Here is a 49,591-nt window from a genome sequence, read left to right as displayed (position 1 = left end):
CGCGTGTGGCTGATTTGTTGGTGTCGATGGTGGCGGTGAACAAGGCTGGTGGGGCGTATGTTCCGGTGGATCCGGAGTATCCGTCGGATCGGTTGCGGTTCATCCTGACCGACGCGCAACCGGTGCTCGTGCTGACCCACAGCAGCGTCGCGCAGGTGGTGCCGGATACCGGTGTCGCTAGACTGATGCTCGACGACGCCGCGGTAGCGTCCGAACTCGCCGGTAAAGCTGCTGCGCGCACCCGGTCGCTGGGCGACGTAGCCGCCGCCGGTGCGGCAAGCTCATCGGTCAACGCTTCCGCAGCCGCCCAGCGCCGCACCACATCCGCACCGACCTCCGTGAACGGCTCCGGCCGGCCGACAACCGCCGCCGTCACCCCGGGAAGCGACGAATCGGCGACCGCCGGCGCGGATCGCGGTGACGGTTCGGGCGACGTGTCTGTCGATGCCGAGTCCGGTCCCGTCGAGTCGGCGGTCGGTGCGGTTCGGGTGGTGTCGCCGGATTCGGTGTCGCACTTGATCTACACCTCCGGTACGACCGGTCAGTCCAAGGGTGCGATCATCACCCACGCGAACCTGGCGAACTTGGTGCGGGAGGCGTGGCCGGTCGCGGTGGGTGAGCGGATTCTGGCGCATGCGACGGTGGCGTTCGACGCGTCGACTTATGAGATCTGGCCGGCGTTGGTGTCGGGTGGGACGGTCGTGGTGGCGGGTTCACCACGTTCGGACCTGGACGAGATCGCGTCGTTGGTGCGGGAGCACCGAATCTCGAAGGCGCACTTGACGCCGCCGCTGCTGGCGGCATTGTCGGAACACATCGGTGTCGACGGTGGTGCGAACCCGCTCGGCTTCCTGACCCGTGTGATCGCCGGTGGTTCGGAGCTTTCGCCGGCGCTGGTTCGTGATCTGCGGGCGCGGTTCCCACAGTTGTGTGTGATCAACGGGTACGGGCCGACCGAAGCCACATCGTGCATGTCGGAATTCGACACCGCTGGGATGCCGGAGCAGGGTTCGATTCCGATCGGTGGCCCGTACGGGAATGTCCGGTGTTACGTCCTGGACAGCCGCCTTCAACCGGTTCCGGTCGGGGTCGAGGGTGAGTTGTATATCGCTGGTGCGCAATTGGCGCGCGGCTATCACGGCCGCGCGGACCTGACTGCTGCCCGGTTCGTGGCTGACCCGTTCGGCACACCCTCCGACGACGGCCTCGCCGAGGACACCGCAGGGCCGCTCGCCGCCGTATCCGATCGAACCGCGGGAGGTCGCCTGTACCGCACGGGTGATGTGGTGCGCTGGAACAAGTCCGGTGTGCTGGAGTACGTCGGCCGCGTCGACGACCAGGTGAAGATCCGTGGGTTCCGGATCGAGCCGGGTGAGATCGAGGCGGCGTTGCTGGCGCATCCCGGTGTCGGGCAGGCTGTGGTGGTCGCGCACGATTCCGGTCGCGGTAAGCAGCTGGTGGGTTATGTGGTGGCGGACGTCGTCACGGCCACTGATCCTGCGGTCGAGGTCGTCGATGCCGTCGAACGGAACGCGCCGATACCGGATGCCGGTGCGGTCCGCACGTTCCTGCGAGAACGGTTGCCGGAGTATATGATTCCGGCGTCCATCATGGTCCTGGACGCGCTGCCGTTGACACCCAACGGCAAGATCGACCGGAAAGCGTTGCCGGAACCCGTGTTCACGGCCGCGACCACCTACCGTGCGCCGGTGACCCCGGCCGAACTGGTGCTGACGCAGGTGTTCGCCGAGGTCCTCGGCCTCGACCGGGTGGGTGTCGACGACGACTTCTTCGACGTCGGCGGCGACTCGATCCGTTCGATCCAGGTGGTGTCGCGGGCGCGGGCCGCCGGCGTCAGCATCAGCCCGCGAGAGATATTCGAGCACCGGACCGTCGCGGCGCTGGCTCGCGCGGCGGGCGCGGACCAGGACCGGGACGCGCTGGCGGAACTGCCCGGCGGTGGTATCGGCTGGATGCCGCTGCTGCCGGTCACCCGGTTCATCCGGGATCTGGGTGCCGGTTTCGATCGGTTCAATCAGTCGATGCTGCTGGATCTTCCGGTGGGCATCGACCTCGACGGGCTGGTCGCGACCTGGCATGCGGTGCTGCGGCGGCATCCCGCGCTCACGGCCCGGCTGGTCGACGACGAGCGCGGCCCGGGGCTGGTGACGGTACCGGTCGACGAGGTCGATGTCGCCGCGCTGATCCACCGGATCCTGGTGCCGCACGACACCCAATTCGCCGACCGCGCCGAACTCGTCGCCGCCGAGATGGCCGCGGCCGCCGCCCGGCTGGCACCCGGGCGCGGTTCGATGCTGGACGTGATCTGGTTCGACCGCGGACCCGGCCACACCGGTGTGCTCGGTGTGGTGGTCCACCACGCGGTCATCGACGCGGTGTCGTGGCGAATCCTGTTGCCGGACTTGGCGGCGGCCTGGGCGCAGGTCGAAGCCGGGACCGCGGCGGGCCGGCCGCCGGTGTTGCCGGACGCGGGTACCTCGCTGCGCCGGTGGGCGCACGCGCTGGCCGACGCCGCGCACGCTCCGCAACGAGCGGCCGAAACCGACTGGTGGAGCCGAACATTGGCGCCCACCGGCGGTGCGGACCCGGCGATCGGTTCACGGGCACTGGATCCGGTGCTCGACACCACCGAGACCGTCGCCCGGATCCAGGCGGTGGTCCGGGTGGCCGACACCGAGGCCGTCCTCACCCGGCTGCCGGCGGCGCTGCACACCACGGTCGACGCCGGTCTGCTGGCGGCACTGCTGCTGGCGGTCACCGCGTGGCGGAGCGCCGACGGGATCACGCATCCCTCGCTGCTGGTCCGGCTTGAGGCCCACGGCCGCGAGGAGACCGTGGTGCCGGGCGCGGATCTGTCCGCCGCGGTCGGCTGGTTCACCAGTACCTATCCGATGCGGCTCACCGTCCCGCCGGCGCTCGACGCGGCAGCCGCGCTCACCGACCCGCAGATCGCGACCGCGCTCGTGGCCGAGATCGCCGCACAGCTGAGCGCGGTACCGGACAAGGGACTCGGATACGGGTTGCTGCGCTACCTGAACGACGCCACGGCCCCGGCGCTGGCCGACTTGCCCGCTCCGGAGCTGGGATTCAACTACCTGGGCCGCTACGGTTCCGCCGACCTCGGCGCCGCCGAGTCCGGTGCGGGTGGCTGGACCCCGACCACGCAGGTGCATCAGATCGCCGCACCGTACCCGGATCTGCCCGCGGTGTCGGTGATCGAGATCAACGCGATGGTCTTCGACACCGCGGCGGGACCGGCCCTGCACGCGACGTTCGCCTACGCGCGCAACGTCGTCGACGAGGAGCGGGTCGCGGCCCTGGTGGAGCTCTGGCTGGCGGCGCTGGCCGGGCTCGCCCGGTCGGTGCCCGCGCCGCACGAAGGATCGGAGAACAGCTAGACAACCGCACGCGTCGGGCATTCGAATTGGATATTCCGACCGTTGCCGCCGGTTCGTAATCGACGGTACGTTCATCGCATGAGCGAAATCTCCCAGTCGAATTCGTCCGAATCCGCAACCGGTTCCGATGTCGCGGAACCGGTTGCGGCGCCCATGTTGGTGGTCACGATGAACGATGTTCCCGGCTACGAGATCGTCGAGGTTTTCGGTGAGGTCGCCGGCTTGACGGTCCGTAGCCGGAGTCTCGGTGCGAATATTTCCGCGGGTTTCCGTCAGCTCGGCGGCGGCGAGATCCAGGAATACACCGAGCTGCTGTACAACTCGCGCGAAGAAGCGGTGCAGCGGATGATCAAGAAAGCGGCCGAGCGCGGCGGAAATGCCGTCGTGGCCATGCGATTCGACTGCAACGAAATCGCCAAGACCCTGACCGAATTCGCCGCGTACGGCACGGCGGTGCGGATCGAGAAGGTCGCCGGCAAGTGATGCACCGGCCGGCTGCCGGGGCTATTCGCCCTTCGGCAGCCGGCCGGCCCGTTCCAGCGCGGCGCGCAGCGCGTACTCGATCTGGCCGTTGATGCTGCGCAGGTCGTCGGCCGCCCACTTGGCGATGGCCTCGTGGATGGCCGGGTCGAGCCGGAGGAGAAGGCGTTTCGGCTCTCGCTTCGCCATCAGGAGTACAGGGTTCCGGTGTTGACGACGGGGGAGGCGGCACGGTCGCCGCAGAGCACGACCAGCAGGTTCGACGCCATCGCGGCCTTGCGCTCGTCGTCGAGATCGACCACGCCCTGCTCGGCCAGCCGGTCCAGCGCCAGACCCACCATGCCCACGGCGCCCTCGACGATGCGGGTGCGGGCGGCGACGACCTGTTCGGCCTGCTGGCGAACCAGCATGGCCTGTGCGATCTCCGGCGCGTAGGCGAGGTGGGTGATGCGTGCCTCGACGATCTCGATGCCGGCCATGGCGGTGCGTTCGCGCAGTTCACCGGTGAGTTCGCCGACCACGGCCGCCCCGTCGCGCAGGCTGATCGTGTCCGGGCCGGCGGATTGGTACGGGTGGCTGGTGGCCAGGTGCCGGACCGCGGTCTCGGACTGGGTGTGGGTGAAGTCCTCGTAGTTGTCCACGGCGAAGGCGGCTTTGAAGCTGTCGACGACCCGGAACGCGATGACCGCGGCGATCTCGATCGGGTTGCCGTCCGCGTCGTTGACCTTCAGTTTCTGGGTCTCGAAGTTGCGGATCCGCAGCGATACCCGGCGTTTCTCGGTCAGCGGGGTCACCCAGGACAGGCCGGGCCGGTCCACCGAGCCGATGTAGCGGCCGAAGAACTGCAGCACCCGGGCCTCGTTCGGGCCCACGACGGTGAGTCCGCTGGCGAGGACGACCGTGACCGCGATGAGCGCGATCCCGGCGGCGGCCGCGGCCGCATGCGCCGGATCGGACGGGTGGGTGCCCGCGGCGAGGCCGCCGATCGCGAGCGCCAGGCCCGCGGCGGCGGCGATGAGCAACAGGACCAGGGCGTAGAATCCGCTGACCCGGAAGGCTGGACGGAGCTCCATTGTCGACCTCCAGTATCGATATGATATCACGATGATAGTCCGGTTCCTGGCCGGAAGTCCAGGTCCGTCGCATCGCCGCTGATCGCGGGCGCGGCCCGCGGTCGCGGGCCGCCCGGGACGCGGCAGGCGCCGCGTGGTCGACTGACCAATATGCGCACTCGGCCACCGCGGTGAAAGTTTCTGCGCGCCAGGTATTTCGGCTATCACTCGTGGGCGCCACCGCCATTTGCCTGGACCGCGAATATCCCTATTCTGAGGCGGTGAACTGGAATGTTCCCGTCGACAGCCTGCCGAAACCTCCTCCACTGCCCGCGGAAACGCGCAACCGGCTCGATGCCGCACTCAACCGGCCCGCATTGCAGCAACCTTCCTGGAATGCGGCGGCCGCCGAGGAAATGCGGGCGGTACTGGAATCGGTACCGCCCATTTGTGTTCCCGCCGAAGTGGACGAGCTGCGGTCCCGGCTCGCCGACGTGGCGCGCGGCGAAGCATTCCTGATCCAGGGCGGCGACTGCGCCGAAACATTCGCCGGCAATACCGAATCGCATATCCAGGCGAATATGCGAACCCTGTTGCAGATGGCCGTGGTCCTGACCTACGGCGCCAGTCTGCCGGTGGTGAAAGTAGGCCGGATCGCGGGCCAGTACGCCAAGCCCCGATCGTCGGACACCGACTCGGCCGGACTGCTATCCTACCGCGGCGACATGGTGAACTCGCTCGTCGCCGATGCGGCACTGCGCGAACACGATCCGTCCCGGCTCGTCCACGCCTACGCCAACGCGGCCGCCACGATGAACCTGGTCCGCGCCCTCACCGCGGCCGGCATGGCCGATCTGCACCAGGTGCACGACTGGAACCGGGAATTCGTCGCCCGCTCCGCGGCGGGCGCCCGCTACGAGGCCATGGCCACCGACATCGACCGCGCCCTCAAGTTCATGCGGGCCTGCGGAGTCTCGGATCCGCACCTGGCCGGCGCCGACATCTATTGCTCGCACGAGGCACTCGTGCTGGACTACGAACGCGCGCTGTTGCGGCAGGCGCCGCACCCGGTGACCGGCGAGCCGGCGCTCTACGACCTGTCGGCCCACTACCTGTGGATCGGGGAGCGCACGCGCGGGCTCGACGGCGCGCACATCGCGTTCGCCGAACTGCTCGCCAACCCGATCGGCGTGAAGCTCGGGCCCACCGTCACCCCGGAGCAGGCCGCGGAATACGTCCACCGGCTCGACCCCGCCCGCGAACCGGGCCGGTTGACGCTCGTCACCCGGATGGGCAGCGCACACGTCCGCACGCTGCTGCCGCCGATCGTGGAGAAGGTCGAGGCCACCGGCCACCGGGTGATCTGGCAGTGCGACCCCATGCACGGCAACACCGTCACCTCCTCGACCGGATACAAGACCCGGCACTTCGACCGCATCGTCGACGAGGTGCAGGGCTTCTTCGAGGTCCACCGCGCGCTCGGCACCCATCCCGGCGGCCTGCACATCGAACTGACCGGGGAGAACGTCACCGAATGTCTGGGCGGCGCCCAGGACATCTCCGATCTCGATCTCGAGAGCCGCTACGACACCGCGTGCGACCCGCGGCTCAACACCGAGCAGTCGCTCGAGCTGGCGTTCCTGGTCGCCGAGATGCTGCGCTGACGAAGGACATCCGCCCCATGTTGCTCGGACTTCTCCGCCGATTTCTCGCGCCCTACCGGGTGCCGATCGCCGCGGTGATCGCACTGCAGTGCGTCGCCACGCTGGCGATGCTCTATCTGCCGACGCTCAACGCCGACCTCGTCGACAACGGTGTCACCACCGGCGACACCGATCACATCCGCCGCGTCGGGATGTGGATGCTGCTGGTGACGGCCCTGCAGATCGTGGCGTCGGCGTGCTCGATGTATCTCGGATCGCGGGCCGCGATGGCCGCGGGGCGCGACATCCGCGCCGCGCTGCTGCGCCGGGTCGGCACGTTCTCCGCCCACGAGGTCGGCCGGTTCGGCGTGCCGTCGCTGATCACCCGCACCACCAACGACGTCGACCAGGTCCAGACGCTGCTCGTGCTGAGCGTCTCGCTGCTGGTGCCCGCCCCGATCATGTGCGCCGGCGGCATCGTGCTGGCGCTGCGACAGGGACCGGATCCGGCCTGGGTGCTGGTGATCGCGGTACCGGTGCTCGGTGCGGCGATGGCGGCCGTGATCGCCCGCTCGGTGCCGGCGTACCGGACCGTGCAGACCGCGCTCGACCGGGTGACGCTGGTCCTGCGGGAACAGATCACCGGCATCCGGATCGTGCGCGCGTTCGTGCGCGAGTCCCCGGAGCGGGAGCGTTTCGCGGCCGCCAACCGCGAATTGACCGGTGCCGCACTGACAGTGGGCCGCCTGACCGCGCTGATGTATCCCTTGGTGCTGGTGATCAGCAACGTGACGTCGGTGGCGGTGTTGTGGTTCGGTGGCCGGGAAGTCGATGCGGGGTCGATCCGGATCGGTGTCCTGAGCGCCATGACGGTCTATCTGATGCAGATCCTCGCGGCGGTGATGATGGCGTCCTTCCTGGCCATGATCGCGCCGCGGGCGGCGGTGTCGGCGGAGCGGATCCGCGCGGTGTTCGACACGCGGCCCGCGGTCGCCGACCCGGACCGGCCGCGACCGTTCGCGGGTGACCCCGCGGTCGTCGAACTCCGCGGCGTGGCATACGGATTCCCGGGCGCCGAGGCAATGGTGCTGCGCGACATCGACTTCCGGGTCGAGCCGGGCCGGCACACGGCGATCGTCGGCGCCACCGGCTCGGGGAAGACCACGCTGCTGGACCTGATCGCCCGGCAGATCGACGTCACCGCGGGCTCGGTCCGGGTCGGCGGCACGGACGTCCGGGAACTGGCCCGCGCCCAATTGCGGGCCCGGATCGCGGTGGTACCGCAGCAGTCGTATCTGTTCGCCGGGACGATCGCGTCGAACCTGCGGCTCGGCGACCCGACAGCGGACGACGAAAAGCTCTGGGCGGCACTGGAAACCGCGCAGGCGGCCGACTTCGTCCGTGATCTGCCCGGCGGGCTGGCCGCCGAGGTCACCCAGGGCGGCAGCGGCTTCTCCGGTGGGCAGCGGCAACGGCTGGCGATCGCGCGCGCGGTGGTGCGCCAACCCCGGCTGTACCTGTTCGACGACTGCTTCTCCGCGCTGGACGCCGGCACCGACGCCCGGGTGCGCGCCGCGCTGCGGACGGTGACCGCGGACGCCTCGGTCGTCACTGTGTCCCAACGGATCTCGACGGTCCGCGACGTCGATCGGATCGTCGTGCTCGACCGCGGGACCGTCGCCGGCATCGGCACCCACGAGCAGCTGCTGGACAGCTGCCCGGAATATCGCGAGCTCGCCGAGTCGCAGCTCGAAGCACAGGAGGTGTTGTGATGCAACCAGGTACGGCGAGCGGCCCGGCGCCGCTACAGCGACCGGAGGCGTTCGGGCCGTCGTTGCGCCGGCTGCTGGGCCGGCTCGCGCCCGAACGGGCCGCCGTGCTCGCCGTTCTCGTGCTCGCGGTGATCTCAGTGGTACTGAACGTGATCGGGCCCGAACTGCTGGGCCGGGCCACCGACCTGATCTTCGACGGCGTCGTCGGCCGGACCCTGCGCGCCGGGCAGACCCGGACCGAGGCGGTGGACGCGCTGCGCGCGGCCGGCCACACCCGCAGCGCCGACCTGCTCGCCGGGATGGACGTGATCCCCGGCCGAGGCGTCGATCTCGACGCACTGGGCCGGGTGCTACTGATCGCCCTCGCGGTCTACCTGATCGCGGCATTGTGCGCCTGGATGCAGGGCCGACTGCTCAACGTCGTGGTCAACCGGGTCGTCAACCGGCTGCGGTCCGAAGTGGAGGACAAGATCCACCGGCTGCCGCTGCGCTACTTCGACACCACTCCGCGCGGCGAGCTGCTGTCGCGGGTCACCAACGACGTCGACAACGTGGCACAGAGCCTGAACCAGACCCTCAGCCAGCTGGTCATGGCGGTTCTCACCGTGGCCGGCATTCTGGCGATGATGTTCTGGATCTCGTGGCTGCTGGCCCTGATCGCGCTGGCCGCGATGCCGGTGGCGGCCGTCGTGACCGGCCTGATCGCGGTCCGCGCCAAACCGCACCTGGTCGACCAGTGGACCTACACCGGGCAGGCGAACGCCTTGGTGGAGCAGGCTTTCACCGGTCACCGGGTGATCACCGCCTTCGACGGCGCCGAGCGGTTCGCCGCCGAATTCGACGAGTGCAACGGCAAGCTGTTCCGGTCCGGGTTCCGGGCGCAGTTCCTGGCCGGATCGATCATGCCGGCGATGCTGTTCGTCGGGAACCTGAACTACGTGGTCGTCGCCGTGGTCGGTGGGCTGCGCGTGGCGTCGGGCCGGATCTCGCTCGGTGACGTGCTGGCGTTCACCGTGTACTCGCGGCAGTTCAGCCAGCCCATCACCCAGATCGGCACGATGCTGACCCTGCTGCAGTCCGGGGTGGTGTCCGCCGAACGGATCTTCGCCGTCCTCGACGCCGACGAGGAGGCGCCGGATCCGGCGGTGCCCGATCCGCGGCCCATCGATCGGGGGCGGGTCGTGTTCGACGACGCCTGCTTCCGGTACGACCCGCAGACCCCGCTGATCGAGTCGCTGTCGTTGGTCGCCGAAGCGGGCCGGGTGGTCGCGATCGTCGGGCCCACCGGTGCCGGCAAGACCACGCTGGTCAATCTGCTGCTGCGGTTCTACGAACTCGACTCCGGCACGATCACGATCGACGGTGTCGACATCGCGACGGTCTCGCGAGATCGGTTGCGCGCCAACGCCGCAATGGTGCTGCAGGACACCTGGTTGTTCGGCGGGACGATCCGCGACAACATCGCCTACGGCGACCCGACCGCCGGCGAGGAAGCGATCCGCGCCGCCGCTCGCGCCGCGTATGTCGACCGGTTCGTGCACGCCCTGCCGCTGGGCTACGACACCGTCGTCGACGAGGACGGCGGCGGGATCAGCGCGGGGGAGAAGCAGCTGGTGACCATCGCGCGCGCGTTCCTCGCCGATCCCGCGATCCTGATTCTGGACGAGGCGACCAGTTCCGTCGACACCCGTACCGAGGTTCTCGTCCAGCGGGCGATGGCCGAATTACGGCGGGAGCGAACATGTTTCGTGATCGCTCATCGGCTCTCGACCATCCGGAACGCCGACCTGATCGTCGTGCTGGACGGGGGCCGGATCGTCGAACAGGGCACGCACGAGGAACTCGTCGCCGCCGGCGGCGCCTATTTCCGCTTGCACGCCGAACAATTCGCGGGAGCCGCCGGGTAGCGGCAGCACGCGCGGCGAGGCCGCCGGCGCAGGCACAGTCGGTGCCGGCCGGCGGCCTCGTCGTGCTGTGTCGAGTCGGCGAAAAACGGCTGGTCGACCGTGGATTCGCCGCGGATGCGCCGCTCGCCGGGGCTCTGTTAGCGTCGCGGCGTGCTGCTCAAGAGCGGGGTCGTCGTAGCCGCGACCGCAACAGTATTCATGTCGTGTCAGCTGGGAACCGCTGCGGCGGAACCGGATTCGCCATTGGCCGGACCGGCCGGCGCACAAACCGATTCGTCGCCCACCGCGGTGCCGGTGGGCGTGACCACCCTGCACCTGGTGGACCCGAACCGGGCCGACGCGCGGGCGCCGCAGACCCGCCGCGAACTGGCGGTGACGATCCACTATCCGGCCGCCGACGCCGCGTCCTATCCACTGGCCGACGGTTCGCGGCCCTGGCTTCCGGTGGCCGGGCACCCCTCCCGGTCGTATCTCGGTGCCCCCGTGGACACTTCGTCGGGCCGGCTGCCGGTGGTCCTGTATCAGCCCGGTGCCGGTGCCGCGGCCTACGAGGGGACCACGATGGTGGAATCCCTGGCCGCGCGCGGCTATGTGGTGGTGTCGATGGACGACACCCACGACGCCCTGTTCGGCACCGACTTCCCCGACGGACACTATGTGCCCGTCGACCCCAACGCCGAACTCAGTGCCGACACCCTCGCGATCTCCTCGGCCGCCCGCGCCGGTGACATCTCGTTCGTCCTGGACCAGCTGAGCGCCCTGACTCGGGGCGTCGACCCCGACGTCGACCACGGCGTGCTGCCCGCCGGGCTGGACGCGGCCATGGACCTGAACGAGGTCGGCATGTTCGGCCACAATCTCGGCGGGGCGATGGCGCTCTACGCCGACTCCCGGGTGCGGGCCGGCGTCGACCTCGACGGTGCGCTCCCGCCGACGGCGCTGGACCCCGGGCTGGTCGCCGACCCGAACCGCCCGATGCTGTTCGTGCTCGGCGGCGGCACCAACCCCGCCCTGGGCCACGACACGCTCCAGAAGATGACCGGCGACCGGCCGGGATGGACCCGCGAACTCGTCCTCGACAGCGCCGTGCACCAGAGCTTCGACGACATCAAGTACAACCCGGACTGGTATCAGGTGATCGAGGCCGGCGGTTGGGGCGCCCTGAACCCCGACCGTGGACACGCGGTGATCAACGCCTATGTCGCCGCGATGTTCGACCATTTCCTGCGCGGGCGGCACGAACCCCTCCTGGACGCCCCCAGCGCGGAATACCCCGAGATCACCTTCGGCTGATTCGTTCTCGAAGGACTGTCACCCCGGACCGCTCAGCGGCCCGGGGTGACCATCGTTTCGGGCTTCGTTCAGATTGGGCGCTGTTCGGCGGTGGACTCGTCGGCGCGGAAGAATTCGATCATGAGTTCGTTGATCGCGTCCGGCCGTTCCAGATAGCCGAAGTGACCGGCGTCGGGAATTTCCGCGTACTGCGCGTCCGGAATGATCTCGGCCACTTCACGAGACAGGAACGGCGGAATCATCCGATCGTCGGCGAACGCGACGGACAGGCACGGCACCGTGATCGCGCGATAGTCCTCGACCCGGTCGAAAATGTAGTTCATGCGTCGTTGCGCCCGCAGGCCCGGCGTCAGTGTGTGGTCGCTGAATTCGAACAGATCCAGCCATTCCAGTGCGGTGTCCTGGTCGGCCATCGTGGCCGGTGACATGTTCAGCGCCGCCGTGAGCGCGGACTGGTAGCGGGGTGGGAGCACGATACCCAGCTCGTCCAGATCGCGCTCACCGGCCGACAGGGTCGCCTGGAAGGCGTCCACGCGCGCGTGCGCGCCCATCAGCACCGCGCGGCGGATCAACTCCGGGCGGGTCAACGCGAGTTCCTGGGCGATCCGCGCCCCGAACGACGTGCCCGCGATCAAAACCGGCCCCTCGTCGAGGAATTCGATCAACGCCGCCGTGTCCGCCACCATATCCGCCTGGGTGATACCGTCGGCGCATTCGTCGGACGGTGCGATCCCGCGATTGTCGAACGTGCACACCCGATAACCCGCGGCCAGCAAGGCCGGCACCTGATACAGCTCCCACACCCGTCCGGGACTCCCCGTCCCCATCACCAGCAGAACCAGCGGCGCGGAGCGGGGAGAATCCGTGCCCCGCTTCGCATCTCCGCGCACCTGATAATTGATCGAGATTCCGTTCACCGTCGCCATCGGCATTGTTCGCCCCGAACCCTTCGTGCTTTCGTGTGCCATCGGCACGGTAACGCGGCGAGGGCGGTGGACGAGAGGCCCTCGGGACCGAGGGTGCGCGAAGACGTGCCCGGCCGTCTCACGCCACCGGTCGCGGGCATCCTGGCCTCGACCCGATCAGCGATGCGGGCACAGCCGACGAGTTGCGCCTCGACCGGCCGGGTGCCGCCTACACTGGCGTATTCGATTGCGACGAACCGAGGCAGGTCCGAGATCGCAGCCACACCTACGGAATCGGCACCGCCCGCGGCCGCACGCCGCCGGTGGCGGATCGTGCTCGGCGGGTCGGTCGTCGTTCTCGGTGTCGTGGTGGCGATCGTCTTCGGCGTTCTCGCGGTCGGCCTGGTGGCGTACCTGGCTGCCGTCCCGGCGTTGTTCCTCGGCGGGGGACTGCTGGTCGCGGTCGGTGTGTGTTTTCTGGTGAGCCGGTGGGGGTTCCGCTTGTCCGGGGTGCGGCACGCGGGGCCGCGCGCGGCCGGATTCAGCGTCGCGGTCGGGGCGGCGATCGTCGCGTCGGCGGCGGCGACCGTCCTGCATCCCTTCCCGGCCCAGCCGAAAGCCGCTGTGCCGCAGGATGTCCGGTACTGGGAGCTGCCGACCGGATCGCGCATCGCCTACGTCCACGCGGCGGCCGCACCGGGCCCGGCCCGGAAGCCGCCGGTGATCTTCCTGCACGGCGGACCCGGGACCCCGGGAGAAGGGATCCCGACCGGCGGCGCGGAACTCGCGGCCCAAGGATTCGACGTCTACGCCTACGACCAAGTGGGCGCCGGCCGCTCGACCCGCCTCACCGATGTCACCGGCTACACCGTGCGACGCCAGGTGGACGATCTCGAAGCGATCCGGGCCCGGCTCGGCGTCGATCAGCTCATTCTCGTGGGCCGGTCCTGGGGCGGCTCGCTGACCGCGCAGTACCTCGCGGCCCACCCCGATCGAGTCGCGAAAGCCGTGGTGGTCGCGCCCGGGGCGATCTGGCCCAAGGCCTTTCCCGACGGCGTCGGCGAGCCCTGGAACGCGATGGATCCCGCGCAGCAGGCCCGCTACGACGACCTGACGGCCAACCCGCGCATCCTCGCACTGTCGTTGCTGATGGGCGTGAATCCCGAAGCCGCGCACGCGTTCGTCCCTGATGCCGAGGCCGACTCCTGGATGCACGAGGTGGCACTCACCGGACGAGACGGAGCCTCCTGCTCGCGCGCGGTCACCACACCCCCGCACGACAACCTGCAAGGCTTCTACGTGAACCAGCTGACGACACGCGATTTCGCGTCCATCGCGGACCCCAGACCGGCCCTGCGCAACGCACACGTCCCTGTCCTGGTGATGGCGGCGCAATGCGACTTCCTGCACTGGCCGGTCAGCCGCGAATATCGGGACACGCTGCCCGACGCGACCCTGGTCGACATCCAGGGCGCGGGCCACGCGGTCTCGACCGACCAGCCTGAGCTCTTCACACAGCTCCTCGAGAGCTTCCTCGCCGACCGGCCCCTGCCGCTGCCCGCCTACACCGCCATGGACCCGCCGCCCGGACGCTGGACCCGCTGAGGAGCGATGATCCTGCGCACGTACCGGCCCGAACCGGCCATCTCCGACAGCAAGCGGACCCCGCGGAAGGTGCTGAAGAGTTAGGCGTCAGGTTCCGCGGAACCGGAGGTTCGCTTTCCCCTGCCAACGTATAACGCACCTGGGGGCTTGCCGCAAGACCGGGGGGATACCGCAGAATCGCACCTCGTAGTTGATCAACCGCGGAAACTGGGGTGTGGATTGCGAGTCATGGACACCGACGTGATCATCGTCGGCGCCGGCCCGACCGGGCTGATGTCGGCCGGTGAACTGCGCCTGGCCGGGGTACGAACGCTGGTGCTGGAGCGGCATCCGCGACTCTGGGATGTCCCGAAGGCCAGTGGAATCGGTGGCCGGATTCTGGACTTGCTGCGGTATCGCGGATTGCTGGATCGGTTCGAGGCCGCCAGTTCCGATCCGTATCCGCCGTTGCGGTTGCCGTTCGGCGGGATGCACCTGGACTTCACTCGGATGGCGGAAGCGCCGATGAAGGTGCTGCCGATGGCGCAGATGGAGATCGAACGACTGCTCGCTGACCGTGCTGTCGAATCGGGTGCGGAGATCCGGCGTGGGCATCGGGTGGACGCGGTGCGGCAGGACGACCAGGCGGTGACCGCGGAGGTGACCGGGCCGGACGGGGCGTACACGGTGACGGCGCGGTATCTGGTGGCTTGCGATGGTGGGCGCAGCCGAATTCGCGAGATGGCGGGAATCGTTTTCTCCGGCACCACGTATCCGGAGGTGGTGCGGCTGGCTCAGGTGGCGGTGGGCGACGGTGTGACCGTTCACGAGAACGGCGACCTCGAGGTGCCCGGATTCGGGCGGGTCGCGGCGGGATTCACCCGAACCGAGACCGGTCAATTGGCCTTCGCGAGCACGCCGGACGGGGCGTTGCACCTGTCGACCACCGAGGACGAGACCGCGGAATACGACGACGATGTGCCGATGACCCTGGACGAACTGCAGGGCAGTGTCCGCCGGGTGCTGGGTGCGGAGATTCCGATGCGGGACCCGAAGCGGTTGTCGCGCTTCACCTTCAAGGATCTTCAGGCCGAACGGTATCGTGCCGGGCGGATCATGGTGGCCGGTGATGCCGCGCATCTGTTCCCGTCCACCGGTGTCGCGCTCAATGCGGGCATGCTCGACACGGTGAACCTGGCGTGGAAGCTGGGCGCCGAGATCGGCGGCTGGGCGCCGGAAGGTCTGCTGGACACCTACCACGAGGAACGGCACGCGGCCGGTGCGCGTACGCGCATGCAGGCTCGGGCGCAGGTGGCGTTGCGGCGTGGGCAGGATGCCGCGTCCGAAGCGCTGCGGCAGTTGTTCCAGGAACTGACCACCGACGAACCGGCGCTGCGGCGGGTGGGCGACCTGATCGCGGGCAACTGCACCCGCTACCCGCAGCCCGGATCCGACCGGCACGCCCTGATCGGCGCTTTCGCACCCGATCTCGTGCTGCACACCGAGCAGGGCGAGAGCAGCGTCGCCGCGCTGATGCGCACCGCCCGGCCCATCCTGCTGATCCTCGCCGAGCGCGCGGATCTTCGGGAGATCGCCGAACCCTGGCAGGACCGCGTCGAAATCCACACCGCCACAACGGAGGACCGGCCCGCCGACGCCCTGCTCATCCGCCCGGACGCCCACATCGCCTGGGCCGCGCCCATCGCGGAACCCGCCGACTCGGCCACGGAATCGCTGCGCGAAGCACTCGGATCCTGGTTCGGTGCACCGCTGACCGCGGCCGTCCGGTAATCGAGTAGTCGACGGCTGCGATCTCGAGCAGTGATCGCAGCCGCCGTATCGGTGCATCCGGCGGCGATCTCAGCCCCGCACGGCTTGATTCGGCGCAAGCGATTCCGCTGCCCGGCAGGCTCGGCTGGGCGGCCTTGGGTGCTGGAGCCGGCCGGCGCATCCCGTGGCGATGAGTTTTGCCGTGTGGGGCAGTCTGATCTGCATGGGCAGACTCATCTATGGCTTCAACGTGTCGGTGGACGGGTACATCGCCGACGCACAAGGCAATATCGACTGGTCCGAGCCGAGCGACGAGCTCCATCAGTACTGGAACGACTTCGAGCGAGAGACCGCGCTGTCGTTCTACGGCCGGCGGATCTATGAATTGATGGCCGCGTACTGGCCGACCGCTGACCGAGCCCCGGACGCGACCCCGCTGATCGTCGACTTCGCGCACGTGTGGCGGGCCATGCCGAAGGTCGTGTTCTCCCGCACTCTGCAGTCGGTCGATTGGAACTCGCGGCTGGAGCGCCGCGACCCGGTCGAGGTGGTGTCGAAGCTGAAAGCCGAGACCGAGGGCCAGCTGGAGGTGGCGGGCGCGACGTTGGCCGCGCCGATCGTGCGGGCCGGGCTGGTAGACGAGTTCCGGATCGTGGTCACGCCCACCGCGGTGGGTGGCGGCACACCGTTCTTCCCGTCCCTGCCGTCGTGGATATCGCTGCGGCTGTTGGAAAATCGGACTTTCCCGGGCGGCACCGTGCTGCTGCGGTACGAGGCGAAGCGCGACTGAGGCAGCCGACACCGAACTCGCGGTCAGAAACCGCCCACCAGCGGTTCCTGACCGGCACACCCCGGCAACAACGCCCGCCCGGCCGCTCGCTGACCGAAGCAGGGCCGGATCCGGGTCGGGACTTCACTCGCCTGCATCTGTTTCTATTTCGGCACTTCGATCGGAATCGGCGGGATCCCTCCGGTCGCGTTCGCACAGTGCGGCTCGGGAATTCCGTAGCGGAGGTTTCCGGCGTGCGGGATGTGCCATTAGCTCGGATCTGCCCGCAATGTGATGAAAATACTTGCGGGCGTGGTTTGCACTCTCTCGGGAAACTTCACGCATCGTATTTTTCGGGTCGGTTGCAAGCGCGCGTGGCTGTTGCGACAGCTCTCGCCCGGTAGCGTGCGCTGAACCGAATGTGGCGGAGTATCAATGTATTCCGCAGCTGCTGTCTGGCAGCCGCGGTTGGGCGAAGGGCGAATCCGATCAGTGTCGTGGTTCGGGGACCCAGGCCGAACCTGCACGGCCCCTGTGGGTTAAGGGCTGTGAAGCCCGCTACACTGCTCCATCGGGCCGCCGGATAGCCTCTGACTACGAGCCCACTTCGCTTCGCCAGATGTTCGAAATGTCCAACGGTTTAGATTTCGTGATGCTGGGAGACGTTGACAAATGGGAGCTTTCGGGATTCGGCGCACTGGAACGTCTGTGTCCGAATTGATTCCGGGCGCAAGCGAGGTGAGCCGCACGTTGTGCTGATCGTCGCGTTCTGAATCAGAGGTATGGGCGCTGCTCGACATGGACGCAGCGCATATACGGCCAATTTTAGGCACGGGCACGGTCAGGGGTGTTTTGCCGTGTTCCAGTGCCTCTCGAGTCCGGGGCGAGAGGTTTAGATGAATCTGAAGTCAGCCGAAACTGTCGACCGTCAACTGGATCTGATCCCGCTGTCGCGGGCGCAGTACGGGATGTGGCTCGCGGACAACCTGCCGGGCGGGCCGACGGTGAACATCGCCCATTACATCGAGATCGAGGGGCCGATCGACGTCGCCGTCTTCACCGAGGCGGTGAACGAGGCCACTCGGGAATCCGAAGCGCTCGCCGTCCGGGTGGTCGAGTCCGAAGGCGTCCCCTACCAATTCGTCGACCGCAGCATCACCTACGACGATCCGGTTCTGGACGTCAGCGGCGAGGACGATCCGTTCGCGGCGGCGATGGACTGGATGCGCAGCGATTACAACACCAAGGCGGTCGATCTGAGCCGCGACCGGCTCGCCGTGACGCGGCTGATCCGGCTCGGTGTCGATCACTATCTGTGGTACGGGCGCGCCCACCACCTCGTCCTCGACGGCTATGCGGCGTTCAACGTCATCACCCGGATGGCCGAGCACTACAACGCCTTGCTCGAGGGTAGGTCGCCCGCGCCGCTGGAGGCGGCCGGATTGCGCGATATCGTCGAGATGGAGCGCACCTACCGCACCAGCTCGCGATTCGACGCCGACAAGGCATACTGGCTCGACAAGGTCGCCGATCTTCCGACACCGACGAGTCTGTCCGGGCGCACAGCCCGGTGGAGCACCGTCGATCGTATTGCGGGCCTGCAGCTTCCGGCGCAATTGTCCGACAAGCTCGACCGCTTCTCCGCTGAACTGCACGCATCGCCCGCGCAGGTGGTCATCGGAGCCTTCGCCGCATTCCTCGCCCGGATGACCGGCACCGACGATGTGGTGCTGTCGATGCCGGTCAGCGCCCGGGTGACCAAGCGCCTGCGCAATGCCGCCGCGATGTTGGCGAACATGGTGCCGATCCGGTTCACCGTGGACGCGACGACCACGGTGGAGCAGGTGATCGGCGCGTCGGTGTCCGAGCTCGTCTCCGCGATGCGGCATCAGCTCTACCGGTTCGAAGATCTGCGTCGCGATTCGAATGCGTTGGACGCGTCCGCGAATTCGTTCGGTCCCACCGTCAATATCCTCTTCTTCGACTCCGCGATCCGCCTCGGATCGGCGGTCGGCCGCTACCGCGCGCTGACATCGGGCGTACTGGACGATCTGCAGCTGAATCTGTACCGATCCGGGGCCGATGCGCCGCTGCTCATCGAACTGCACGGCAACGCGAACCTGTACGGTCAGGACGAAATCGACGCGCACGCGGGTCGGTTCCTCTCCTTCCTGCAGCGGTTGATGGATTCGCCGCTGGCGACCCCGCTGGTCCGGATCCCGCTCCTGGACCCGGCCGAAGAGGCGCGCATCGTCGGGCAGTTCGCCGGCCGTCACGGCGCGACGACCACGGCGACACTCGTGGATCTGCTGGCGCGGCAGGCTGCCCGCACACCGTCCGCGGTGGCCGTCACCTCGGGTCCGACCGCCCTGACCTATCGTGAGCTGGACGAACGTTCCAACCGGTTCGCCCGCACGCTCATCGCCCGCGGAGCCGGCCCGGAATCACTGGTGGCCATCGCGATGCCACGGGATGCCGATCTCGTCGTCGTCACACTGGCTGTCCTGAAAACTGGTGCGGGGTACCTGCCGTTGGACGTCGCACATCCGGCCGATCGGCTGGAATATGTGCTGAACGACGCCCACCCGATCGCCGTCGTCACCACCCGCGGTATGCGCGAGCACGTCCCGGGCGATCCCGGCCGTGTGGTGCTGTTCGACGGCCCGGCCGGCGAGGAGTCGGCGGCGCCGATCACCGACGCTGATCGGCGCAGCCCGCTGGGCCCCGACAACATCGCCTACGTCATCTACACCTCCGGGTCGACGGGCCGGCCCAAGGGCGTGGCGATCGCCCATCGCGCGGTCGCGACGTACCTGACGAATGCCTGCGCCGAGATCGGCATCCGGACCGACGACGTCTGGATGTTGTTCCATTCGTTTGCGTTCGACTACTCGGTGTGGGAGATCTTCGGCACCTTGGTCAGTGGTGGCCGCCTGGTCGTCGTGGACAGCCTCACCACCCGTTCACCGGACGATGTGGTGCGCCTGGTGGCACGCGAGAAGGTGACCGTCTTCAACCAGACGCCATCGGCGTTCCACCAATTCGCTGCGGCTCGACAGCGTTACACCGACGCCGGTGAGCCCGACGGTCAGCTGTCGATGCGACTGGTCATTCTCTCGGGTGAACGGCTCGACCCGGCGGGGCTGGCGGACTGGTACGTGCACAACCCGACGCTGCCCGTGCTGGCCAACAGCTACGGCATCACCGAAACCACCGTCTTCGTCACCTATCTCGGCTTGACACCGCAGATCGCGACGCCGGGTGCGCCGAGCACGATCGGCCCGGCGCTGCCGGGGCTGCGCACGTACGTCCTGGATGAACGACTGCGCCCGGCGCCACCGGGAGCGTGGGGTGAGATCTACGTCGCCGGAACGCAACTCGCCCGCGGCTATCTCAACCGGCCCGCACTCACGGCCGGACGTTTCGTATCCAACCCGTTCGGCGACCCGGGTGAGCGCCTCTATCGCAGTGGTGACGTCGCACGATGGAATCACAAGGGCGAGCTGGAATACCGTAGCCGCGGCGATCAGCAGGTGCAGCTGCGCGGGTTCCGCATCGAGCTTGACGAGATCCGTAACGCGCTGCTGACCCACAGCGCGGTCTCGGCCACGGTCGTCGTCGTGCATCTGCCCGACACCGAGGCGGCCCGCCTCGTCGCCTATGTCGTGCTCAGCGGCGACATCGCCGACGGGGCCGACACGTTGCGCGGGTACGTCGCGACGATGCTGCCGGAATACATGGTCCCGGCCGCGGTCGTGGTGCTGCCGGAGGTACCACTGACCGTCAACGGCAAGGTCGACCATCGGGCGCTGCCCGAGCCGGTGTTCGATTCCGCCGCGGCCTACGTCGCACCGAGCACCGTCATGGAGGAGACGGTCGCGGACGTCTTCGCCGAGGTGCTGGGCGTGGAGCGGGTAGGCCTGCTGGACAGCTTCTTCGAATTGGGTGGTAATTCGCTCACCGCGACCAGAGCCGCCGTCCGGATCGCCGAGCTGACCCGCTCCGAGGTGTCGGTGCGGGACCTGTTCGGCAAGCCGACCGTCATCGAACTGGCCGCGCACATCGACACCGGGCACCGCCCCGGCCGGCTCGCATTGCGTGCCCAGCCACGCGTCGAACCGATTCCGTTGTCGCCGGCGCAGAACAGGATGTGGCTGATCAATCAGCTCGATCCCACCTCGGCGGCCTACAACATCCCGCTGGTGGTTCAGCTGACCGGCCGCCTCGACGTCGCCGCGCTGCGCGCCGCCCTGACCGATGTGATCGATCGGCACGAATCCCTGCGCACTGTCTATCCCGTGGTGAACGGAGAAGGGACACAGGTCGTTCTGCCGGTCGAGCAGGTTGTCGCCGGTCTCGATCTGGCACCGGAACCGATCGACCCCGACGCGATCGCGCATCGGCTCCGGGTACTGGCGTCGATCGGGTCCGACGTGCGGACGGCTCCGCCGATCCGGGTGAGCTTGCTCGCGCCCGCGAACCAGCGCCGGCATGTGCTGGTCATGCTCTTGCACCACATCTGCTGCGACGGATCGTCGCTTCGCCCGCTCGCCGCCGACTTCGTGACGGCCTACGAAGCGAGATCGCAAGGCAAGCAGCCGGACTGGCAGCCGCTGACGGTGCAGTACGCCGACTACACCATCTGGCACCGCAACGTGCTCGGTGACGAGAACGATCCGGAGTCTCTGGCGGCACGCCAGTTGCGTTTCTGGGCAAGGCAGTTGGCGGGGATGCCGGCATTGCTGGAGCTGCCCACCGACCGTCCGCGTCCGGCCCACCAGTCCATGCACGGTGACGTCGCCGAGACCGTGATCCCGGCCGAGACCTTTGCCGGGATCGAGCGGTTGGCTCGCACGGCCCACGTCACCACGTTCATGGTCGTCCATGCCGCCCTGGCGGTCGTGCTTTCCCGCCTCGCGGGCTCGGCGGACGTCACCATCGGCACGCCGGTCGCCGGCCGCGGCGAGCGCGCGCTGGAACCGCTGGTCGGCATGTTCGTGAACACGGTGCCCCTGCGCACCGAGGTGCGTTCCGCCGAATCGTTCACCGCGTTCCTGGCGCGAGTCAAAGATGTCGATGTCGATGCCTTTTCCCACAGCGACCTGCCCTTCGAACGCGTAGTGGACGACATCGATCCCCAGCGCTCGACCGCGCACGCACCGCTGTGCCAGGTGTATCTCGCCTTCGAGAACATGGACCGCCCGAGCCTCGAGCTCACCGACCTCACGGCCGAGATCCTCGATCCCGGGCCGCAACCGGCGAAGGTGGACCTCATCGTCACCGTTGCCGAGAACGCCGCCGCGGGAGGCGATGTCGCGCTGCGGATCAACTACGCCACGGATCTGTTCGATCGCGCGACGGTCGACGAGCTGGCCGCGCGGCTGAATCGGGTCCTCGACGCGGTCGTGTCCGACCCGCAGGTCCGGGTGGGTGGCGTGAATGTGCTGTCGAGCACCGAGCGGGCACGATTGCTGCCCGCGTCGGGCGGCCCCGCCGAGGCGCCGCGGGTATTGGCGGAGTTGTTGTCGGTGCGGGACCCGGCCGCGACAGCGGTGGTGTCGGGGGAGCGCACGGTGTCCTACGGGGAGTTGGATGCTCGGTCGAACCGTCTCGCCCGGCACTTGATCGAGTGGGGTGTCGGTCCGGGTGATCAGGTCGCGGTGGCGATGGCGCGATCGGTGGAGTTCGTCGTCGGGATCTGGGCGGTGACCAAGGCGGGCGCGGCCTTCGTGCTGGTGGATCCGCGAAATCCGGCCGATCGGGTCGCGCTCATGGTGGCCGATGCCCAGGTTCGGGTGGGAGTCACCGTCGAGGCGTCGCACGACCTGCTGCCGGACTCGGTCCGGCGGTTGGTGCTCGACGACCCGGCCACCATGGATCGCATCGCGTCGCAGTCCTCGGCGCCGGTCACCGATGCGGACCGGACGCGGCCCTGCCGCATCTCGGACACGGCGTACGTGCTGTACACCTCGGGGTCGACGGGAACGCCGAAGGGTGTCGCGGTCACCCACCAGGGATTGGCGAATTTCGCCGCCGAGCAGCGGGAGCGTTACCAGGTCGGCAGTTCCGCACGGGTGCTGCAGTTGGCGGCACCCGGTTTCGACGCTGTCGTTCTGGAGCTGCTGATGGCGCACGCGAACGGCGCGGTGTTGGTGGTGTCGCCGCCGGACGTCTTCGCCGGGCCGGCGTTGGCGGAATTGATTCGGGCGCAGCGGGTTTCCCACGCATTCGTCACCCCGAGCGTGCTGGCGACGATGTCGCCGGCCGGTGTGGAATCGCTTCGGGTATTGGTGGCCGGTGGGGAAGCGGTCTCGGCGGAGACGGTGGCGGTATGGGCACCCGGTCGGCAGCTGTTCAACGGGTACGGGCCGACCGAGACCACGATCATGGTCGCGATCAGCGACCGGTTGTGTGTCGGGGACCGCGTCACCATCGGTGGCCCGATTCGTGGTGTCGGGGCCGTGGTCTTGGACGCCGGCCTGCAGCCGGTGCCGGTCGGTGTGCCGGGTCAGCTGTATGTGTCGGGAGTTCAACTGGCCCGCGGATACCTCGACCGGCCGGTCGCCACGGCGACCGCGTTCGTGGCCGATCCCTACGGTCCCCCCGGTACTCGGATGTACCGGACCGGTGACTTGGCCCGCTGGACGCCCGAGGGAACGCTCGAATACCTCGGCCGCACCGACTTCCAGGTCAAGATCCGGGGTCAGCGCATCGAACTCGGCGAAATCGAGGCCGTCCTCGCCGCGCACCCCGCCGTCGCGGTAGCGGTGACGGTGGGCGTCGCGGCCGACGCCGGCTCGAGACTGGCCGCCTACGTGGTGCCGGCGGGTGATGCCGTCGATGTGGATGAGCTGCTGGGCTACGCTGCGCAATGCTTGCCTTCGCACATGGTCCCGGACGCGATCATGGTGCTCGACTCGCTGCCGCTGTCGTCGGTGGGCAAGATCGACCGCGCGGCACTACCCGAACCGGTATTCGCTGCCACCACTGTCGAATTCGTCGCACCGCGGGACGCCACCGAGCAGATCGTCGCCGACGTGTGTGCCGCGGTGCTGGGGATCGAGCGCGTCGGCGTCTTCGACAGCTTCTTCGAGCTGGGTGGTAACTCGCTGTCGGCCACTCGGGTAGCGGCGCAGCTGAGCGCCGCGTTCGGTGTCGATGTCTCGCTGCGCGCCGTCTTCGACGCGCCGACCATCGCCGCCTTGGCGGAGAATCTGCACACCGGCGGTGCGGCCGTCCGGGAACCTCTTGTGCCGCAAGAGCGCCCGGCCCGAATCCCACTGTCGCCCGCGCAGGCGCGCATGTGGTTCCTCAATCAGTTCGACACGAGCTCTGCGCTGTACAACATTCCGATGGTCGTCCACATGTCGGGCGAGCTCGACGTGGCCGCCATGCACGCGGCGATCGCGGATGTGCTCGACCGGCACGAAGCCCTGCGAACCGTCTACCCGGACAGCGACAGCGGACCGCACCAGGTGGTGGTGCCGGTGCAGACGGCGCTGCCCTGGTCGGCGCCGGTGCCGGTCGAGGCGAGCGAGGTGCAGGCGTGCGTCTCCGAGCGGGTGAGCGCCGGGTTCGATGTCGCGGCGGAGGTTCCGTTCCGGATCACCCTGCTGCGCAGCGCACCCGACGAGCACACCCTGGTCCTGGTCGTCCACCACATCAGCTTCGACGGGTCCTCGCTGGCGCCGTTCGCCGCCGATCTGATGACCGCATACGAAGCCCGCGTTCGGCAACAGGCACCGCAGTGGGCGCCGTTGCCTGTGCAATACGCGGACTACGCGCTGTGGCAACGCACAGTGCTCGGCACCGAGACCGACCCGCAGAGCCGGACCGTCGCCCAGATCGACTACTGGCGAACCGCTCTCGCCGATCTGCCCGAGGTGCTCGACCTGCCGGTCGATCGTCCGCGGCCGGCGAAACAGTCCTATCGTGGTGCGACGGTGTCGATGACGGTGCCCGCTGATCTCCATCGTGAGATGATCGTGCTGGCCCGCCGCCACGACGCGACGGTCTTCATGGTCATGCACGCGGCGTACGCCGTGCTGCTGGCGCGACTTTCGGGAAGCGGTGACATCGCGGTCGGCACGCCGATCGCCGGCCGCGGCGAGCCCGGGCTCGACGCTCTGGTCGGCATGTTCGTCAATACGCTGGTCTTGCGGACGCGCATCGAGCCCGCCGCGTCCTTCCTGCAGATCCTTGATCAAGTACGGGCCACTGACCTGGCCGCCTTCCACAACGCCGACATCCCGTTCGAGCGGCTGGTCGAGGTATTGAATCCACCGCGGTCCACTGCGCACGCGCCGTTGACCCAAGTCGGACTGTCGTTCCAGAACATCGAGATCCCAGCCGTGGAGTTCGAGGGCCTGACGGTGTCGGCCCGGATGGCCGATCCGGACGTAGCCAAGTACGACCTGCATCTGAATCTCGTCGACGCGCTGCAGCTCGACGGTGAACCGGGCGACATGGCAGTCGAATTCGGTTACGCGACCGATCTGTTCGATGCGGCGACGATCACCACGATCTTCGACCGTTACCTGCAACTGCTGCGCGCGATCCTCGCCGATCCCGCCCGCGCCGTCGGCGATATCAACCTGCTGACCGCGAACGAGGCACGCGAGCTGGCCGTGCGGTCGGCCGGTGAGCAGACGAGTTCTTCCCCGGCGACGATCGCGGATCTGTTCGCTGCGCAGGCAGCGGCGACCCCGCACCGGACCGCGGTGGTCGATGCCGACGGCGGCGGCCGGCTCAGCTACCGAGAATTCGCGGCGAGGGTGAATTCGCTGGCACGCACGCTGATCGGCCAGGGCATCGGTCCGGGAACCCTCGTCGCCGTCGCGATGCGCCGTTCCGTCGATCTGCTGACGACGCTGTACGCGATCCACGCGGCGGGCGCGGCCTATCTGCCGCTGGATCCGGATCACCCGCTCGACCGGGTGCGCGCAGTCCTCACCGCCGCGAAGCCGACCGCCGTCCTCACCCGCGCGGTCGACCGGGCGAATGTGCCCGACGACGCACCGGTGTGGGCGTTCGAGCAGCTCGATGCCGAGCACGCGGATACGTCGAAGGTGACCGACACCGACCGGACCCGCACGCTGCACCCGGACGATCTGGCCTATGTCATCTACACCTCCGGCTCGACGGGCGTGCCGAAGGGTGTGGCGGTCACGCACGCCGCGGTGGTGAATCAACTGCGGTGGCTGCGTGACCATTACGGGCTCGGCGGCGACGACGTCATGCTGTGGCGCACGCCGTTCACCTTCGACCTGTCGGTCTGGGAGCTGTTCTCCGCATCGACCTGCGGCGCGGCGTTGGTGGTCGCGGGTCCCGACACCCACGCCGACCCCGCCGCCGTGGCTCGGCTGATGGCCGAATATCGCGTCACGACAGTGGATTTCGTGCCGTCGTTGCTCTCCGCGTTCCTCGAGCAGGCTGCCCCGCACGAATTCCCGGACCTGCGGCGAGTGCTCTGCATCGGTGAGGCGTTGCCGGCCGACACCGTCCGCCGCTTCCGGGAGGTCAGCGCGGCGCGCATCGACAACCTGTACGGGCCGACGGAAGCCGCGGTCAGCGTCACCGCCCACCGCATCGACGCGCTCGACGGTGTCGCGGTGCCGATCGGCGTCCCCGAGGCGAACGTGGTTGTCCGCGTGCTGGATTCGCGGCTGCTCCCCGTTCCCGCCGGCGTGACCGGTGAGCTGTACCTGGGTGGGGTGCAGCTGGCTCGCGGTTACCACGAACGTCCCGGCCTCACGGCCGCGACGTTCGTCGCCGACCCCAGCTCCGGTGCGAGCGGTTCTCGGCTATATCGCACCGGGGACCTGGTCCGCTGGGACGCGGACGGCAGCCTGCGCTACGTCGGCCGCGCCGACACCCAGGTGAAGGTTCGCGGTCTGCGGATCGAACTCGGTGACATCGAAGCCGCGCTGGTCGCCCACGAGCAGGTGAACGCGGCCGTCGTGCAGGTGCGCGCCGATCGCGGCGAGCAGCGCTTGGTGGCCTACGTGGTCGCCGCGGCCGAGTTGGATGTCAAGCGGGTCCGGAGCTTCCTCCTCGAACGGCTGCCGGCGTATATGGTGCCGGCCTCGCTGATCCGGATCGAGGCGATCCCGCTCACGGCCAACGGCAAGGTCGACTACCGGGCGCTCCCGGTGCCGGATCCGGCCGACGGCGCGGTCGGCTACCGCGCGCCGCAGGGACTCGTCGAGCAGACCGTCGCCGGGATCTTCGCCGAACTGCTCGATCGCCCGGAAATCGGCGCGGACGACAACTTCTTCGACGTGGGCGGAAATTCGCTCGTCGCGACGCGCGCGCTGAGCCGCATCGGCGAGGTCCTCGGCGTGGCCGTGCCGGTGCCGGTGATATTCGAGGCACCCACCGTCGCCGACTTGGCCGAACGGATCTCGCGGCTGCGTGCGGTACCGACGCTGCCCGAGCCGGCCGCGAAGCCGCGCCCGGACCGCGTCCCGCTGTCGCAGGCACAGACCCGGATGTGGTTCCTCAACCAGTTCGATCCCGATGTGCCCGGATACGTTGTACCGCTGGCGATCCGCCTCGACGGTACCCTCGACATCGATGCGCTCGTGGCGGCCGTCGGTGATGTCGTCGACCGGCACGAGAGCCTGCGCACCAGGTATCCGGCTGTCGACGGCACGCCCGCTCAGGTTGTGCTCGACGCGGCCGAGGTGGTCGCGACCTGGGACCCCACGCCGCAGCCGATCGCCGAGCACCAGCTGCCGGACCGGTTGGCCGAGTTCTCGGGTGCCGGATTCGACGTGTCGAAGGGCGCGCCGCTGCGCATCGCGCTGTATCAGCTGTCCGATCAGGCTTGGGTGGTCGCCCTGGCCATCCACCACATCAGTTGCGACGGCTTCTCGGTAGCGCCGCTGGCCGCCGATATCGTGACGGCCTATCGTGCGCGGTCGGGCGGTAACCCGCCGGACTGGGCTCCGCTGCCCCTCCAGTTCGCCGATTACGCCCTCTGGCAGCACGAGGTGCTCGGCTCGGCGGACGATCCGGACTCGTTCGTGGCCCGCGACATCGCCTATTGGCGGACTCGGCTCGCGGGTATCCCCGATGTGATCGAACTGCCGACGGATCGGCCGCGGCCGATCACGCAGACCCAGCGTGGCGCGGTCGAACACGTCACGATCCCGGGTGAGCTGCAGGGCCGGCTGGAGGCGCTGGCGCGGCGCGCCGGGGCGACGACGTTCATGGTCGTGCACACGGCACTGGCGGTGTTGCTGTCGAGGCTTTCGGGTAGCGACGACATCACCATCGGTGTACCCCATGCCGGCCGCGGTCACCGATCCCTCGACAACCTGGTCGGGATGTTCGTCAACACCTTGGTGATGCGTACCCGGGTCACGATGGATCAATCGTTCTCGAGCCTGCTGAATCAGGTGCGGCGCACCGGCATCGAGGCATTCGAGCATGCCACCGTCCCGTTCGAGCAGGTGGTGGACGCGGTCAATCCCGTGCGGTCGACGGCTCATACGCCGTTGTTCCAGGTCATGCTCGCTTACCAGAACATGACGCAGGCGCGGGTCGAACTGCCGGGTCTCACCGTCGAGAACCTGGATCCGGGCGACAGTGCCGCGATCTACGACCTGCTGCTGATGATGGCGGAGGGTCACGGCGCCGACAACGAGCCGACCGGTATGACGCTGCGCCTGACCTATGCCACGGACCTTTTCGATCAGGACTCCGTACGGCGCTTCGCCGAACAATTCGTGCGCGTACTCGACGCCGCCGCGACCGATGCCGACGCCGCGGTCGGCGGGATGGAGTTGCTCGACGCCGCCGAACGGCACCTGGTGCTGCAGCAATGGAACGACACCGCGGTTCCCGCCGCGGCCGGGCGGACACTGGTCGATGTCTTCGACCGACAGGTCACCCGCACCCCGGATGCTCCGGCGATCTGGGTGCCCGGCGGCGCCGTGTCGACCTATCGGGAGTTCGACACCCGCGTCAACCGGGTCGCCCGCTGGCTCATCGCCCACGGTGTGGGCCCGGAAACTGTTGTAGCGGTGTGCATCCGGCGATCGGTCGAGCAGATCGCGGTGCTGTATGCGGTGGTGAAGGCGGGTGCCGCGTTCCTTCCGATAGATCCGGATCATCCGAGCGCGCGAATTGCCGGTGTGCTGAGCGCGGCGCGGCCGCTGATGGTACTCACCACATCCACCGACGACGGCCAACTTCCGGATGGATTCGCGGCCGTGCGGATCGATCGAGTGGACCTGGCCGGACTCGCCGACGGCCCGATCACCGATTCCGAGCGCCGCGCCCCGCTGCGGCCGGACAATGTGGCCTACGTCCTGTTCACCTCCGGCTCCACCGGTGTTCCCAAGGGCGTCGCGCTGACCCACGCCGCGACCGTCAGCCAGTTGGCGTGGGCACAGCAGCAGTGGCCGCACGACGGCTCCGACACGGTCCTGTACAAGACCCCGATCACCTTCGACATCGCGGTATGGGAACTGTTCTGGCCGTTGCAGACCGGTGCCCAGATCGTGGTCGCCGAACCCGACGGGCACCGCGACCCGGCATACCTCGCGAGCGGGATCGCGCGGCATCGAGTCAATACCGTGCACTTCGTACCCTCGATGCTCGACGTTCTCCTCGAAACCACCACGGTCACGGAACTGCCGTCGATCCGGCGAGTACTCGTCGCCGGTGAGGCGCTGGCGCAGCGCACGGTCGACGCCGCGGCGCGCGTGTTCGCACAGGCCGAGGTGGTGAACTGGTACGGCCCGGCCGAGGCGGAAGTCGTCACGGCCGCACGCTGCTTGCCGGGTGCGACGGGCCGTGCGATGGTCCCGATCGGTACGCCGGTGTCGGGTATGCGGGTCTACGTTCTGGACTCGCGGCTGCAGCCCGTGCCGGTCGGTGTCGTCGGTGACCTGTACGTCTCGGGTGTTCAGGTCGCGCGGGGCTACCACGCTCGCGCCGACCTCACCTGCGGTGTCTTCGTGGCGAACCCGTACGGTGCCGCGGGGGAGCGGTTCTATCGCACCGGTGACCTCGTCCGGTGGACGAAAGCCGGCGAGCTGGAGTACCTGGGCCGCAGCGATTTCCAGGTCAAGGTCCGCGGTCAGCGGGTGGAACCGGGTGATATCGAGGCGGCGCTGTCCGCGCTGCCGGACGTCGCTCGCGCCGTCGCTGTCGCCACGGCCGAACACATCGTCGGATACGTGACGCTCGTATCCGGTGCGGTGACCGATGGACGCGCGATTCGCGACCAGCTCACCCGGTCACTGCCGTCGTACCTGGTTCCGGCCGCCGTACTGGTGCTCGATGCGATGCCGTTGACACCGAACGGCAAGCTCGATCGGGCTGCCTTGCCGCAGCCAGTGTTCGACGACGCCGAGGAATTCGTGGCGCCGCGCACCGAATACGAAGCGGCCCTTGCCGGAATCGTCGCCGAACTCGCCGAGGTCGACCGAGTGAGTGTGACGGCGAACGTCTTCGAGCTCGGAGTCAACTCGCTCACCGCCGCGCGTGTCGCGGCGCGGGCCGCCGCGGCGCTCGGCATCGATGTCGGCATCCGCGACATCTTCGACGAGCCGACGATCGCCGGATTGGCCCGATGCCTCGGCGAGCGAACCGGTTCCACGGTGATTGCGCTCGTCGCCCGGCCACGCCCGGCGGCGGTCCCGTTGGCGGCGGCGCAACGACGGATGTGGTTCCTCAACCAGTTCGATACCGCGTCAGCGGCCTACAACATCTCCTTCGCGGCCAGGCTGACGGGCCGGCTCGATGTGGATGCGTTGCGAGCGGCACTGCTCGATGTGGTCTCCCGGCACGAGCCACTGCGCACGCGGTATCCCGCTGTCGAGGGCGAACCGTGCCAGGTCGTGCAGGATGTCGCGGCGGTGGCCGGGGACCTGGCGCTGGATCCGGATCCGGTCACCGACGAGGCGGAGCTGGCCGACCGGATCCGGCAGGCCGTCGACACGGGGTTCGATGTCGCGGCAGCGGCCCCCGTTCGGGCGCGGCTGTATCGCACCGGTGCCGACGAGCATGTGCTCGTGGTCGTGGTCCATCACATCGCCGCCGACGGCTCATCGATGGCACCGCTGGCCCGCGATGTCTTCGCCGCCTACCGAGCGCGCGTGAACGGCGAAGCACCGCAATGGGAACCGTTGGAAGTCCAGTACGCCGACTACGCGATGTGGCAGCGCGAGATGCTCGGCGCCGAGGACGACCCGGCGTCGCTGATCGCGCGGCAGATCGCCTACTGGACCGAGGTTCTCGGTGACGCACCGGAACTGCTCGACCTGCCGACCGATCGGCCGCGCCCGGCCACCTTGTCGACGGCCGGTGGCAGCGTCCGCTTCGTGATGCCGGCGCGATTGCACGACGACATCGTGCGGCTGGCACACCGTGAGGGCGTCACGGTGTTCGTCGTGCTGCACACGGCACTGGCGATCCTGTTGGCGCGCACCGCGCACAGCGAGGACGTCACGGTCGGCACCCCGGTCGCCGGTCGAGGCAACCAGGCACTGGATGATCTGGTCGGCATGTTCGTCAACACTGTCGTGTTGCGCACGCGTATCCGCGAGAACCTGTCGTTCCGGGAACTGTTGGCCCTGGTCCGCGACGTGGACGTCGAGGCGCTCGCGCACGCCGATATGCCCTATGAACGGCTGGTCGATGTCCTCGACCGCCCCCGGTCGACGGCGTACACACCGCTGTATCAGGTGATGTTCGGGTTGCAGAACATGCGCGCGGCCCGGTTCGAGCTGCCCGGCATCGATGTCGAACTGCTCGATCCCGGCTCGGCGCAGGCCAAAACCGACCTCACCGTGCTGGTGACCGAACGCGTCGACGGCGAGCGTCCGGCCGGCATCGATGGCGAGATCACCTATGCGACAGATCTGTTCGTCGCATCGACCGCGGAGTCTTTCGCCGCGCGGTTCGTTCGGGTCCTGGAAGCGGTCGCCGCCGACCCGGCGCGCGCGGTGGGTGACATCGACCTGCTCGACCCGGCGGAAGCCGAACGTCTGCTCCCGGCACGTGGTGAGGAGACCGGCTCGCAATGCCTGCTGCCTGAACTGCTGGCCGATGTCGTGGCGGCGTACCCGTCGGCGATCGCCCTGATCGGGGAGACCGAGACCCTCACGTACGGCGAACTGGATCGCCGGTCCAGCCGGCTCGCGGCGCATCTGCTCGCCCGTGGGGTCGGACCGGGGGTGTTCACGGCGCTGGCCGTGCCGAGGTCGGTCGACTACCACGTCGCTATGTGGGCGATAGCGAAGAGCGGTGCCACGTTCGTCCCCGTGGATCTGCGATACCCCGCGGAGCGGATCGCGCACATCGTGAACGATTCCGGCGTCACTGTGGGGATCACAATGACGGGAGCACAAGCCTCCCTGCCGGGAGATGTCGAATGGGTGGTGCTCGACGATCCGGCTACGGCCACCGAGATCGCCGCGCAGCCCTGCCGGGCGATCTCGGATGCCGATCGCGTTCGGGCGCTGCAGATTCGGGACGCGGCGTATGTGATCTACACCTCCGGTTCGACCGGGACACCGAAGGGTGTCATGGTGACGCATGCGGGATTGGCCGGATTCGCGGCCGAGCTGCGGGCGCGTTTCCGCGTGGACGCCACCTCGCGGGTACTGCAAGTGGCGGCACCCGCCTTCGACGCGGTGCTGCTCGAAGCGCTGATGTCGTGTGCGGCCGGCGCGTGCCTGGTCGTGTCGCCGCCGGACGTGTTCGGTGGCCCGGATCTGAGCGCACTGGTGCGCGCGCATCGGGTGACGCACGCGTTCTTGACACCCAGCGTGCTGGCGACGATGGCACCCGCGGACTTCGCGTCGGTGCGGACGCTGGCGGTCGGCGGCGAGACGGTACCGGCGGACCTGGTCGCGGCCTGGGCGCCGGGGCGGCACCTGCACAACATCTACGGCCCGACGGAGACCACAATCGCGGTCACCGTCAGCGATCCGGTCCAGCCGTCCGATGTGATCACCATCGGTGGCCCGATCCGGGATGTCGAGGCTGTGGTGTTGGACGCGCGGTTGCGTCCGGTTCCGGTCGGGGTGACCGGGGAGCTGTATGTTTCCGGTGCCGCATTGGCGCGGGGCTACCTGAATCGTCCTGCCGCGACAGCGGGTGCGTTCGTCGCGGATCCGTACGGTGAGCCGGGATCGCGGATGTACCGCACCGGCGACATCGTGCGCTGGACGGCGCGGGGCGCGCTGGAATACATCGGCCGCGTCGACTTCCAGGTGAAGATTCGCGGCCAGCGGATCGAACTCGGCGAAATCGACGCCGCGTTGCTTTCGCATCCGATGGTGGCCACCGCGGTCACTGTGAGCCGTACGGGATCCGGTGGGCAACCGACGCTCGCCGCGTACATCGTGGCCGAATCCGCGGCGGTCGTCGAGCCGAGCGCCGTGCGCGATCACGTCGCGGCGGTGTTGCCCGCCTACATGGTGCCCTCGTCGATCACCGTGCTCGACCGGATGCCGCTCGCCTCGACCGGCAAGGTGGACCGGAAAGCACTGCCGGAACCCGTTTCCGAGCCCGACGACGAGGTCGCCGTCGCCGCGGCGACCGACCTGGAACGCGCGATCGCCGCCGCGTTCGCGGACGTGCTCGGTATCGGTTCGGTGGGTACGACGACCTCGTTCTTCGCGCTCGGCGGTGATTCCATCATGTCGATCCAGTTGGCATCGCGGCTCAAGACCGCCGGTGTTGTCGTGACGGCGCGCGATATCTTCGAACGCAAGACGGTTCGAGGGCTCGCTCAGGTGGCCGAGGCCGCGGAACGGGTGTCGCTGGTCGAACTGGACGGCGGTGGCGTGGGCGACATCCCCTTCACGCCGATCGTGTCGTGGTTCGTCGAGCGGCTCGGGTCGGCCGATCGGTTCGCTCAATCGATGCTGGTGCGCTTGCCGGGGGACGCTCGAGTCGGTGACGTCACCGCGACCGTGCAGGCGGTGCTCGACCAGCACGACATGCTGCGCTCGCGGCTGCGCGAACGATGCCTGCAGGTACCTCCCGTGGGTGCTGCCGATGCCGCCGACTCGGTGTTCGTCCGAACCTTCCGGGCGTACGAGGCGCCGGGCAGCGACGGTTTCACCGCGGTGGTGGAGGCGGCGCTGGCGGCGGCGTCCGACCGGCTCGATCCCTTCGCGGGCCGGATGCTGCAGGTCGTGTGCCTGCTTCCGGAATCGGGCGTCGAATCCGATGCCCGCGCCCTGATCGTGATTCATCACTTGGCGGTCGACGGGGTGTCGTGGCGGATCCTGCTGCCCGACTTCGTCACCGCCTGGCAGCAGATCAGCCAGGGACGTGCGGTGGAATTGCCGGCACAGGGCACATCCATGCGGCGGTGGGCACACTCGTTGCGCGCGGCCGCGGCCGGGCGCGGCGCGGAGTTCGGGCTGTGGCAGCGAATGAGTGCCGCGGCCGATCCGACACTCGGTGGCGCGCAATGGGATCCCGCCGTCGACACCCAGGCGACGGTGCGGCATATGACCGTGTCCATCCCGGCCGCAGTGACCTCGGCGTTGCTGGACAGGGTGCCGCGAGCCGTGCGCGGCAGCGTCGACGATGCGCTGCTGGCCGGCCTGGCCGTGGCGCTGACCGGTTGGCGCCGCGACCGCGGCATCACCCACCCGGGCATGAAAGTCCTGCTGGAAGGACACGGCCGCGAAGAGCAGATCGCCGCGGGAGCGGATCTCTCGCGCACCGTGGGCTGGTTCACCAATGCGTACCCGGTCGCGCTCGACCTGAGCGGAATCGAGCACACGGACCTGCGCGCGGCAGTGAAGTCCGTCAAAGACCAGTTGCGCGAGATCCCGGACAAGGGCATCGGTTACGGTCTGCTGCGCTATCTGAACAGCGACACGGCCGACCAGCTGGCGGCGGCGTCCCAGCCGCAGATCAGTTTCAACAATCTGGGCCGGGCCGGTGTCGACCTCGCATCGCTCTCGGACATCGCCTGGGTCCCGACCGGCGAGCAGTTCGATCGGCACGGCGCGTTCGACTCGGATATGCCTGCTGCGGCGGTGATCACGATCGATGTGAACATCGTGGACACCGCGGCCGGGCCCGAGCTGTCGGCGCATGTCGGCTACGCCTCGCGGCTACTCGAACACGACGATGTGGCCGAACTGGTCGAGGGATGGGTCGACGCCGTCACCGAGATCGCCGGCCTGGCTGACGCGGACGACGATTGGGGAATGTCGCGGTCGGATGTTCCGCTGGTCGACGTCACGCAGCGCGATCTGGATGTGTTCGCCGACCGGTACGGCCGGCTCGACGAGGTATGGTCGCTGGCGCCGCTGCAGGAGGGCCTGCTGTTCCATGCCGAATTCGCGGTGGGCGAACTCGACGTCTACACAGCGCAATCGACACTCACCCTGACCGGCGAGGTCGACGAGAATCGGCTCGTGGATGCCGCGAAAGCCTTGCTCGTACGGCATCCGAACCTGCGGGCCGCGTTCACGCGAACGGCCGATGGTGTTCCCGTGCAGGTTATTCCGGCCGCCACCACGGTGTGCTGGCGCAGCGTCGAGCATTGCGGCAGCACAGGGGAATTGGATGATCTGATCGATGCGGAGCGGACGGTCGTGTTCGATCCGGCCGACGCGCGGCTGTTGCGGTTCCTGTTCGTCGCCGTCGGGCCCCACGAATTCCGGCTGGTGCTGACCGCACACCATCTGTTGCTGGACGGCTGGTCGTTGCCGCTGCTGTGGCGTGAGCTGATCGGTTTGTATGCCGTGGCCGGACAGTCGCAGCTGCTTCCCTCGCCGACTTCGTACCGCGACTACCTGGAATGGCTGGGCCGGCGCGACCGCGCCGCCAGTGTCGAGGTGTGGCGGGACGCGCTGCGAGATGTCAGTGCGCCCACACTGGTCGCTGATCCACACACGGCGGCGACCGCGGACATCCCGATCGATCTGCCGATCGTTCTCGATCGTGCCGCGACGGCGGAGTTGGTGAAATTCGCGCGGGCAGAAGCGGTGACGATGGCGACGATCGTGCAGTTCGCCTGGGCCGTGGTGCTGGGCAACCTGCTCGGTGTCGAACGGGTGGCGTTCGGCAGCACGGTTTCCGGCCGGCCCGCCGAACTGCCGGGCGTCGAGTCGACGATCGGTCTGTTCATCAACACGATTCCGGTCGCCGCCGATGTGCGGCGGGATCTGACCATCGAGGACGCGCTGCGCCGGCTGCAGGCGAACAACACCCGTCTGCTCGACCACCATTACCTCGAACTGTCACAGATCATGGTGGCCGCGGGCAGTAGCCAACTGTTCGACACTCTGGTCGTCTTCGAGTCCTATCCGGTCGACAGCAGTGGCCTGGGCGATGCCGACATCGACGGTATGCGGGTGGTCTCGGCGGACGGCCGCGACGCGGCGCACTACCCGATCACCGTGCAGGCGCACCACACCGACGAGTTGCATGTCCGGCTCCGCTACCAGCGGGCCCGCGTCGAGGAGGTGACCGCGGTCGGTCTCGCGGCCCGTTTCGAAGCTGTGCTGCGTGCGGTGACGGTCGATCCGACCACGCGGCTCGATGCGATCGATCTGTTGACCGCGCACGAGCGGCGTGAGCTGGTGCCCGGTTCCGGTGGCAGCGCGGTGGCGCCGTGCGTCATGGCCGAGCTGCTGTCCGCGGGCGTGGCGGTCGATCCCGAGGCGGCGGCCGTCGTCTCCGGACGCCGCACAGTGTCCTACGCGGAATTGGATGCCTGGTCCAACCAGGTGGCGCGGCAATTGATCATGTGGGGCGTCGGCCCGGGGGACCAGGTCGCGCTGGCGATGCCGCGGTCGGTGGAGTTCGTCATCGGCCTGTGGGCGGTGACCAAGACGGGCGCGGCCTTCGTTCCTCTCGATTCGCGGAATCCGGCCGACCGCGTCGCGCGCATGGTCGCGGATGCCGAGGTGCGGGTGGCGATCACGGTCGAGGCATTGCGGGAGCTGCTGCCGGGAACGGTGCGCGCGCTGGTTCTCGATGATCCGGACACCGCGAGGCTGCTCGCCCTGTGCTCGGTGGCCGTCGTGACCGACGGTGAGCGCGTGCGTACACCGCACGTCCGAGATGTGGCATACGTGATCTACACCTCCGGCTCGACCGGAACGCCGAAGGGTGTCGCGGTCACCCACGAGGGACTGGCGAATTTCGCGGCCGTGCAGCGAGACCGGTTCGTGGTGAACGCCGGGTCGCGAGTGCTGCAGGCCGCCACCGTGGGCTTCGATGCGATGATCCTCGATCTGCTGCTGGCTCACACCGCCGGCGCCGTGCTCGTGGTGCCGCCGCCTACGGTGTTCGGGGGCGACGAGCTGGCGGAACTGATTCGAGCACAGCAGATTTCGCAGGCCTTCATCACCCCGAGTGTGCTGGCGACGATGTCTCCGGCCGGTATGGATTCGCTGCGGGTACTGATGGCCGGTGGCGAGGCGGTGACACCGGAAACGGTCGCGACGTGGTCGCGGGGCCGGACCCTGTTGAACGGGTACGGTCCGACCGAGACCACGATCCTGGCGGGGATCAGTGCCGCACTCCGTCCCGGTGCTGCGGTGACCATCGGCGGGCCGATCCGCGGGGTCGAGGCCGTCGTGCTGGATGCGTGGTTGCGGCCGGTGCCGGTCGGGGTGGTGGGGGAGTTGTACCTCGCGGGTGCGCAACTGGCGCGCGGATACGTGAACCGGGTTTCCGCCACGGCCTCCGCGTTCGTGGCGAACCCGTTCGGCGCGGCGGGTTCGCGCATGTACCGCACGGGCGACCTGGTGCGCTGGACACCGGAACACACCCTGGAATACCTTGGGCGACGCGATTTCCAGGTGAAGATCCGCGGTCAGCGCATCGAACTCGGCGAGATCGAAACCGTGCTGGCCGAGCATCCCGGAATCGAACGCGCGGTCGTCCTGCTGCGCAAGGACCCGCGCGGCATCGATCGCCTCGTCGGCTACCTGGTCGCCGGCGAGGACGTGGATCCGAACGAGGTTCAGGCCGCCGCACGGTTGCGACTGCCCGCGCACATGGTGCCCGACGTGTGCACGGTGCTGGCCGAGCTTCCGCTCACCACGACCGGCAAACTCGACCGTCTGGCGCTTCCCGCCCCGCAATTCGCGGCCGACCGGGAACTGGTCGTGCCACGCACCGACGTGGAGCGGCGCATCGCGGAGGTGTTCGCCGGTGTCCTGGGCGTCGACAGCGTCGGGGCGACGGACAGTTTCTTCGACCTCGGTGGCGATTCGCTGTCGGCGACCCGGGTGACCGCGCAATTGAGCGCGGCGCTGGGCGTGCGGATCGGGGTCCGAGACCTGTTCGAGGCACCTGTGGTCGCCGAACTCGCCTCCCGCCTGGATACTTTCGAGCGCAACTCCCGTATGCCGCTGACGGCGCGACCGCGGCCCCCGTTCGTGCCACTGTCACCGGCGCAGCAGCGGATGTGGTTCCTCAACCAGTTCGACACCACGGTCGGTGCGTACAACATCCCGCTGGTGATCCGGCTGCGGGGCGAACTCGATATAGCCGCGCTGCGGCGCGCGTGCGAACTGGTCGTCGACCGGCACGAGTCGCTGCGGACCAAGTTCCCGATGGCCGACGGTCGGCCGTATCAGATCGCGGTCGCCGCGGACGAGGTCGCATCGTTGCCGGCTCCCGTCCGGGTCGCCGAAGAGCAGGTGCTGGAGCGGGCGACGGCCGTGGTCTCGACGGGTTTCGATGTGCGACAGGCACCCCCGGTGCGGATCGAATTGTTCGCCGTCGACGACCGCGACCATGTTCTGGTCATCTGCGTGCACCACATCTGCACCGACGGCCAATCGATGATGCCGCTCGCGCGGGATGTGGCGCTGGCGTACGAAGCGAGTCGGCAAGGGACGGAACCGATGTGGCCGGCCCTTGCGGTCCAGTACGCCGATTACGCGCTGTGGCAGCGGGAGTTGCTCGGCTCGATGGACGACCCGGACTCGGTGGTGTCGACACAGTTGCGATTCTGGAAGGACACCCTCGACGGGTTGCCCGACCTGCTCGAATTGCCGACCGACCTGCCCCGGCCACCGGTGGCGTCCATGCGCGGCCGCGCTGTCGATTTCGAGCTGCCCGCCGAACTGCACGAGCGGATCGTCGCTCTCGCGCGCGAGGCGAACGCGACAGTCTTCATGGTCCTGCACGCCGCCCTGGCCGTCCTGCTGTCCAGGTGGGCCGGCGTAGACGACATCGCGATCGGCACGCCGGTGGCCGGCCGTGGCGAGCGTGAGCTCGATGATCTGATCGGCATGTTCGTCAACACGCTGGTGCTGCGGTCACGGGTGCGGACCGGACAGCCGTTCGCCGAATTGCTCGCCGCGACCCGCGCCCGGGACCTGGCGGCGTTCGCGCATGCGGATGTTCCCTTCGAGCAGGTCGTGGAAACGATGAATCCGCCCCGGTCGACAGCGCATCTTCCGCTGTATCAGGTGACGCTCGACGTCCAGAACCTGAGCAAGGCCGCGTTGGAGTTGCCCGGGTTGCGCATCGAGCCGATGGAAAACGGCTTCGAGCAGGCACAGGCGGACTTGGGTATGAAGCTGGTCGAGCGGTTCGGTGATTCGGGCCGGGCGGACGGCCTGCTGGGCCGGCTCACCTTCGCCACCGAACTGTTCGTCGAAGAAACGATGACCCGGTTCGCGCACGCATACGTGCAAATCCTGGCGGAGGTGACCGCGAATCCGGCGGTTGCGGTCGGTGACATCGACATCGTGGATCCGATGCAGCATCGCGAATTGCTCGACTCGGCAGGGGAAGACGGCGTCGCGGTCGCCGATGTGACGCTCGTGGACCTGTTCGCTGCCCGGGTCCGGACCCAGCCGAATGCGGTCGCGGTATCCGACGGCGTGTCGCAGCTGACCTACGCGGAGCTCGATCGGCGGGCCACCCGGCTCGCGGCTCGGCTGATCGAGCAGGGAGTCGCGCCGGAATCACTGGTGGCAGTGGCGTTGCCGCGCTCGATCGAACTGGTCGTGGGCCTGCTCGCGGTGGTGCGCGCGGGGGCCGGGTATCTGCCGCTGGACGTGGCGTATCCGCCGGACCGATTGCGGTTCATCCTCCACGACGCACGTCCGGCCGCCGTATTGACATCGGGCGAAATCGCTTCGGCGGTACCGGAATACGCCGCGCCGGTCGTGCTCGTCGAGGATGGTGCGGACGCGACGGCGGACAGCGGCGATCCGGTGGTGCCGAACCTGCGTCCGGGCAACGTGGCCTATGTGATCTACACGTCGGGATCGACCGGCCGCCCCAAGGGGGTGACGGTCAGTCACCGCGAAGTGGTCACCTTGCTGACCCACACCGCCGAACGCTTCGACATCGGACCGGACGACGTGTGGACGATGTTCCATTCGTACGCCTTCGATTTCGCGGTATGGGAAATGTGGGGAGCACTGCTGTCCGGCGGCAGGCTGGTCGTTGTCGACTACCACACATCCAGGTCGCCGGAGGCGTTCGTGGATCTCGCGGCCCGAGAGCGGGTGACGGTGTTGAGCCAAACCCCGTCGGCGTTCTACGGATTCGCCGCGGCAGAGCAGGCGTATCGCGAATCTGGTTGTGCAGCTGGCGAACTCGGTTTGCGCTATGTCGTATTCGGCGGCGAGGCGCTGGACGCGTCCCGGTTGACCGAATGGTTTGCGGCGCACGAGCCGGCCTCGCCGCGACTGATCAACATGTACGGGATCACCGAGACCACGGTCCATGTCACGTTCACCGAGATCGTCGCGGCCGAGGGGGCCGGGATCGGATCACCGCTGCCGGGGTTGCGGGTATACGTGCTCGACGACCGCCTGCGCCCGGTGCCGATCGGCGTCGCCGGGGAGATCTATGTGGCCGGCGGGCAGTTGTCGCGAGGCTACCTGCGCGCCCCGGCGTTGACGGCAGGACGATTCGTGGCGAATCCCTTCGACCCGCAGGGCGCCCGCTTGTATCGGACCGGCGATGTGGGCCGGTGGCGCAAGGCCGCGACCGGGCTCGAGTTGACCTACGCCGGCCGCGCCGACGCGCAGGTGCAGCTGCGCGGTTACCGCATCGAGCTGGGCGAGGTCGAGTCGGCGCTGCTGCGCCACCCACAGGTGGCGCGGGCTGCTGTGGCGGTGCACCGGCACAGCAGCGGCGTCGATCAGTTGATCGGCTACGTCGTAGGCAGCGACGGCCGGCAGATCGATCCGGTCGAGGTCCGGGAGGTCGCGGCCCTGATGCTGACGAGCTACATGGTGCCCTCGACCGTGATGGTGTTGCCCGATCTGCCCTTGACTGTCAACGGCAAACTCGATCGAAACGCATTGCCTGCTCCCGATTTCGATGTACCGGTCAACGAGTTCGTCGCGCCGCGCACCCGCACCGAGAAAATCATCAGTGACGTTTTCGCGCAGGTGTTGGGCGTCCAGCGGGTCGGCAGGTCGGACGGGTTCTTCGACCTGGGTGGCAATTCGCTGCTGGCCACAATGGTTGTGACCGAACTGCGCGCTCGGGGCGTGACGATCCCGCTGCCGTGGATGTTCGACGATGCGAAACCGGAAGCGCTGGCGCGCCGGGTCGACGAGGCCGAGGGCGGATCCGGGCTGGAGGTACTGCTCACGCTGCGTGCCGGCGGATCGAAGCCCGCCATATTCGCGGTACACCCCGCCGGGGGATTGGCGTGGTTCTACGGCAGCGTGGTCGAACATCTGGACAAGGATCGCCCGGTGTACGGCTTGCAGGATCCGCATGTCGTTGCGGGCGAACCACGTGCCGATTCCGTGAACGAGTTGGCCGAACGGTATGTGGCCGAGATCCGCCGGGTGCAGCCGAGCGGGCCGTATCACTTGCTCGGCTGGTCGTTGGGCGGGCAGATCGCGCATGCGATGGCGGTGAAGCTCCAGCGCGAGGGTGAGATCATCGGGACGCTGGCCATCCTGGATTCCGCCGTCGACACCTCGGATCTGCCGGCTTCGGCGATCACCACCGTGGACGAGCCCGCGCCCGGACAACTGATGGCGGACCTGCTCGGCGGTTGGCGGGAACTGTTCGACCTCGATGACACGGTGCAGGTGGACACCCATGAACAAGCGTGGGCGGTCATCCGTGACCAAGTGGTCGGCACCGGGCTGTTCACCGCCGAACAGACGGACCGGGTGATGGACAGTTTCGAGACCGGTAGCAAAATCGCGGCCGACCACCGGCCGGACGTCTTCGAGGGAGACGTGGTCTTCTTCACCGCAGGAAAAGACCGCAAGGATCACGATTCTCTCGTGCAGACGTGGCACCCGTACGTCAAGGGGAAGATTCACAACAACGTCGTCGACGCCCGCCACCTCGAACTCAGCCATCCGCATGCGATGGCCGTCGTCGGCCCGGTCCTGGAGAAGCGTATGAGTGAATGCTGACCACTTCCCATCCGCACGTCGCACCGCCGCGAATACCATGCGGTTCATTTGCAGCACCCGGCAGTAATGTCGCTCCCGACAAAAGGCACACCTGATGTCACTATCCAGTGAGGTGAAATGAGCACCAACCCATTCGACAACGAAGACGGCCAGTTCTGCGTTCTGATCAACGACGAGGAGCAGTATTGTCTGTGGCCGAGCTTTGCCGATATCCCGAACGGGTGGCTCGTTGCGTTCGGCGAGGACAGTCGAGACGCATGCATCGAATATGTCGAGAAGACGTGGACTGATATGCGTCCGAAGAGCCTGCGCGAGGCAATGGCCGCCCATACGTAGTTCAGCCACCAGCAGTCCGGATCGGCTGGGGGCGAGTGCGTTCGACAGCTTCGCCGAGCAGCACGAGGTCGTCCATGCACGAGGTCGGTCCGGGTATCGGTAGTTCGGTGAGTTGGTCGGCGATACCGCCGTGGCAGGAACACGCAGTAGCCGGGTAGCTACTGGGTGTTGCCGATCAACGCCAACCGGTTGCCGTACCGGCCAGGGCCCGAGGGCGCCTCGCCCGGAACGTCGATCCATGGAGCGCTCTGACCCAATTTCATAATGCCGGAGCGCGTTTCATCCGGATGCGGGGATCCGCAGATTTTGCGCCACCAACGAAACACCCACCGCTGTGCCTGACCGAGATTGCGAGTCAGGCACCCGCGGTGGGTGTTCGGTGTCCGGAGCGGGACCTATCCGCCGTGCACGCAGATCGACCGGCCTGCGGGCTCGCAGGCCGGTCGAAGCCGGAAACCGCCGACGTCGGGCGATCGGGCTGTGCGATCGAAGGTTGTTGTGTCAGTCGGCAACTGCCCTTGGTGGTGCGCTCAGCGCGTGCACGGAGCCGACGATCGCGCCCACGCCGGCGCCGATTGCGGCAATCGGAACTTCCATGAGGGCGGCGCCATACGCGGCACCGATGGGAACAGCGACGAGGCCGATCGGTGCGAACGGAAGACCGATGGCGGCCGCGAGCGCTCCGCCGGTGACCCCTCCGATGAGACCGAAGGGGCTCGCCGCCACCGCGCCCGCCGTCGCGCCGGTCGCGGCACCCGCAATGGTTTCTCCTGCGACACGGTCGGATCGGCTGCGTTCCATGCCGATCGAGTCGAGGAAGGTTGCCAGACCGGCCTCGGCCTCGGCGGCACCGTCGTTGAGCTGGATCGCTTGCTCCCGATCGAGCCATTCCGGTGAATCCACTTGCAGGTCACCGAAGCGCAAGGTGCCCGGCGCAGGCGCGATGGGGGGCACCGGCGCGACGGGAACGGGCGCGTTCAGCGGGCCCAGGGGCGCCAAGTACTTCTTGTCCGGGATCGGCCGTGCCCACTGCAGTGAACTCAGCGTGTCATCCGGGATCTGTAAACCCTGGTACGGGTGCACATTTGGCGCGACAGCCGCAGGCCACTGCTCCGGCTGGCCTGAGCTGGATCGGTCACCCTGGTTCCGGTCGGGCTGGAGCTCCTCTCCTTGCCCCTGATCGGACTGTGACAGTGCGCTGCCCCCGGCGGGCTGAGCGTTCACGGTCCCGGTGGCCGTCAGAATAAGCGCCACCGGAACGACGCTCAGGACGGCCGAGGAAGGCACCTTGTATCGAGACCGACTAATAGCTCGATGTTTGCCTTTTCCCATGGATCACCTTTCGCATCGAAGCAGAATGTCGACTCAACGCACACTCGGTGAAGAACTGCAGCGAGGCTACACCACGGTTGCGGGACAGGCGTCGGTCGGTGACCGCTGAGCACGGCGAGGGTAGACACCACTACGACGACGCCGAGGCGAGAAACGCTGCCGTGACGTCGATTTCGCGCGGATGGGTCGGGCGGCCGAACGAAAGTCCCGCGGCCGTCTCGGCGAAGCGGGCATGGTGCTCGATGAGCGCGGTGATGCGTGCGGTCGCCACCGGGCCCGGATTGATGCCGACCGCCCGGATGCCGTCGCGTCGGCTGCGACTGCCCAGGGCGCGGGTGAAGGCCATGAGTGCATGGGGTCGGGGCGGGCCAGAAGGCGCCGGATCACACCACAGACGGAGGTACCCGATGCCTCGTCGGTGGCTTCTCGCGGCAGTTCAGGCAATCCCGCGCGTGATCACGCCAGGATCTCCGCTTCCAGATCCGGCATACCCCGCTCCTGCGCGAACATCAGTCCGCGCTCGCACAGTAGGTCCACGAAGTACGCATATGGGCTGTCGTCGCTGTCGACGGCCATCATGAACAGCAACACCAGAAGGTCGTTCGCCCACTCCTGCGACCATCGGTAGCCGACCGCTGGACCGTACCCGTCGAAGATCGGCGCGCCGTTCTCGGGTGAGTTGAACCAGACGCCGTCGACGCGTCGAACCATCCACTCGCCGATATAGGTGATGAATTGGTCCGCGAGATAATCGTTTTCGGGCGTGTACCGTCCATCCTCGCTGCGTACGGCGGCTTCGATCAGGGAAACGACCCTGTCGAACGCGGCCGCGCTGAACCGGTCATCGAGCGTTGGGCGGCTCTCGCCGACCTGTGCCGCCTCCAAGCGAGGCAGCGTCTCGGTGAACAATCTCTCGATGCGGGCATCGATCGCAGCTGGGTCGCTCCATGCGAGCCAGTCCGCGGACTGCTGGGCGTCGGCGTCGAAGAACCCGGGGTCCAGATCGCTATCTGCCGGGGTGGCCCGTCTCGCGTGGGTTCTCACGTTCCCTCGTATGCGTGTATGCCGTCTGTCGTGTCGAATGTTAGACGATTGGGACAGAAAGGGTTTCGTGGCAGTCCGGTGGGCTCGGCCCGCTGACTCGGTGGGGGCGTTGGACTGCATCGAGGCGATGCCCTTCTTCGCGCCGCATCGGAGGAGATCTCGAACTTTCCTGCCGTGACCGGGCCGCGCCCTCGTTCGAAGGAAAGCGCGCCGACCAGCGCAGACTATGCCACCGTCCACGATCTAGGGTTGATCTTGTGGGTCTGTCGGTACCGGCACCGATGCTGGCCACACCCGGACAGCCACCTGTGCCTCCGGGCCGCTGGAGCGCGGAAATGAAATGGGACGGCGTCCGCGCGATCGCCCGCTGCACCCGGGACGGGATCAGCCTGTGGAGCCGGAACCTGCGCGAGATCACCGGCTCCTACCCCGAGATCGCCACCGCGCTCACCGAGGCCACCGCCGGGCGCACCCTGCTGCTCGACGGCGAACTCGTCGCCCCGGACGGCCGCGGTGCGCCGTCGTTCGCGCTCCTGCAGCGCCGCATGCACGTCCGGCGTCCCACTGCCGAGCTGATCGGCGAGGTCCGGGTCGACTACATGGTCTTCGACCTGCTCGCCGTCGACACCGGCGAACTGTTCGGTGATCCGTATTCGTCGCGGCGGGCCGCGCTCACCGATCTGGATCTCGACGACGGTGCGCGTGTGCGGGTTCCGCCGTCCTGGTCGCTGGCCGACACCGGCGCCGAGCAGCTGCTGCAGGCCGCAGCCGAGGCGGGCTTGGAGGGGATCGTGAGCAAGCGGGCCGATTCGATCTACGAGCCCGGCCGCCGGTCACCGGCGTGGATCAAGACCGTGTTGCGGGCCACGACCGAGGCTGTCATCGTCGGCGCGGTCCCCGGATCCGGCCCGAACGGTGCCACGTTCGGCGGCTTGGTCCTGGCCGGCCATACCCCTGAAGGTCGCCTGCGTTGCATCGGCGGGGTCGGCACCGGTTTCACCGCGGCGGCGCGGCGCAGCATCCGCGCCGCCCTCGACGAGGTCCGCCGCGATACCAGCCCGCTCGATGATCCACCACCGGCCGCGGTGACGCGGTCCGCGTGGTGGGTCGAGCCGGTGTTCGTCGCCGACATCGAGTACCGCGAGGTCAGCGCGGACGGGCTGCTGCGGCACCCGAGTTTCCGGGGGATCCGCACCGACAAGACACCCGACGAGGTCGAATGGCCTTTATAGGATCAGATGCAAAACCGTATTTCGCGTTGGTGCGCTGCACTTGCTGGTAGGCGCCTTGTGGTTGAGGGTACGGGCAACCGATTCGCCCGGAGCGAGCTGCGAGCATGTAGTGGATTCCTCGCATGGGCGGATTCAGTTGTTCTTGAAGGGGTTGAAGGTCTTTCCGGCGAGATAGCTCACGCGGATGGGCAGGGGTTTCATGGCGGCGGCTGAGATCTTGTTGACGGTGCCGGGCACACACACGGGTTTGCCCTTCATCACGGCGGCCCAGCCTTCGGTGACGACGGCTTCGGGCTGCTGCCAGAGGATCCGGGGCAGATGATCGGCTTTGTCGCGAGTGCCCATGACATCGTGGAATTCGGTATGGGTGAAGCCTGGGCACAGGGCGGTGACGTGGATGCCGTGCGGTTTGAGTTCCATGTCGAGGGCCTGTGAGACATTGAGGACGTAGGCTTTGATGCCGGTGTAGAGCAGGCTGGCCGCGGGTGGGGCGAACGCGGCGATCGAGGACAGGTTGACGATGCCCGGTGATGCGCCGGCGGATCACCGACGCGATGGACCTCGTTGCTGCGCCGACGATCGCCTGACGTTCAGGCAACCTCGGCCTGTGATGAACGGTCGCACACACACCGTGCAGGACTGGGTCTCGGCCCGGGGCGGTAACCGCCACACGGGCAACCGTTCCCGCCGGGGGCGTCAGCGCGGCCTCTACCATCGGTCCATGATCACCCGCGACGAGATCCGCACCCGCTCCGCGGGCCACGACTACCGGTACCCGCTGGTGACCATCGCGGAGTTCTTCGAGGGCAACACCTTCGAAGACTCCATCGCCCCCAACCAGTACGGCGAGGGCCGGCCCGATCTCGCCGAGATCGCGGCGCGCCTCACCGTCCTCGACGCCGACCCAGCCGTCGCCTGGATCCGGGTGCAACTGCACGAGGAGATGTTCGACCACGATCACGACGGCATCGCGGCGGAATCGGTGGCGATCTGTACGTCACTGCCGTCCAGTGTCATCGACGGGCGACTCGACGTGGGGGAGTTGCACGCGGAACCGGTCTGGGAGGGCTGGTCCTACGACGAGGACGCCTACTGCGACATCCCTGCCATACCCGATGGTCACCGCGTCCTCACCCTCGTCTGGGACTGACCATCCTCCTTGCCGCGGGTACCGCAGTGTTGTGCCCGCAGATCGGAGCCGAAACGACTCCTGCGTCCCGATATTGCGACCTCCTTGTTCTGCGCGCGCGGCGAACGCCGCCTTCAAACCGACGGTTGTCGCCCGTATTCGGGTACTCCATTCTCGGCGTTGACATCCTGAACCGGATGCCATCGGAACCACATACCCGTTCCGTCGATGCGATAGAAATCCCCGCTGTCATATTGCAACTCGGCCAGAAGCTTTCGCGCATTGCCGGGAGCTCGACGGTCCGGAGTCAGGAGGGTGGTCAGCTCGTCGTAGCGGGGATCGATGCCGCCGTGGCCAGGATGACTGTCGACGTCGGCTTCACCTGCGCGATAATTCCGGATTCCCCTGTGTCACAAGAACATCCTGCACTCACACCCGCCGTGCGGCGCTCCGATCCCGGGGAAGTGTTCGGAATCGGGATCATCGGCAGCAGCCGACAGACCGACGGCGTCGTCCGGTCGGCGGTGTTTGGCCCTCACTTCCCGGGTAGGCCGCAGACGGTTGCGCGCACCGCAATCGCAATCCGCATTCGAACACGGAGGTAGGACAGATGCCGACTGAGCGGGACGACGTCATCACTCTGTTGGAGGAACAGCACGCACAGATCAGGGACCTGCTGCAGCAGGTCGAGTCTGCCGTGGGAAAGGCCAAACAGCGGCCGTTCGAGGACCTCGTACGGCTGCTCGCGGTGCACGAGAGCGCCGAGGAGCAGGTGGTGCACCCGGCGTCGCGCCGTGCCGAGGTGGCTGGGGAAATCGTCGACGATCGCCTTCACGAAGAGGACCAGGCCAAGCACGTCCTGGCCGAACTCTATGAACTCGGCGTCACAGACGACCGGTTCGCGAAGAAATTTGAGGACTTCTCAGCGTCGGTTGTCGAACACGCCGAGATGGAGGAGAAAGAAGAATTCGACGCGTTGCGCCGGAGTCTTTCGGACCGAGACAGCGCTCGTCTGGCCACCGCGCTACGCTTCGCCGAAGCTGTCGCGCCCACGCGCCCGCATCCACAGGCCGGTGAATCCGCCACCGCGAACGTCGTATTCGGGCCGCCACTGGCTCTGTTCGACCGAATTCGTGATGCCGTGCACGATTGGCGCACGAAGACCGAGAACTGACCGACGTCAGGGCACCACCGAATCGGGTCAAGGCGTCGGATCGAGTGTGACGGGTGGGTCTCGACCGGAGTTCGGTCGAGACCCACCCTGGTGGCTCGTTACGCCGACCGCGCCACGCCTCGACGTCAGTGCGGATACGGTCGTTCACGTGGTAGGCGTCTTCGGTGCTGTATCGCCGTGTGTCAACGCCAGCGCGGATCCCACCAGGCCGATCAGGGTCACGCCCAACGCGACGCTGGGCCAGCCGGCGGTCTGCCAGTACACGTCCTGCAGGGTGATGAGCAAGGCGGCCTCGTCCACGATCAGCGCCAGTGCGATACCGAGAGCCAGTCCCATCCAGGTGCGGGCGCGGGGACTGCGGTCGACCATCCCGAAGATGGCGACTCCGCTCAGCAGCAGAATTCCCCACAAGTAGTGGTGCAGATGGATGCCGTCTGCGGAAACGTTGCCGGCCTTGTGTGGGTTGACCTGGATCAGCCAGGTCACCAGACGTGCTCCGCCGAATGTCACCGTGAACGCGAGCCAGGCCAGGACGATGCCGCGCCGGGATTCCTCGATCTGACTCCATCGCCGGGGAATCCGTCGGTGCGGGCGGGCGCGGTTGCCGGTCATGGTTCCCGGTGTACCAGACCCAGCGAGCTGTTTGGGCGTCCGATCCGGGGGTAAGTCGAGAATGTTGCGTTCGGCCGCTTCCCGCGATCTGCAATGTGCGTGGGAGGGGCAGACATCGACACGAGCAGGACCATGTCATCACCTGGTTGACCCGCGTCGGCTCATCGGGAGATTGCTGATTGCCGGCATCACAGGGCGTCGATGCCGATCTCGATCAACCCGGCGTGAGTCGTGACATGGCAATGCGGACTATCCATCACGCCCCGCAGAGGGGTTGTTTCAGATGCTCGAAGCCGGGCATACGCAATTCATGACAGTTCGCCGAACACTTCCGACCGCCGTTATTCTTACCGCAGCCGTCCTGCTGCCGGCGCTCGGAGGCTGTGAACAAGCCAAAGAGGCCGTCAACAAGGGCGGAGACACGCCGTGCAGCGAGTTCATTTCCCAGGACCAGGACAAGCAGCGGGTGACAGTCCGCAAATACCTGCAACAAGATTCCAAGGTGACCGGTACTCCAGCGCCCGACACCGTCGACGGATCGATTGCCGTAATCCAGTTGATGTGCAAAGTGCAGGCAAACTCGAATACCCCTATTCGGGACGCGGACTTGACCGGAATCCTGGTGCCGAAGAATTAGTCCCCGGATATGTCGTCCCGCTCCGCAGTATGTTGGACTACTCAGAGAAAGTTCCCCTGTGCGTCGCTATCTGATAGCACTGGCCGCCTGCATGATCACGCTCGGCGCCTCCGCCTGCGACTATACGGACGGCGCCCACA

23 protein-coding genes and 1 pseudogene (1 of these 24 only partly in view) are annotated in these 49,591 nt (G+C 67.9%); 16 read left to right on the top strand and 8 right to left on the bottom strand.

The genetic code is table 11. The features are described from left to right. The coding region (locus EBN03_RS11130; protein ID WP_147471536.1) for an AMP-binding protein at nt 1-3,419 on the top strand (3,419 nt) is incomplete at its 5' end. A gap of 153 nt (nt 3,420-3,572) precedes the next feature. Further along, nucleotides 3,573-3,902 (top strand): YbjQ family protein, encoded by a 330-nt coding sequence (locus EBN03_RS11125; protein WP_122187923.1) that lies wholly within the window; start codon nt 3,573-3,575, stop codon nt 3,900-3,902. 21 nt (nt 3,903-3,923) lie between these two features. On the opposite strand, the gene EBN03_RS34535 is transcribed toward EBN03_RS11125, so the two are convergent. Together EBN03_RS34535 and EBN03_RS11120 are read right to left on the bottom strand one after the other, a co-directional pair. After that, nucleotides 3,924-4,088, bottom strand: coding sequence for a hypothetical protein (locus EBN03_RS34535; RefSeq protein ID WP_199742722.1), 165 nt, complete (start codon nt 4,086-4,088; stop codon nt 3,924-3,926). After that, nucleotides 4,088-4,972, bottom strand: a complete 885-nt coding sequence (locus EBN03_RS11120; RefSeq protein ID WP_122187837.1) for an SPFH domain-containing protein — start codon at nt 4,970-4,972, stop codon at nt 4,088-4,090. Before EBN03_RS11120 ends, EBN03_RS34535 begins: the two co-directional genes overlap by 1 nt. Nucleotides 4,973-5,232: 260 nt before the next feature. Between EBN03_RS11120 and EBN03_RS11115 the strand changes: the two genes are divergently transcribed. The 4 genes from EBN03_RS11115 to EBN03_RS11100 all read left to right on the top strand — a co-directional run bounded on the left by EBN03_RS11115 (nt 5,233) and on the right by EBN03_RS11100 (nt 11,566). After that, nucleotides 5,233-6,615, top strand: a complete 1,383-nt coding sequence (locus tag EBN03_RS11115) for a class II 3-deoxy-7-phosphoheptulonate synthase (protein WP_122187922.1) — start codon at nt 5,233-5,235, stop codon at nt 6,613-6,615. 17 nt (nt 6,616-6,632) lie between these two features. Beyond that, complete coding sequence (locus tag EBN03_RS11110) at nt 6,633-8,366, top strand: ABC transporter ATP-binding protein (RefSeq protein ID WP_122187836.1); 1,734 nt, start codon at nt 6,633-6,635, stop codon at nt 8,364-8,366. Next, nucleotides 8,366-10,273 carry an ABC transporter ATP-binding protein gene (locus tag EBN03_RS11105; RefSeq protein ID WP_122187835.1) on the top strand — a complete coding sequence of 636 codons (1,908 nt, stop codon included), beginning with the start codon at nt 8,366-8,368 and terminating at the stop codon, nt 10,271-10,273. The genes EBN03_RS11110 and EBN03_RS11105 overlap by 1 nt, the downstream gene beginning before the upstream one ends. Nucleotides 10,274-10,423: 150 nt before the next feature. Continuing rightward, nucleotides 10,424-11,566 carry an alpha/beta hydrolase family protein gene (locus EBN03_RS11100; RefSeq protein ID WP_147471535.1) on the top strand — a complete coding sequence of 381 codons (1,143 nt, stop codon included), beginning with the start codon at nt 10,424-10,426 and terminating at the stop codon, nt 11,564-11,566. A 68-nt stretch (nt 11,567-11,634) separates the two neighbouring features. On the opposite strand, the gene EBN03_RS11095 is transcribed toward EBN03_RS11100, so the two are convergent. After that, a complete protein-coding gene (locus EBN03_RS11095; protein WP_122187833.1) occupies nt 11,635-12,498 on the bottom strand; it encodes an alpha/beta fold hydrolase in 864 nt (287 codons plus the stop codon). A gap of 306 nt (nt 12,499-12,804) precedes the next feature. On the opposite strand from EBN03_RS11095, the gene EBN03_RS11090 reads away from it, so the two are divergent. The 5 genes from EBN03_RS11090 to EBN03_RS11070 all read left to right on the top strand — a co-directional run bounded on the left by EBN03_RS11090 (nt 12,805) and on the right by EBN03_RS11070 (nt 42,291). Next, nucleotides 12,805-14,076, top strand: coding sequence for an alpha/beta fold hydrolase (locus EBN03_RS11090; protein ID WP_122187832.1), 1,272 nt, complete (start codon nt 12,805-12,807; stop codon nt 14,074-14,076). Between the two features lie 228 nt (nt 14,077-14,304). Beyond that, the gene (locus EBN03_RS11085) at nt 14,305-15,846 is read left to right on the top strand and encodes an FAD-dependent monooxygenase (protein ID WP_122187831.1); all 1,542 of its coding nucleotides are present in this window, start codon (nt 14,305-14,307) and stop codon (nt 15,844-15,846) included. 202 nt (nt 15,847-16,048) lie between these two features. After that, entirely contained in the window at nt 16,049-16,615 is a 567-nt protein-coding gene (locus tag EBN03_RS11080) for a dihydrofolate reductase family protein (protein WP_122187830.1), read from the top strand. Between the two features lie 875 nt (nt 16,616-17,490). Further along, nucleotides 17,491-41,955 (top strand): non-ribosomal peptide synthetase, encoded by a 24,465-nt coding sequence (locus tag EBN03_RS11075; protein WP_122187829.1) that lies wholly within the window; start codon nt 17,491-17,493, stop codon nt 41,953-41,955. Between the two features lie 117 nt (nt 41,956-42,072). Then, nucleotides 42,073-42,291: an MbtH family protein gene (locus EBN03_RS11070; RefSeq protein ID WP_122187828.1), complete on the top strand. Its 219-nt coding sequence runs from the start codon at nt 42,073-42,075 to the stop codon at nt 42,289-42,291. A gap of 501 nt (nt 42,292-42,792) precedes the next feature. Here EBN03_RS11070 and EBN03_RS11065 read toward each other — a convergent pair. The 3 genes from EBN03_RS11065 to EBN03_RS11055 form a co-directional block, all read right to left on the bottom strand. Then, complete coding sequence (locus EBN03_RS11065; protein WP_122187827.1) at nt 42,793-43,623, bottom strand: hypothetical protein; 831 nt, start codon at nt 43,621-43,623, stop codon at nt 42,793-42,795. A gap of 130 nt (nt 43,624-43,753) precedes the next feature. Continuing rightward, nucleotides 43,754-43,969, bottom strand: a complete 216-nt coding sequence (locus EBN03_RS11060) for an SDR family oxidoreductase (protein ID WP_122187826.1) — start codon at nt 43,967-43,969, stop codon at nt 43,754-43,756. A 110-nt stretch (nt 43,970-44,079) separates the two neighbouring features. Then, nucleotides 44,080-44,667, bottom strand: coding sequence for a hypothetical protein (locus EBN03_RS11055; RefSeq protein ID WP_122187825.1), 588 nt, complete (start codon nt 44,665-44,667; stop codon nt 44,080-44,082). Between the two features lie 281 nt (nt 44,668-44,948). Here EBN03_RS11055 and ligD point away from each other — a divergent pair, with 281 nt between their 5' ends. After that, nucleotides 44,949-45,899: a non-homologous end-joining DNA ligase gene (gene ligD, locus EBN03_RS11050; RefSeq protein WP_122187921.1), complete on the top strand. Its 951-nt coding sequence runs from the start codon at nt 44,949-44,951 to the stop codon at nt 45,897-45,899. A 132-nt stretch (nt 45,900-46,031) separates the two neighbouring features. Here ligD and EBN03_RS11045 read toward each other — a convergent pair. After that, a pseudogene (locus EBN03_RS11045) lies at nt 46,032-46,421 on the bottom strand (SDR family NAD(P)-dependent oxidoreductase); the annotation flags it as partial. Between the two features lie 199 nt (nt 46,422-46,620). On the opposite strand from EBN03_RS11045, the gene EBN03_RS11040 reads away from it, so the two are divergent. Both EBN03_RS11040 and EBN03_RS11035 read left to right on the top strand, forming a co-directional pair. After that, nucleotides 46,621-47,049, top strand: coding sequence for a hypothetical protein (locus tag EBN03_RS11040; RefSeq protein ID WP_122187824.1), 429 nt, complete (start codon nt 46,621-46,623; stop codon nt 47,047-47,049). 589 nt (nt 47,050-47,638) lie between these two features. Then, nucleotides 47,639-48,202, top strand: a complete 564-nt coding sequence (locus EBN03_RS11035; RefSeq protein WP_122187823.1) for a hemerythrin domain-containing protein — start codon at nt 47,639-47,641, stop codon at nt 48,200-48,202. 144 nt (nt 48,203-48,346) lie between these two features. Here EBN03_RS11035 and EBN03_RS11030 read toward each other — a convergent pair whose 3' ends face one another. Next, nucleotides 48,347-48,814, bottom strand: coding sequence for a hypothetical protein (locus EBN03_RS11030; protein ID WP_122187822.1), 468 nt, complete (start codon nt 48,812-48,814; stop codon nt 48,347-48,349). Between the two features lie 283 nt (nt 48,815-49,097). Here EBN03_RS11030 and EBN03_RS11025 point away from each other — a divergent pair, with 283 nt between their 5' ends. After that, complete coding sequence (locus tag EBN03_RS11025) at nt 49,098-49,451, top strand: hypothetical protein (RefSeq protein ID WP_233608304.1); 354 nt, start codon at nt 49,098-49,100, stop codon at nt 49,449-49,451. 58 nt (nt 49,452-49,509) lie between these two features. Continuing rightward, nucleotides 49,510-49,591 carry the start of a hypothetical protein gene (locus EBN03_RS33680; RefSeq protein WP_147471534.1) on the top strand. 326 nt of this gene lie beyond the right edge of the window, so only the first 82 of its 408 coding nucleotides appear in the window; the start codon lies at nt 49,510-49,512; the stop codon falls past the right edge of the window.

It is taken from the genome of Nocardia stercoris (genome assembly GCF_003696265.1).
GTDB classification, from domain to species: domain Bacteria; phylum Actinomycetota; class Actinomycetes; order Mycobacteriales; family Mycobacteriaceae; genus Nocardia; species Nocardia stercoris.
The sequence above is the reverse complement of the archived record's forward strand: the minus strand, read 5'-3'. Positions and strand labels throughout refer to the sequence as shown.

What these genes read in the sequence shown, in the direction of transcription:
- EBN03_RS11085 (WP_122187831.1), top strand. Translation starts at nt 14,305, where the DNA reads ATGGACACCGACGTGATCATCGTCGGCGCCGGCCCGACCGGGCTGATG.
- ligD (WP_122187921.1), top strand. Translation starts at nt 44,949, where the DNA reads ATGCTGGCCACACCCGGACAGCCACCTGTGCCTCCGGGCCGCTGGAGC.
- EBN03_RS11070 (WP_122187828.1), top strand. Translation starts at nt 42,073, where the DNA reads ATGAGCACCAACCCATTCGACAACGAAGACGGCCAGTTCTGCGTTCTG.
- EBN03_RS34535 (WP_199742722.1), bottom strand. Translation starts at nt 4,088, where the DNA reads ATGGCGAAGCGAGAGCCGAAACGCCTTCTCCTCCGGCTCGACCCGGCC.
- EBN03_RS11110 (WP_122187836.1), top strand. Translation starts at nt 6,633, where the DNA reads ATGTTGCTCGGACTTCTCCGCCGATTTCTCGCGCCCTACCGGGTGCCG.
- EBN03_RS11075 (WP_122187829.1), top strand. Translation starts at nt 17,491, where the DNA reads ATGAATCTGAAGTCAGCCGAAACTGTCGACCGTCAACTGGATCTGATC.
- EBN03_RS11095 (WP_122187833.1), bottom strand. Translation starts at nt 12,498, where the DNA reads ATGCCGATGGCGACGGTGAACGGAATCTCGATCAATTATCAGGTGCGC.
- EBN03_RS11125 (WP_122187923.1), top strand. Translation starts at nt 3,573, where the DNA reads ATGTTGGTGGTCACGATGAACGATGTTCCCGGCTACGAGATCGTCGAG.
- EBN03_RS11065 (WP_122187827.1), bottom strand. Translation starts at nt 43,623, where the DNA reads ATGGGAAAAGGCAAACATCGAGCTATTAGTCGGTCTCGATACAAGGTG.
- EBN03_RS11060 (WP_122187826.1), bottom strand. Translation starts at nt 43,969, where the DNA reads ATGGCCTTCACCCGCGCCCTGGGCAGTCGCAGCCGACGCGACGGCATC.
- EBN03_RS11035 (WP_122187823.1), top strand. Translation starts at nt 47,639, where the DNA reads ATGCCGACTGAGCGGGACGACGTCATCACTCTGTTGGAGGAACAGCAC.
- EBN03_RS11120 (WP_122187837.1), bottom strand. Translation starts at nt 4,972, where the DNA reads ATGGAGCTCCGTCCAGCCTTCCGGGTCAGCGGATTCTACGCCCTGGTC.
- EBN03_RS11040 (WP_122187824.1), top strand. Translation starts at nt 46,621, where the DNA reads ATGATCACCCGCGACGAGATCCGCACCCGCTCCGCGGGCCACGACTAC.
- EBN03_RS11025 (WP_233608304.1), top strand. Translation starts at nt 49,098, where the DNA reads ATGCTCGAAGCCGGGCATACGCAATTCATGACAGTTCGCCGAACACTT.
- EBN03_RS11105 (WP_122187835.1), top strand. Translation starts at nt 8,366, where the DNA reads ATGCAACCAGGTACGGCGAGCGGCCCGGCGCCGCTACAGCGACCGGAG.
- EBN03_RS11080 (WP_122187830.1), top strand. Translation starts at nt 16,049, where the DNA reads ATGGGCAGACTCATCTATGGCTTCAACGTGTCGGTGGACGGGTACATC.
- EBN03_RS11030 (WP_122187822.1), bottom strand. Translation starts at nt 48,814, where the DNA reads ATGACCGGCAACCGCGCCCGCCCGCACCGACGGATTCCCCGGCGATGG.